The organism is Rhodococcus sp. YH3-3, assembly GCF_001653035.1.
In the GTDB taxonomy this organism is placed as follows: Bacteria; Actinomycetota; Actinomycetes; order Mycobacteriales; family Mycobacteriaceae; genus Rhodococcus_F; species Rhodococcus_F qingshengii.
The window spans coordinates 2494788-2552458 of record NZ_BCWH01000001.1 but is presented as its reverse complement, the minus strand read 5'-3'; the positions used below and the strand labels follow the sequence as shown (position 1 = coordinate 2552458).

Here is a 57671-nt window from a genome sequence, read left to right as displayed (position 1 = left end):
TCCAGTTCTTGAGGTCGAGTTCGGTGTGCGCGATGTTCCAATCGCCGCTGACCACCACGTGACGATCGGCAGCCTCGGCCGCCGCAGCGGTGGTAGCGAGGTGAACTGCGAAGGATGCCATGAACCGCTCCTTCTCCTCCTGCTTCGGCGTGAGCGCCTCACCGGAGGGCAGGTACAGGCTCGCGACGGTCAGATCCGCGAAGTCGGCTTCGATGTATCGACCGGCGTCGAGAAACTCGTCGTCCCCGTGACCGATCCGCACCGCGTCCGGTTCCGTGCGTGAGAGCATCGCGACTCCGTTGCGTCCCTTCGCGGACGGCTCGGCGGAGACGAGGAACCATCCGTTGCCGAGCGCTGGTTCGAGAGTCTCGCGAAGCTGATCGTCCGACGCACGCGTTTCCTGAAGGCAGATGAAATCCGCCGACGTCTTCTCCAGCCAGTCGAGCATGCCCTTGCGGGCAGCTGCTCGAACGCCGTTGACGTTCACGGACGTGATGGTGTGGGGCGCAAGAATGTGGGAGTCAGCAGTTTGTGGCACGGCAAGCACCGTAGCGGATTCCACCGACGCGGATGGGCGCCCAGGTCAGCGCGCGGCCCTACGCTGCAGAATCACCGCTACCGCCAGCACGACGAGACCCGCGACGGCCAGCAACGACCCCACCGCTGCCGGCGCGGTGTACCCGTAACCGGCTGCGATGACGACGCCGCCGATCCACGCTCCGAAGGCGTTGGCGATGTTGAGTGCGGCGTGATTGAGAGACGCGGCCAAGGTCTGAGCATCCTCGGCGACATCCATCAACCGTGTCTGGAGGCCAGGCACCATCGACGACCCGGCGAGCCCGATGAGGAAGACGAAGACGAGCGCCGTGTACGGATTGCGCACGGCGATAACGAAGATCGCGAGGATGACCACGAGGGATCCCATCGACAGGAACAAGCCCTTCATCAGTGCGCGATCCGCGAGGTATCCACCGACGAAGTTGCCGGCCACCATGCCCAGTCCGTACAGCATGAGTGCGAGGGGAATGAACGAAACGCCAAGCCCGGACACGTCGGTGAGAGTCGTACTGATGTAGGTGTAGACGGCAAACATCCCGCCGAATCCGACCATGCCCACGATCAGGGTCATCCACACCTGAACGCGGCCCAGTGCCCCGAGTTCGGTGATCGGATTCGTCACCGGCATGCCGTCCAACCGCGGAATCCAGACGAACAGCGAAGCAACCGTTGCCACTCCGATCACCGCAACCAAGGCGAAGGCGCTGCGCCAGCCGAGTGCCTGGCCGATCCAGGCCGCGACCGGTACCCCGATCACGTTGGCCACGGAAAGACCCATCATCACCATGGCGACGGCCTTCGCGCGTTTTCCCGGTTCGGCCAGGTGAGCTGCGACCAGTGCGGCGACTCCGAAATACGCGCCGTGCGGCAATCCGGCGACGAAGCGGGCCATCATCAGCGTCGTGTACGAGGGCGCGAAAACCGAGGCGGCATTGCCGACGGTGAACGCGACCATGAGTGCGATCAACAGGGTGCGGCGCGGTACTCGTGCGGTGAGTGCAGCGATCAGCGGAGCGCCGACGACAACTCCGAGCGCGTATGCGGAGATCACGTGACCCGCGACGGGTTCCGAGACGCCGAGTCCGGATGCCATTTCCGGGAGCAACCCCATGGCGACGAACTCGGTTGTGCCGATACCGAAACCACCGAGAGCGAGAGCGAGCATCGCCGGACCTCTGGCGGAACGAACCCCGGGTGTCGAGGTGTCAGAACGGGAGAGGGTAGACGAAGTCACTGACCAATTGTGGTCTCACACCTGGTTGAACTTCCAAGTGAGAGCGGGTGAGTTCACTCACGTGAGACCGCGAACACAAATGGGACGCCCGGTTTCCCAGACGTCCCATTTGACAGGTGAAGCGGTGAATCTACTTCGCGGCCATGGCCTTCTGCAGGTTCACGTCGAGCGCGCCGAGGAACTCCTCGGTGGTCAGGTAGCCCTGATCGCCGCCGACCAGCATCGAGAGGTCCTTGGTCATCTGGCCGCTTTCGACGGTCTTGATGACAACGTCTTCGAGCGCCTGCGCGAAGCCGATGACCTCAGGGGTGCTGTCGAGCTTGCCACGGTGCTCGAGTCCGCGGGTCCACGCGAAGATGGACGCGATCGGGTTGGTCGAGGTGGGCTTGCCCTGCTGGTGCTGACGGTAGTGACGCGTCACGGTGCCGTGAGCAGCCTCTGCCTCACAGGTCTTTCCGTCCGGTGTCAGCAGAACCGACGTCATGAGGCCGAGCGAGCCGAAGCCCTGGGCCACGGTGTCGGACTGGACGTCGCCGTCGTAGTTCTTGCATGCCCAGACGTATCCGCCCTCCCACTTGAGAGCGGAAGCGACCATGTCGTCGATGAGGCGGTGCTCGTAGGTCAGACCTGCAGCATCGAACTCAGCCTTGAACTCGGTCTCGTAGACGTGCTGGAAGATGTCCTTGAAGGCACCGTCGTACGCCTTGAGAATGGTGTTCTTGGTGGACAGGTACACCGGGTAGTTCTGCTGCAGTCCGTAGGTGAGCGACGCGCGAGCGAAGTCACGGATGGACGTGGTGAAGTTGTACTGCCCCTGGACGACGCCGCCCTCTTCGGGGAAGTTGACCAGTTCGTGCTCGATCGGTGCGCTGCCGTCCTCAGGCGTGTAGGTGATCATCACCTTGCCGGGGCCGGGGACCTTGAAGTCTGTGGCGCGGTACTGGTCGCCGAATGCGTGACGGCCGATGATGATCGGCTTGGTCCAGCCCGGAACGAGTCGCGGAACGTTGGAGATGATGATCGGTGCGCGGAAGATCGTGCCGCCGAGAATGTTGCGGATCGTTCCGTTCGGGGAACGCCACATCTTCTTGAGACCGAATTCCTCGACACGTGCCTCGTCCGGCGTGATCGTGGCGCATTTGACGCCGACGCCGTGCTTCTGGATCGCGTGCGCTGCGTCGATGGTGACCTGGTCGTCGGTCTCGTCGCGGTACTCGATACCGAGGTCGTAGTACTCGAGGTTCACATCGAGATACGGATGGATCAACTTGTCTTTGATGAACTGCCAGATAATGCGCGTCATCTCATCGCCGTCGAGTTCGACGACGGTGCCCTCAACCTTGATTTTGGACATGGGTGCTTCGCGTCCTCCTAGGAAGTTTCCCTGGTTACACGGTTGCGGTCACACTTTGTGAGTGGGTCCGCGAACGGTTCGATTATCAAACCTAGACGGTGTGGACTGATCTCGGGAGATGAGTCCCAAACAAGACAAGCGTACTGCTAACCCGTGAGGCCGCAACCGGCAGGTCCACTCATCGGTCTCTACTCGCGAGTAACTTTTGCCTGCTAGTGGGCTGCGTCGCTCTGCCTCGCGTGCGGTTGCGGCTCACATTTCGCCCCGTGTCAGGACTGCGCTCACTTCCCGGTAGAATCCGACTTGGTCATGAGTGCCAGCGTCAAGCCCCGGCTCGCTGGACGGCAACCCTCCAACCGCGGTGGGGTGCCCCGGGTGATGACCAGGTTTCCCGACGTGGATCTGCTCGCGCAGTTCCACCGCAATTCGGGTGACAAGCGCGGGTCCGACAGGGACGGACCCCAGACCGGGCCGAGCCCCACGGAGGTATTTCAGTATGTGTCGCACTTGTAGATAGACCCCAGCACGGGGCGGCGATCATTCGCCCCCGTCCGACATCTATCCGTCAGACCACTGGAGTGAACAAATCATGACCGACAACACAGCCGACGCCGCAGCAACTTCGGATCCGACCGCGAACTGGTCGTTCGAGACCAAGCAGGTGCACGCCGGACAAACAGCGGACACCGCCACAAATGCGCGCGCTCTGCCGATCTACCAGACCACCAGCTACGTCTTCGACAGCACCGATCACGCTGCGGCACTGTTCGGCCTCGCCGAGCCGGGCAACATCTACACGCGGATCATGAATCCCACACAGGACGCCGTCGAGCAGCGCATCGCTGCCCTCGAAGGCGGAGTCGCCGCACTCCTCCTCTCCTCGGGTCAGGCCGCCGAGACCATCGCGATCCTCAACATCGCCGAGGCCGGCGACCACATCGTCTCCAGCCCGTACCTGTACGGCGGCACGTACAACCTCCTGCATTACACCCTTCGCAAGCTGGGTATCGAAGTCACGTTCGTCGAGGATCCCGACAATCTCGAGCAGTGGCGCGAAGCCATTCGCCCGAATACGAAGGCGTTCTACGGCGAAACGATCGCCAATCCGAAGAACCACATCCTCGACCTACCCGGTATCTCGTCACTGGCCCACGAGAACGGTCTTCCGTTGATCGTGGACAACACAGTCGCGACGCCGTACCTGCTTCGCCCACTCGAACACGGCGCCGACATCGTCGTTCACTCCGCCACCAAATACCTTGGTGGACACGGCACCGCGATCGCCGGCGTCATCGTCGACGGTGGCACTTTCGACTGGACGCAGGGTCGCCACACGAACTTCACGACGCCTGATCCCAGCTACCACGGCGTCACCTTCGCGGACCTCGGCGCGCCGGCGTTCGCACTCAAGGCCCGCGTCCAACTGCTGCGCGATCTCGGTTCCGCCGTGGCGCCGTTCAACGCGTTCCTCATCGCGCAGGGTATCGAAACCTTGAGCCTGCGCATCGAGCGCCACGTATCCAATGCACAGAAGGTCGCCGAATTCCTCGACGGCCACGGTGAGGTGGCCTCCGTTTCCTACGCGGGACTTCCCTCCTCGCCATGGTTCGAACGTGGAAAGCAGCTGACGCCCAAGGGAACCGGCGCCATCGTCACCTTCGAGCTGCCCGGCGGTATCGATGCGGGCAAGACGTTCGTCAACGCCCTGACGCTGCACAGCCACGTCGCCAACATCGGTGACGTTCGCTCACTCGTGATCCACCCCGCCTCGACGACACACTCGCAGCTCACCCCCGAAGAGCAGCTCGCCTCCGGTGTCACACCCGGGCTCGTTCGCCTCGCGGTCGGCATCGAAGGAATCGACGACATCCTCGCCGATCTCACCGTCGGCCTGGCAGCGGTGGCAAACTCGTGACCGTGAACGAATTGGAGCCCAGGATCGACCTCCTGCCCCCACCCGACGGCCAGGTGGGGTTCGTCGACATCGGTGCCTTGGAACTCGAGAGCGGCGCGGCAATCCCATCGGTTTCGCTCGCCGTTCAGCGGTGGGGTGAGCTTTCCCCGAACCGCGACAACGTAGTACTCGTCGAGCACGCACTGACCGGAGACTCACACGTCACCGGACCGATCTCCGCGAATCAGCCCTCCCCCGGCTGGTGGAACGGGATGGTCGGCCCCGGCGAACCGATCGACACCGGCGAATGGTGCGTCATCGCAACCAATGTCCTCGGTGGTTGTCGCGGCACGACCGGTCCCAGTTCGCCGGCCGACGACGGCAAGCCGTGGGGCAGCAGGTTCCCGGAGATCTCCATCCGGGATCAGATCGCGGCGGAGAAGAAGCTCGTCGATCTCCTCGGGATCGACCAGTTGGCCTCGGTAGTCGGCGGATCCATGGGGGGCATGCGCACCCTCGAATGGGCAGTTACCTACCCGGACAGCATTCGCTCCGCGCTGGTTCTCGCAACCGGTTCACGGGCCACTGCAGATCAGATCGGCACCCAGACGACGCAGATCGCTGCCATCGTCTCCGATCCGGATTGGCAGGGCGGTGACTACCACGGAACGGGGCGGGCACCTCGCACCGGACTCGGCATCGCCCGTCGCATCGCGCACCTGACGTACCGCACCGAGTCCGAACTGGACGCGCGCTTCGAGAACTCCGCTCAGAACGACGAAAATCCTTGGAACGGTGGACGATACGCCGTACAGAGTTACCTGGAACATCAGGCAGACAAGCTGGTCGACCGCTTCGACCCGAGCACGTACGTCCTACTGACCGAGGCCATGAACCGGCACGACATCGGTCGTGGACGCGGCGGTGTTGCGGCGGCGTTGGCGTCGATCACGGCACCGGTCGTGGTGGGCGGCGTCGACTCGGATCGGCTGTATCCCCTTCGCTTGCAGGAGGAGATCGCCGACGGAATTTCCACGTGCAGCGGCCTCGAGATTCTCAAGTCCAAGGACGGACACGACGGCTTCCTGACGGAGGCGGACGCCGTCGCCGGACTGCTTCGCCGAACGATGGAGTTCGCACGTACGGCTCGCTGATTCGGCACAGAGCCACGTTTTCAGGATTCGTCAATGTCGGGAAAACCACAGCTGATCTGCGGGTTTTCCCGACATTCTCATTGGCGAACGTGAGCCGGCGCGGCTAGCATCGGCGAACGTGAATCAGCCATGCTCGACGCGCCTGCAGGCTACGTACATTCCCGAGCACATGTCCTTCGCGTTCTGGGGTGACGCAGACCCGGCAGCGCGGCTGTCGGCACTGGGGATGCCGACCGGGTCGCCGGGCGTGTGCAGGCTTGCGATCCCGGTCGACGAGTCGATCACAGCAACCGACGTCGAAGCGCAACTGCTCGACCTCACCACCGCGATCGACGCCTTCCACAACCTCGATGCTGGTCGCGGCGACCTCGGATCGTCGCTGCTCGCATGGAAGCGCGTCATCGACACCGGCGCACATGACATTCCGACCGCAGCGCATGCCGCGATCGAGCGCGACGACACGAAGATCCGAAGCGCCGAGTCCACGGTGCGGTTGTTCACGGATGCGCGTACAGCCGTGGACAGCCTTCGCCGAGCAAAGATTCAGGCGACTCTGCGCCCGTATCAAATGCAGGGAGTTGCCTGGCTGACGGCTCTGTCGGGTTCGGGTGGTGGGATCTTGGCCGACGAGATGGGTTTGGGTAAGACACTGCAAGCGGTTTCGATGATCGCGATCCGCGCCGGCGACGGTCCGCATCTGGTTGTGTGTCCCACCTCGGTCATCGGAAACTGGCGCCGCGAGATCGAGCGATTCGCTCCGCATCTGCCACTGCACGTTCATCACGGGGCCGCCCGTGCACTTCCCACTCGTATCCCCGCCGGCACTACGGTTCTGACCAGCTACAGCGTCTTGCGTTCCGACGCAGACCAATTGGCCCCGGTCCATTGGAGTTCAGTGGTCTTCGACGAGGCGCAACAGATCAAGAACCCCGCTTCCCTCGCCGCGAAAGCAGCAATGCAGTTGTCGGCGGACGTCAAGGTAGCGATGACCGGCACGCCGGTGGAGAACCGCCTCGAAGAATTGTGGTCACTCTTTCGCGTCGCAAATCCCGACGTCCTCGGAACTCGCGCACGGTTTCGTCAACGCTTTGCCGTCCCGATCGAATCCGGTCGATCGGCCACCGCGGCGACCAGACTTGCCGCGGTGATCGATCCTTTCATTCTGCGCAGAACCAAAGACACAGTGGCCAAGGATCTTCCGCCCAAACAGTTCTCCACGGTCTCGTGCACTCTGACGTCGGAACAGGCGCGCATCTACCGGTCGGCAGTTGCCGATGCGTTCGACTCCGGATTGGGCACGGGAATTGCCCGGCGCGGCAACATTCTTGCCCTTCTGACCACCCTCAAGCAGGTATGCAATCACCCGGCGCAGGTCACCGGCGATACGGACGACCTCTACGGAAGATCCGGAAAGCTCGACCGCGCAACGGAAATGATCGCCGAGATCGTCGACGACGGCGATCGCGCGCTGATATTCACGCAGTACCGGACGATGGGCGAGATGCTCTCGCGACACCTGGGAGCCGAACTGGGTATCGGTGCCGTGCCTTTCCTCCACGGCGGCCTGAACACCGACAAACGAGACGCGATGGTCGACGCGTTCCAGAACGAGACGGATTCACCACCGGTTCTGATTCTGAGCTTGCGCGCCGCCGGCTTCGGCCTCAACCTCACGCGCGCAAGTCATGTCGTGCACTACGACCGGTGGTGGAACCCAGCCGTCGAGGATCAAGCAACCGACCGGGCACACCGCATCGGCCAGAAACGCACCGTCAACGTCCATACCTTGGTGACGGGCGGTACCGTGGAGGATCACATAGCAGCGATGCACGAGTCCAAACGAGCTGTGGCCGATGCTGTCTCCGGGAACGTCGAGGCCGCGCTGGCCGATCTCCCCGACGCCGAACTGCGTGAACTTCTCGAACTCGACGGCGCGGTGATCATCTGATGGCCAACGAATTCGGCGTCACCGCTTGGGGTCGAGCGTGGCTGCGCACGGTGGAGCGGACCGCGGCGTCCGGTCCGAACCCGTCCCTGCCGACGGCTCGCACCCTGGCACGCAACGGTTCCGTGGAGTTCACCGTCGTCTCGTCGGGGACCGTCGTCGCCGAGGTGAGCACCAAGGCAAAAACTTCGTCAGTGACGATTGGTGTCCCGCTCTGGACCAAATCCGAGATCGCTGCAGTGAAGAGCCTTCTCCGTTCGGCTGGAAAGGCGAACAGATCCGTCTCCACCGGCGAACTACCGGACAGCGTCGTCACCGAACTGCAGGCTCGAAATATCGCAGTAGCCGTTGATCTTTCGGAGTGTACTGCCAGCTGCGACTGCTCAGGCCGACGCTCGCCGTGCGTTCACCATCTCGCCGCAATCTACGCCCTGGCCGGGCGAATCGACGAGGAACCGGTCCTCGCAGTGACGCTGCGAAGTGCACCGGACAAGGCCGGAAAGAAGTCGGCATCCACTCAGTCACCGGAGTGGATCCCCTTGAGCGACATCAACATCCGCTCGTTCTACGGGGACTGACCTTCTCAGTCGGTACCGAGCGGATCGATGGTCAGGGCGAGCGTCGCGATCAGCACACCCATAACGCCCATCGCCGCAGTGTCGAAGACCCTTCCACGCACCGCGAGCAACCCCACACGGTTCTCGGGAACGAACCACCGAGCGGCAGCTCCGATGATGACGGCAACACCGAAGACGAGGGCGCCGCGGCGCCACCGGTCGGCCAGCACGAGAACCACGGCCGCCGCGATCACGGCGAGGACCGCGAGCATGGGCAGATTCTTCTTCGCGAGGCCGACCAGTGAGGACATCGGACTCAGACTCCGGCCAGAACCCGCTCGGCGCGCTCGACCCCGTCGTCGGTGCGACTGACGCCGACGTCGAGGACCGCTGCCCCGGGCTTGACCATGTCTGCGGTGATGAGGCCGGGAACGCCGGCGGCAGCGACGATGATGTCGGCGCGGCGAACCTCGGCCGCGAGATCGCGGGTACCGGTGTGGCAGAGCGTGACCGTCGCGTTCTCGCTACGACGCGTCAGCAGCAATCCGATCGGGCGACCGACTGTGACGCCTCGTCCGACTACCACCACGTGTGCGCCTGCAATAGGGACCTCGTAGCGGCGCAGGAGATGCAGGATTCCACGCGGGGTGCACGGCAGCGGGGCTTCCTTGCCCAACACCAGTCGACCGAGGTTGACCGGGTGCAAGCCGTCGGCGTCCTTGTCGGGGTCGATGCGCTCGAGGGCTGCGTTCTCGTCAAGGTGCTTGGGAAGCGGCAACTGCACGATGTAGCCGGTGCACTCGGGATTGGCATTGAGCTCGTCGATCGTCGCGTTGAGCTGCTCCTGCGTGATGTCGGCAGGCAGGTCGCGTCGCAAAGAATTGATACCGACCTTGGCGCAGTCGTTGTGCTTGCCGCGCACGTAAGCCGCGGATCCGGGGTCGTCGCCCACCAGGATGGTGCCCAAGCCGGGTGTGATGCCCTCTGCCTTCAGAGCGCTCACCCGCACCTTCAGGTCTTCGAAGATTTCGTCGCGGGTAGCTTTGCCGTCGAGGATCGTTGCAGTCACGGCGACCATTGTTCCAGGTTAGGGTCGATGAGTGACAACGGCTCCGGAACTACGCGGCCCGAGGGTGCTCCTCTCCCCCGTCGCGCCCGATCATCACGCCCGTCTGCGGGCAATTCACCTGCACCCGGACGTCGTGCACTGGTGGCAAAATCCCGACGACGACTGGCCTGCAGCGCCGGAGGCTGGCACCACGCGCTACAGCATCTTCCACGGCGACCACCTGATCGGCTTCATCCAGTGGTATGAGGCGGAGGACAACCCCGACTTCCGCCACGCCGGGCTCGACTTGTTCCTCGATCCCGACTTCCACGGCCGAGGGTTCGGTCGCGAATCGATTCGCGTGCTGTGTGCCCACCTGATCGACGACCTCGCATTCCACCGTCTGGTCATCGACCCGGAGGTCGACAACTCCGTCGCCATCGCGTGCTACCGATCGGTGGGGTTCAAAGACGTCGGGGTGATGCGCGAGTATTCGCGAGATCGCCATGGTGTGTGGAAGGACGGACTGCTGATGGATCTGCTCGCACGGGAATTCATCCGCTGATCGACTGGGACGAGTTCGAAAGGACCGACATCATGTTGCTGGACAAGGAATTCACGGCCACCCTGCAGAAGAGCGACGCCAAGGGCGGGTGGACTTATGTGATCTGGCCGGAGTCCGCCGAGTTCTTCGGCACCCGCGGCCTGGTCAAGGTACGCGGGACGATCGACGGACATCCGTTCCAGAGTTCGTTCATGGCGTTGGGAGACGGTAACCACAAGCTGCCGGTCAAAGCCGATCTTCGCAAAGCCATCGGCAAGGAGACCGGCGAGCTGGTGACGGTGCGCCTCGAGGAGCGCTTGGAGAGCTAGGCGCTGCTACTTCATGTCGACGACAAGACCGTGCGCCGACGCGTACGCCACCGCCTGCATCAACTCGATCTGCGCGTTTCCGACGGACGCGGACGTCCACAGGCTCGGATCGATCCGCGCACCGCGCAGATCTGCACCTTCGAGTTTGAGTCCACCCGTACGAGCACCGGACAGATCCGCCGACGCCAGCACCGCGCCCCGCATGTCGGCCCGAACCAGGTTCGCTTCACGGAAGCGGCATGAGGTGAAGTCGATCTTTCTCAGGTCCGCCCCGCCGAGTGAGGTCAACGAGAAGTCGACTTCGTCGAGCGTCAACGGCCGGATGCGGCAACCGTCGAACGCCGACCCGAGCAAACTGCAGTTTCGGAACGTGCTGTGCCACAGGCTAGTCCGGGCAAAATTGCACGAGCGGAACGCAGTTCCCGTGTGCACGGACTCCCCCAGATCGGTGCCGGTGAAATCACAATCCGTGAACACCACCGACTCCGTCGTGAGTCCGGTGAGGTCGGCGTCTCGGAAATTGCAGTTGGTGAAAGTGCGCTGACGCCACTTCTGCCCGGCCAGCCGCGCGTCTGAATAGTCTTCGCCGACGACATCGTCGGATTCTTCGGGGAGCATGCCGTCCATACTGCCCCGCCGCACCGACACCGGTTCGATCGCCTAGGTCTCGCAGGCCACGCCGTCACCGTCACGATCAAGCTTGGACGAATAGCCGGGATCGCCGCGGTAGATCGGGGCAGCACCGGCCGCTCGCACGGCTGCACAGTTGGCGTAATACACCCCCGCGTCGGGCACCTTGGCCGGCGGCGGAACGTACGCCGGTTCTGTTGTCTTCGGCGGTGTGTATGCAGGAGCGGGCGGAACATACGGCGTAGTCGTGGTCTCCGGGACCTGCGGAACCAGCGGCACGATTGCCACGGTGGTTGTCGTCGGTGGCGGCACGATCGTTGTCGTCGTCGGCAAGAGGGACGAAGTCGTGGTCTTCGTCGTCGACGGGACCGTGCTTTTGGTTGTCGTCGCTGCAGCTGTCGTCGAAGAGGTCGCAGCAGGCGTCGTCGATTCTTCCGACTTGCCCGCTCCCGTCGCCGCGGCGATGGCAACCAGCCCCACGACTGCCGCGCCGGCGATCCACGGCCACTTACGCCGCGTCTTGCCTTCCTCGGCGCTAGTGTCCGGCACCGCCGATCCGGGTGCGCCGAAGACCTGCGTGGGAGTGCCGAAAGCCTGAGTGGGTGCGTCGACGCCCTTGGGCCGTGTCTGCGCGGTCCACTGCTGACCGTCCCAGTAACGGTCGATCGTGGGGTCGAAGGGGTCGGGGTTCCAACCGGCGGGAGGGGTCATCAAAATGTCCGTTCTGCGAAGAGTGCCGGAAATAGATTCGCACGGACTGGCCGGTTTGTTACCAATTCGCCCACACTTCCCGACCGGGTCTTCTCACGGACGTGGGCACCGATACGTCGCCCGGTACAGTTCCTCGAGTGTTCCGAGTGATGTTCCACGAGCCCCGCATCCCACCCAACACCGGAAACGCGATCCGCATGGTCGCAGGCACCGGTTGCGAACTCCACCTGGTCGGCCCTCTCGGGTTCGACTTGTCGGAGCCGAAGCTCAAGCGCGCAGGCTTGGACTACCACGACCTGGCGACTGTCACGGTCCACGAAAACCTGACCGCTGCCTGGGAAGCCGTCACCCCCGCTCGCGTGTTCGCCTTCACCGCGCACGCGACCACGTCGTATGCCGATATCGCCTACCAACCCGGCGACGTCCTGCTGTTCGGGCCCGAACCCACCGGACTGTCCGAAGAAGTATTGGCGGACGAACACGTCACCGAGCGCCTGCGTATCCCGATGCTGCCCGGACGCCGGTCCCTCAACCTGTCCAACGCTGCCGCCCTCGTGACGTACGAGGCCTGGCGTCAGCACGGGTTCAAGGGCGCTGTCTGATCGACGTCAGTAGACGTCCCGGACATAGCGCTTCTCCGCCGAAAGAGCCTTCACGTACGCCTCGGCACTGCGAGGTGCCAGTTTTCCGTGCTGAGCGACCACCCCGTTGAGGGCACTGTCGACGTCCTTGGCCATCCGGTTGGCATCGCCGCAGACGTAGAAGTGCGCTCCCTTCTGCAACCACTCCCACAGCAGTGCACCCCGCTCACGCATCCGGTCCTGCACGTAGACCTTGTCGGCTTGATCCCGGGAAAACGCGAGGTCGAGTTCGGTGAGGAATCCGTCTTTCCGCAATTCTTCGATTTCTTCGCGGTAGTAGAAGTCGGTCGCGGCGTGCTGTTCTCCGAAGAACAGCCAGTTCGGACCCGTGTGCCCCAATGCCCGCCGCTCATGCAGGAAGGCACGGAACGGTGCAATGCCGGTCCCCGGACCGACCATGATCATCGGGGTCTCGGGATCGGAAGGTGGCCGGAAGTGGGTCGACTTCTGCACGTAGATACCGATGTCGTCATCGTGAGCGTGGTCGGCGAGGTAAGTCGAGCACACTCCACGCCGTGGGACACCCGCAACGTTGTATCGCACCGCGGACACCGTCAACTGCACTTCGCGTGGGTTCTCCTTCGGACTGGAAGATATCGAATACAGCCGCGGCTGAATCGGTTTGAGCAGCGAGAGCCATTCGTCTGTCGAGGCACGAACGGGCGACTGCGCGAGAATGTCGACGGACTGTCGTCCCCACGACCAGTCTTTGAACGTGGAGACATTCTCCGGCTTCAACAACTCGGCCAGGTCCGAATCGCGGGTTCGTTGATGCACGAATCGAATCATGTCGGTCGAGATTCGAGTGATCTCCAAGCGCTCGGTGAGCGCGGTACGCAGCGTCATTTCCCCGTACTGCCCCAGTTCGACGGTCTCGTCACCGTCGAGGCCGGTAAGGGTGAGCCACTCGTCGACAAACGGAGAGCTGTTTCGGGGCCAGACTCCGAGAGCGTCGCCGGCTTCGTAACTGACCGTGTCACCTGGAAGGTGAAAGCCCAACTGCCGCACGTCTTTGGAAGAACCCGGACGGTTGAGCACGACATTGCGCGTCAAGGCTGTGGTCAGTGGCGCCTTCTTGTTGTATCGCAGCGGCGGCGACATCGCCGGTGAAATCGGCGGGGTTGCAACGGTTGTCCCAGAATTCTTCTTTGCAACGAGGACGTCGGTCGTCTCGCTGGCCACCGAGCTCCGAAGCTCAGCCGTGACCGCCTCCAGCCATCCAGCAGCGGTGTCCTCGAAATCGGGCTCGCAGTCGGCGCGATCGACGATACGACTGGCTCCCAGTTCGGCAAGGCGGGCGTCGAGCTTTCGTCCATGCCCACAGAAGTCGTCATAGTTCGAGTCGCCGAAAGCGATGACTGCATACCGCGTCTCGGCCATGCGGGGCGCCGTGTCAGCAGCTAACGCATCCCAGAAACCGCTGCCGTTGTCCGGGGATTCGCCGTCACCGGAGGTACTGGTGATCAACAGGACCTCTCGGGTGGCCGCCAGGTCGGCGGCCTGGAACTCGTCCATTGCATGCATCACCACGGGCAAGCCAACTTCCCCAAGGCGAGCAGCGCAGGCGGCGGCAAATTCTTCCGCGTTTCCGGTCTGCGATGCCCAGAGCACCACGATCGGCGCGCGTTCTGTCGCAATGCCCGGAGCCGAGGACAACGCGGGCCCGTCGGTGTCAGGGAGCGCGGTTCGCGAGTACAGGCCGGCCAGTACACCGTCGACCCACATCCGCTTTTCGGCGTCGAACGGCGCCGTCGACGGCAACGTCGGGACCCCAGCAGTGCGATCGGCGTCCGCACGCAACGCGGCGAGAAGACCGGCCAGGTAGCTCTGCTGGAGCGCATCGAATACCACTGCAGGTGTTCCTGTTTGACCGAAGACATCCGCGAGGACATCAGTTCGCGACAAAGCCCGATCAGCTGGCGCGGAAGCCACCAGCGGCGCCTCGGCGAGCACTGTTTCAGGTGTGTTCACGGCGACCTTCGTCATAGTGACAGCGCAGGCTTTGAACTCCGGTTGCTGCGAGGCAGGGTCGATGGCGTCGTTGGTGACGGCGTTGATGGACAGATATTCACCGAAGGCGTCGTTCCAGTGAAATGGGGCAAAGCAGTTCCCCGGACGCACTCGGTCGGTGACAACAGCCGGAAGCACAGCGCGACCGCGGCGTGAGGCAACCTCGATCGCATCCTGGTCGACGATGCCGAGCCTGGCGGCGTCGTCGGGATGGATCTCGACGAAGGGACCTGGGTTGAGCTTGTTCAACTTGGCCACCTTGCCGGTCTTGGTCATGGTGTGCCACTGGTGCGCGAGACGACCGGTGTTGAGCAGGAAGGGGTAGTCGTCGTCGGGCATTTCGGCGGGAAGCATGTGCGGCCGTGCGAAGAACATCGCACGGCCAGTGGCGGTGGGAAATGCGAGCCTCGGAGTGCTGCCGTCCTCGCGGATCAGGAGTCTTTGACTGACACCGTCATTGACGTATCGGATGGGATGACGGTCCTGATCACTGTCTGGCGGGCATGGCCACTGGATCGATGTCTTGCGGAGGCGCTCGTAGGTGACGCCGCGTAAGTCGTAGCCGGTCTTCGGATTCCAGAACTGCTTGATCTCTTCGAACACCTCTTCGGCACAGGTGTAGGTGAACGCTTCGGCGTACCCCATCTCGCAGGCGATCCGGGCGATGATCTGCCAATCAGGCAGCGCCTGCCCGACCGGATCCAGTGCCTGCTGAAAGAGCGTCAGGTTGCGTTCGGAATTGATCATCACTCCGTCGGACTCTGTCCACAGCGAAGCAGGCAGCAGAACATCGGCGTATTCGTTGGTCTCGGTGCCCAGGAAAGCATCCTGGGTGATGACGAGGTCGGCCTTCTCCAAGCCGTCGATGACGGTCTTGCGGTTGGCTACCGTCGCAACGGGATTGGTGCAGATGATCCAGCACGCTTTGATGTCGCCCGCCGCCATTCGGGAGAACATGTCGATGGTGCCACCGCCGATGTCGGTGCGCAGCGAGCCTTGCGGGATCCCCCACCTCTCCTCGACGAATTCGCGATCGGCGTCGACCATCACGGCGCGCTGACCTGGCAAACCTGGCCCCATGTAGCCCATTTCACGCCCACCCATGGCGTTCGGCTGACCGGTCAACGAGAACGGACCGCTGCCGGGCTTGCAGATCGCACCGGTCGCGAGGTGAAGGTTGCAGATGGCGTTGGTGTTCCACGTGCCGTGGGTGCTCTGGTTCAAACCCATTGTCCAACAGCTCATCCAGTTGGCGGCCTCACCGATCCACTGCGCTGCCGTGTGGATGTCGGCTTCGGAGATACCGGTGATCTCGCTGACCTTCGCAGGAGTGTACTCCGCGAGGAAACTGGGCATGACCTCCCAGCCTTCGGTGAAGTCGGCGATGAAGTCCGGATCGGTGTGGCCGTTTACGACGAGCAGGTGGAGTAGTCCGTTGAGTAGCGCGAGATCGGTGCCGGGAGCGATCTGCAGGAACAAGTTCGCCTTGTCGGCGGTGGCGGTGCGTCGAGGATCGACGACGATCAACTTCGCGCCCGCCTTGACCCGCTCCTGCATTCGAAGGAAGAGGATCGGATGGCAGTCCGCCATGTTCGCGCCGGTCACGAAGAACACGTCGGCATGTTCGAAGTCCTGATAGGAACCGGGCGGTCCGTCGGCCCCGAGCGATTGCTTGTATCCGGTGCCGGCACTTGCCATGCACAGTCGGGAATTCGATTCGATCTGATTGGTCCCGATGAAGCCCTTGGCCAGTTTGTTCGACAGGTACTGAGCTTCGAGTGACATCTGCCCGGACACGTACAACGCAAACGCGTCGGGACCGTGCTCGTCGATGATTGCCCGCAGGCGCTGGGCGGTGTCAGTGATGACTGCGGCCATGTCCGCCGCTTCGATCGCATCACCTCGGCGCGGACGGCGATATGCAGATTCCATGCGCCCCGGGCCTGCGAGCATGTCTGCGGTCGTGGTGCCTTTGGTGCACAGACGCCCGAAGTTGGTGGGATGTGTCTTCAGACCGGAAGACTTCGCAGCCTTCCGACGTCCCGTCTCCGGATCGGTGATGATGTCGAGGACAAGACCACAGCCGACCCCGCAGTACGCGCAGAGTGTGTCGACACTGGTGGTGGTGAGTTGAGCGCCCATCGATTCATGCATCCCTTCGACCGAGGATCAAGGTCGACTTCTATCTTCGGATGCAGTTGTTTCGGGAGTTCATGCTCGATGTTGCGTATCAATCACTCTTTCCTCACCGCGCCCTTCGGACCGATGTGCGGTCCCGGGACCGGCGGTCGTCGACGGGCAGCTGTACGCGAATGCCCAGTTCTACGCTCTGCCGCCGAATCGAGCGATGTAGTGCCAAACCTTCTTGACGTCCTGCGGATCGAAGGATGCACCCCGTGCGAGCCCCAGTACGGCAGGCGTCAGCCGCCTGCCGTGCGCAATTTCTCGGGCAAGGTCGATCACGGCCGCTCCCCGGTATTCGGGATGTTCGGCTATCTCGTCGACATCGACCGCGTATCCCTCGTGCCACAGCACCGGGCACGTGAGCGAGTGGGCGATCTCTTCGATCAGTGTGCCCCGGTAACTCGGATCCAGAACGAGCGCCTCGACGTCCGTTCCGATGTCGACGGCGCCGTGGACGTGCGCCTCGATGTAGTGGTCGAGCGGATCGTCGAGCTCGGCAGCCCGTGCGGCGTCGACCAAGCTCATCGCTTCGGCCGTTCCGAAGAGATCAGGCTCGAAGACGCTGTCGGGAAAGCAGAAGGTGGTGCGGTCGAGTGTGTGCTCGGCAAGCCGGAAGTAGGACGAGCCGAACCGAGGGGATGCCCCGTAGGGATCGGCGGAGAAGTTCAACGCTCCGTACTTCGGCCGTTCCGAGGGCTCTCGCTCGTCGTAAGCTCCGCCGAATATCCGACTCTCCCAACGCCAACGATCGCCGCCGTGATGCGCCGTCAGTCCGCCGTTGCTCGTTCGAGTCTCGAACTGGGTCACATAGGTGCCTTGACGTGCGATCGAGGCCAGTGTCAGACCACGTTCAGACGGGAGGTCCGGATGAAAGTGCAACGTCACCCGGTGATTTCGATCCAACGGGCCGCCCTTCGAGAGACCGCTCACGTGCGCAATCGCGGCAGACCAAGGAGTGGAATCAACAGGCATTCGCCCATTATCCGGATATGGAAGCAGCGCCGGTGAAGAAATCGACCAGTGAATACGGTGTGCCTTCACCGAGGCAGAGATCAAGGATCACGTGCGAGTCCGCGGCCTCGGATGCGCTGCGCACGAACATCGCTTCTTCGTACTCGGCGAGTGCCCCTTCGATGTCGTCGGGGTGCGTGGCGATCGCCTTTCCCAGTTCGGCGCCGTCGAACATCGCCAAGTTCGCACCCTCACCGGACGGGGACATCAGGTGCGCCGCGTCACCGAGAAGCGTCACCCCAGGCACGCGATCCCATCGGTGCTCGTCGGGAAGTGCATGGATCGCGCGCGGAATCGGAGCGGTTTCGCCATCGGTGATCAGCGCCGTGAGTTCCGGTGCCCAACCGTCGAACTCGGCCGCGACCCGCGCTGTCGCAGCGGCGGCGTCGGTGAAATCGATACCGGCAAACCACTCCGCCGGACGGTTCAGCTGAACGTAGGTGTGCACGATGTCTCCCGCCTCTCGATGCGCGGCGATCGCTTTTCCTGGTGCGGGCGCGTACATCGCCCCGTCCCCGACGGCTTCGGCTGCAGCCGAATGCTTCTCGTCGACGTCGTAGAGGTAGGTCTCGACGAACGTGGTGCCGACGTATTCCGGCTTCGCATCGGAGAGCAGCGGCCGGACCTTCGACCAGGCACCGTCTGCACCGACGAGAAAGTCGGTGGTCACTGTCGAACCGTCGACGAAGGTCAACTCGTGGCGATCATCTCCGAGCGAGCGCACAGTGTCGACTTTGCGTCCCCATTCGATCGTGTAGTCCGGAAGGGAATCAATCAGGATTCGACGGAGGTCGCCGCGCAGCACGTCGGGACGTGCTCCCGTGCCGTCGTCGGGTTCGTCGAGGAGCACGGCGGCGTGTTGATCGAGTACGCGCGACGCGGCGCCGCCCGCGTGGATGATCGCGCGGAACTCGTCGGTAAGGCCGGCAGCGTCGAGCGCGGCCTGACCGTTGTGTTCGTGGATGTCGAGTTGACCGCCCTGCGTGCGAGCTTCTGCCGACAGTTCCGCCTCGTAGATCTTCGACCGAATTCCATGAACGTGAAGGACACGCGCGAGGGTCAGACCGCCGAGGCCCGCCCCGATGATCGTTATCGAGTTGCTCATGTTTGTTTCCTTTCAGGCTTCGATTGGAACGTCGTTCCAATGACATCTTGGAACGGCGTTCCAGATATGTCAAGATGGTTCGCATGGCGACCAGGAATCAGCGGACCGAACGACGTACGGATGCGCTCTCGAAGGAGCGAATCGTCGAGGCTGCGATCGAGATCCTCGACGACGAGGGCGAAGCCGCGCTGACATTTCGCGCACTCTCCGCACGCCTGGCAACAGGTAGCGGGGCGATTTACTGGCACGTTGCCAACAAGAGCGAACTGCTCGCCGCGGCGACCGACGACGTCATCGCCCGCGTGACAACCGGTGCAACCGAAGGTGCAGCCCCACGGGAGGCGATCCGGACCATCACCCTCGGCGTGTTCGACGCGATCGACGCCCACCCCTGGGTCGGCACCCAACTCTCACGTGAACCGTGGCAATCAGCGGTGATGCAGATCTTCGAAAGTCTCGGCGAGCAACTCCAGGCGCTCGGCGTTCCCGAATCGGCACAGTTCGACTGCGCGTCCGCGCTCCTGAACTACGTGCTCGGTCTCGCCGGACAGTACGCCGCGGGCGCCCGTCTGCTCCCCCGTGAGACAGATCGGTCCGCTTTCCTCGCGGGCGTCGCCACGCGATGGGAAGAACTCGACTCTGCGAAGTACCCGTTCCTCAATCAGGTGACGGCGCAGTTGCGCGACCACGACGACCGAGAACAGTTTCTGGCAGGCATCGAGCTCATCCTCGCGGGGATCGACACCGTCCGATAGCGGCCGTAGCCGTCAGCGTGAATGAACAGCGGTGTTGGATCCGAGCGCTATATCGAGGAAATCTCTTGCCGCACCGCGCAATCCGCGATCGGGATCCCAGACGGCTTGGAGTCGACGCGGCATCCGCAAGCCGTCGACGTTGACCGCGACCAGTCGGCCGTCCGTCAGGTCGGCGGCAACTGCCAGCGACGACAGAACAGCCGGGGCGTTGCCTGCCACCACCGCAGCCTTGACAGCGGTACACGAGGTGAGCTCGAGCAGCGGCGGCACACAATCGGGAACAGCATTCTCGAGCGTCAGGCGCGTACCGGACCCTGATTCTCGCTGAATCAGCGGTGTGCGTGCGAGTTCCTCGACCGGAACGGGCACACCATTCGCCCAGTCGTGTCCCGGCGGCACAACCACGACGAGGTGATCACGCGCTACTTCGCACGACGCGAGCGCCGACGGCACATCCGGCCCTTCGACAAATCCGATATCGGCCTGGCCGGCCTGAACTTGAGCAGAGACGTCCGAGGAATTGTGCAAGCTCACCGACGCCACGACGTTGGGGAACTTGTGCCGCATCGCGACCGTCCATCCGGGAACCAGATACTCGGCGATGGTCATGCTGGCGGCAACCGTGACGGCAGCATCACGTTCACCGCGAAGTGCGGCAACTCCCGATGCCATTTCCTCGGCACTGACGAGGATGTGACTTGCCCACTCGAGAATCAGACCGCCCTCGGCGGTGGGACGAACACCGGTCGCCGCTCGATCGAACACCTTGATTCCGAGTTGGCGTTCGACCGAACGCACCCGGGCGCTGACCGCCTGCTGACTGAGTCCGTGCTCCCGGCCGGCAGCACCCATGCTGCCCAGACGCCCTACGGAAAGGAGGACGTCGAGGGCACTGAGTTCCGGCACCCGAGGAGACAACGACATAGTCCCAAGATTAGACCCACAAGGCGAGTTTGTGGGCATTCAAGAACAACCGGTCTACCGGTACGGACCGGATGAGACGACAGTGAAATACATGACCACCACAACGAGTTCCACCTTCGCCCACATCACTCCGAACTGGTTCGCGGCAGCGATGGGAACGGGAATCGTGTCGGTGGCCGCCGCTTCGCTCGAACCGGAGATCGAGGGCTTGAAACTGGTCTCCGAGATCTTCTGGGTTCTGGCGGTTCTCGTACTGTGCGCCTTGATCGGAGCATTTGCCACCCATTGGTCACAACATCGATGTCAGGCCCTCGCCTACCTGCACAGCCCCGCGATGTTCCCCTTCTACGGCGCCGTCGCAATGGCACTGCTGACCGTGGGATCCGCAACCGGCATCACCGGCCCGGACTTCCTCGGCCACGACGTGGCGATCACCGTGTCGCTGACACTGTGGACACTCGGCACGGCACTCGGCCTGGTCACCTACGTCGTGATGATGATTCGACTCGTTCGAGATGCCGGGATGGCGACGGCAATGCCGTTCTGGCTCATGCCCGTCGTACCTCCGATGGTCTCGGCCACCACCGGCGCAGCGGTCAGCACCCACATGCCCGAAGGCGCTCCACGCATCGCGGTACTGGTTTTCTGCTACATCCTGTTCGCTCTGGCGCTGACCGCCGCCATCGGCATTCTGGTAGCCGTCGCCAGGCAGTTCGCACGCAACCGTTCGGCCGGCGTCGACGTGATCCCGTTCAATGCCATTCCCTCACTGTGGATTCCGTTGGGCGTGATCGGACAGTCGATCGCGGCATCCAACCTGTTGGCCGCCGCCTCACGGCATGCACTCAGCCCCGAGCATGCCGACACCCTGCACGAATTCGGGATCGCCTACGGAACCGTCGTCGGAATCATCGGCGTGATCGCGTTTGTCACCGTCACCGTCGTCACCATCCACGCACTGCGCCGCGGCTTGGACTTCTCGCTCGGCTGGTGGAGCTTCACCTTCCCCATCGGAGCATGTGCCGTCGGAGCGAATGCCTTCGGAGTCGCCACCGGTTCCACCCTGATCCTGGGAATCGCACTTGCCCTGCTGACCGTACTGATCCCCATCTGGGCAACCGTCGCGGTCAGGACCGTCCGGTCGATCCGCAGTGGAGTTCTACCGGCGGCTGCATGAATTCGCACCGATGAGTTTTGGCTCGCCGTACGGTCTGTACTCACGTAGACCATTGTCGAGAGCAGGAGTACACGGTGAGTCAGTTATTGCGAGTGCAGAATTTCGGCGTTTCGAGTGACGGAATAGCCTGCGGTCCGGACCAGAGCTTCGAGAGCCCGTTCGGCCTGGACCACGGTGAAATGTTTGCGTGGGCAGGAGCTACGGCCAGCTGGCCCAATCGCACCGATCCCGGCGGCAGCCGAGGCCTCGACGACTATTTCACGCGGGACTTCTCCAACAACATCGGCGCCGAAATCATGGGCCGCAACAAATTCTCACCCTACCGCGGCCCTTGGGAGAATCTCGAGTGGCAGGGCTGGTGGGGCGACGAGCCACCGTTCCACACCCCGGTTTTTGTCTTGACCCACCACGTGCGGCCGTCGTTCACGCTATCGGACACGACATTCCACTTCGTCGACGCCGACCCCGCGACGGCCCTCGCGCAGGCACGTGAGGCAGCGCAGGGCAAGGACGTTCGACTCGGCGGCGGAGTCAGCACTATCCGTGAATTCCTCGACGCCGATCTGGTCGACACGATGCACATCGCTGTCTCCCCGATCGAATTCGGATCCGGTCTACGACTGTGGGAGACACCTGACGAGTTACTCGACCGCTTCAACCTCGACGTTGTGCCGAGCCCGAGCGGCGTGACGCACCACCTGTTCTGGCGGAAGTGACGTGTTGGGGCAGCTCCGTAAACGGGAGCTGCCCCAACAGTTACGCACTATTCGCCGGTCTCGACCTGGCGCCCCGACTGGTACCACGCCATCGTTCCACCGGCCACCGAAACGGCATTGATGCCGCGAGCCTGCAGATACTCAGCGGCTTGCAAGCTCCGACCACCGACGGCGCAGATGATGTACACCGTTTCCGCGTCCGGAATTTCACCCACGCGAGAGACGAATTCGCTGAGCGGAATGAGCGTCGCACCGGGAACTCGGACCTGAGCGAACTCGTCGGCCTCACGGACGTCGATCAACGGCTCACCCGCTGCCAAAGCCGTGTCCAGTGCATTCAAATCGACTTCCAACATTTCTTCTGCGCCTGCCTTCGTGTTCGCTGCTGTCCGAATAGACGGTACCCGGGCGTTTTCGTGCAGCTCCCTTTACGATCTGACAATGACCAATACGGTTCCCGAAAAGTCCGGTTTTTGGAGTCGCCCCACCGTGTGGAAAGTGCTCCTGCTGATCGTCGTCTACCTGGCGTTCTATCTTGCTGTCGGGCAGGTTACCTCCAGGGTTTTTGCAGACCAGATCGACACGGACAATGTCGTGGCAAGCGCCTCCAGCATCCTCCTCGGCGTCGCATTGCCCATCGCGATCGGCGGGATCGCCCTGCTGGTTTTCACGACAAAGGTCGGCTGGCTGCGCGGCGTCTTCGGCCCACAACCCATTCGTGGGCGGGGTTGGATGTGGATCGGTCCGATCATCGTGGTCGCCGCCATTGTTGCGCATCTGGCGGGAACCGATTGGAGCGCCTGGACCACCGGCGAGGTAATCGCCCTGCTGGTGCTCGGTGCGTGCGTCGGCCTGACCGAGGAATTGGCCACCCGTGGCCTGGCAGTGAAGATGTTGCGCGACGCCGGCCACCGGGAACGCTTTGTCGCCGTCGTGTCTTCACTGGTGTTTGCACTCATGCACACCGTCAACCTCATCGCCGGGATGAAGGCGTCAACCGTTCTGGTCACCGTGGTCTACACCTTCGGTTTCGGTATGTGCATGTACCTGACAATGCGTGTGACGGGCACGATCTGGGCCGCAATCGTGTTACACGGCCTCACCGACCCCACCACAATTCTCTCGACCGGCGGGCTGGACACTTCGGTGACCACGGAAGTGAGCGGCGCCGCCGCCATCACCTCTCTACTGACGGTCCTCTTGGTCGTCTTCGGGGTGATCGCCGTCTTCCTCATTCGAGATCGAATCGGCGAAGATCGGCACACACCCGTCTCGGCCTGACCGACCGCGACCGTACAAGACATACTTGTGCCCATGCCTTCTCGAACCACGTACTCGTTCGCCGTCGTGACTGCATCGTGTCTGCTGGCACTCTCCGGTGCCGTCACTCATGCCACCGCGGGGGTTCCGACAACTCCCGAAGTCGCGACCACCGAATCCATCGCGTCGGAATCGATCAGCGATCTGTATGCAGCCAAGGGTGCGCATGAAGTGGCTGCCGATTCAGTTCCCGGGTACCAACTGTTCTACCCAGCCGGCTTGTCGTCTGATGGCAATCGGCATCCCGTCGTCACCTTCGGCAACGGCAGCTATGCGACTTACGAAGAGTACGAAGCGCTCCTGCAGCATCTCGCTTCTTGGGGTTTTGTCGTTGTGGTGGCCGACAGCAGCGTCACCGGCGACGGGACGGAGATCTTGGGGGCTGCCCAGTACGTCGTCGATCAGAACACCAACGCTGAGAGCATTTTTCACCAGCGGATCGACACCGACAACATTGCCTCGGTCGGACACTCCCAGGGCGCCGGTGGCGCGATCAACGCGGCAACCCAGTCCGCGAATCTGATCACCGCCACGGCGGTACTCGATTTGCCTGACCCGTGGTGGGCCTCGCGACCTGTCGACGTGATCGACGTGGCCCAGTTGACCGGACCGACGTTCTTCATGACCGGCGCCGACGACCCGGTCTCCACCGCCGATCCGCAAGCTGAGTACTTCGACAAAACCGCCGGACCGGCGGTCCGCGGCAGACTGCTTGGCGTCGGCCACAATTGGGCCGCAGATGGCGAAGGATTCCGGGGCTACCTCACCGCGTGGCTGAGATTCACCCTGAGCGGCGACCAGACTGCCGCACGTGCATTTGTCGGCGACTCGGCGGAAATCCTCACCGATCCCCGTTGGGACCGGCAAGCGATCAAGGGTTTGTGATGACGATCTTGCCGTAGGCCTGCCCGGATTTCTGCTGCTCGAAAGCGTCAGCGAGGCGGTCGAGGCTGTAGGAAGAATCTATGACGGGACGAAGCGCCAGGCTCTCCAGCCCGGCGACCATCTCCTCCTGATGTGCACGACTGCCCACCAGAACACCTTCGATGGTGACCTGTTTGGTCAGTAGCGAAGTCAGGTCGATCGACGACGAGGGGCCGTTCATGATGCCCAGCGCGCAGATTCGCCCGCCTGGTCGGACTGCCGCCAGAGATTGGCCGAGGGTGGACGGCCCGCCGACGTCGAGGACGAGGTCGATCCCGCCGCTGAGCCGCATCGCTTCCGAACCCCAGTCCGGGCGCTCACGGTAGTTGACCACGTGATCGGCACCGAGTTCGGTCAATCGAGCCATCTTGTCGGGGGCCGACGAGGTTGCGATCACCTGGGCTCCAACAGCTTTGGCCAGCTGGACGGCAAACAACGCTACCGTGCTGGTCCCAGGGATCAACACCGACGACCCTGGGATGATCGGGACTCCGGCAAATAGTGCGCGCCACGCTGACAATCCCGCGGTGGGCAAGGTAGCGGCTTCCTCGTAGGTGTAGTTTCGCGGCATCACTGTCACAGCAGATACCGGCACGGTGACGGTGTCGCGGGCGAACCCGTCGACACCGTCTCCCGGCGAATTTCCGAATCCGTCGAAATCCGGTGTGCCGCTCCGCCAATGCGGCAAATAGGTGCTCATCACGCGATCTCCGACGCTGAACTGCGTTACGCCGTCTCCGACCGCAACGACCTCCCCGGCAGCATCGGACAACAGGATCCGCGGACCGTCGGTCGCTATCTCTCCGGTCGCCACGAGGTAGTCATGGTGGTTGAGCGAATTCGCGTGGATCGCGATCGTCACCTCACCCGCACCCGGGCCCGGGGTCTCGATCGTCCTCGATTCGAGGTTGTTCAATCCTCCAGGCGGGAGTACGTACACGGCGCGGTTGGTCATGGTGTGGATCCTCGCACGAATGGTGATCGGGTGACGTTCGGAAAGGGTTCTGCTGCTCAGAGGAGAGAAGCGGTGAACCCTCCGTCGAGAACCAGGCTGCTGCCGTTGCACCACGACGACTGGTCGCTCGCAAAGAACACTGCGGCGGCGGCAACTTCCTCGGTCCGGCCATAGCGCGTCTGCTTCGTGACCATCAAGTCGTCGAATCCCCCGGACTCGAGGCCGAGGGCATTCTCGAAATCCTGCTGGTGACTCTTGACCAGGTCGGTATCGATGAATCCGGGCAGCAATGCATTCGCGCGGATTCCGTGGAAGCGAAGTTCGGCTGACAGGGTTTCGGTGAGATTGCGAACTGCTGCTTTGGCTGCGGCATAGCTGCCGATCAAAGGCGAGCCGGTGGTCGACGAGATCGACGAGATGTTCACGATCGAACCGCCACCGGATGCGACGAGAGCGGGCAGCGAATGACGCACTGTCAAGAACACTCCATCGAGGTTGACCGACATCACTTTCCGCCAGTCCTCGAACGAGGTCTCGATCAGCGGGGTCGTGGTGGCGATACCGGCGTTGGGTACTACGACGTTCAGTCCGCCGAACTCTTCGACCGCTCTGGCGACGAGATCCTTGACCTGCTGTTCGTCGGTGACATCAGTGGTGACAGCGATAGCTCCGTCGATCGAGTCCGCCACTGCCTGTGCTGCGCCACCGTTGATGTCGGAGACCACGACCCTCGCGCCCTCCGCCCCGAAAGCCCGGGCAATGGCGGCGCCGATTCCGGCACCTGCGCCGGTGACAATTGCAACTTTGTTCGCGAGAAGATCGGACATGTCAGCGTTCCCCTTCAGTTCTCGGTCGGGACGTAGAAAAGCAATTCGGGTCCGGTGTCACCGGTGGTCGCGATGGCCTCGGACATGTCGAGAGTTCCGTCGCCCAAAGCACTTCCCAACGCCTGCGCGGTGCCCGCGAGATCTTCCGTGTCGAGTTGATAGATGCTCAGGTAGCGGCGCGCGGGCAATGCATCCTCGGGCAGCAACTGCACATCCGCCAGGAAGAATCTGGAGGCGGAGACAACTCCGGGCACTCGTTCGACGACCTGCGGAATATGCACGTCGTCGTACCAGCGGTTGAACGCATCCTCCGAAGACGGATCGGCGGGGTGTACGTGTGCGACGAGAATCGCTGTGCTCATGAAGTTCCTCTTCGACTCGAAGTGCTTTTGGTTCAGCGCGTTTGGAAGGCGACGATATTCACGCGCAAGGCAACTGACCGCGGCTGCGTGTGGTGAATCGATCGCGCTCAAGCGACAACCCTAGGGAGCAAATGTGACCCGCACCATATGCTCGGAGGTCAGAGTTGAGCTCCACATTTGTCCTCTCGGCACAAAACTGTCTCTCGGCACTAACACGGTGGCCAGAATCAGGCGTTAACGGAAGTCTCGCGATTTGGCCGTGACTCGCAGATCCATCAGCTGCATCCGGTCTGCCACGACGGTGACAGCGCCTTCTGCATTCTGCACCTTCCCTCGAATAAGCAACGCCGGCGCCGTATTTGCCAATTTTCGGTACTTTGCCCACAACCCCACCGAACACACGACGTTGACCATGCCGGTTTCGTCCTCGAGGTTGATGAACGTGACGCCCGCAGCTGTGGCCGGACGCTGCCGGTGTGTGACTGCTCCCCCCACCAGCACACGGTCACCGTCCGGGATGTCGAGAAGTCTCGACGCCGGCACCACGCCGAGCGCGTCGAGCTGTGGGCGGAGGAATTGTGTCGGGTACGTGTCGGGAGATACTCCTGTCGCCCAGACATCCGCCGCCGCCAATTCGACGTCGCTCATGCCGGGCAAGGTGGGAGCTGTGACCGACGCACCGATACCGGGCAAGCGGTCGGGGCGCTCCCCCGCCGCAGCGCCCGCTGCCCACAGCGCTTCTCTACGCGAGATACCGAAGCTGGCTAGCGCACCGGCGGTCGCCAGCGATTCAGCTTGTGCGGTAGTCAGTTCCACCCGCCCCGTCAGATCGAGAAACGACGTGAACGGTCCACCGAGGTCGCGCTGTTCGACAATTTTCTCGGCGAGTGCATCGCCGATGTTGCGCACTTCCCCCAGCCCCAGCCGAACCTCGAATCCACCTGCCTCGACGGTGGCATGCGCGAGGCTGACATTGATGTCTGCACCGTGTACCTGCACTCCGTGCCGGCGCGCATCGGCAACCAAGGACTGCGGCGAGTAGAAACCCATGGGCTGCGCGCGCAGAAGTCCGGCGCAGAACGCAGCGGGATGATGAAGTTTGAACCACGAGGAGTAGAAGACCAGCGCGGCAAAACTCTGTGAATGGCTTTCCGGGAAACCGAAATTAGCGAATGCATAAAGCTTTTCGTAGATCCGGTCGGCAACCTCGTCACCGATGCCGTGTAGGTCTCGCATGCCCTGATAGAACCTCGCGCGCAGTTGTTCCATCTTCTCGGTGGAGCGTTTCGATCCCATTGCCCGACGCAATTGATCGGCCTCGGACGGCGTGAAGCCCGCAACGTCGACGGCCATCTGCATCAACTGTTCCTGGAACAGCGGAACCCCCAACGTGCGTTCGAGTGCCTTCTCGAGCGACGGATGGTCGTAGGACACAGGTTCGAGTTTGTTGCGCCGACGAATGTACGGATGCACTGATCCGCCTTGGATCGGCCCCGGACGGATGAGCGCGACCTCGACTACCAGGTCGTAGAAGTTTCGAGGCTTCAGACGCGGCAGTGTCGCCATCTGCGCACGTGATTCCACTTGGAACACACCCACCGAATCTGCCCGCTGCAACATCTCGTACACCGCTGTTTCCGACAGATCGAGTTGCGCCAAATCGACTGTGATGCCTTTGTGTTCGGCCACCAGATCCATCATGTAGTGCAAAGCTGAGAGCATGCCGAGGCCGAGCAGATCGAACTTGACCAGCCCAGCGGCAGCGCAATCGTCCTTGTCCCATTGCAGGACACTGCGATTGGCCATCCGCGCCCACTCCACCGGGCAGACGTCGGCGATGGGACGATCGCAGATGACCATGCCGCCCGAGTGGATACCGAGGTGCCGCGGATAGCCTTCGATCTGCGCCGCCAGTTCGAGTACCGGACGCGGAATATCGGTATCCGCATTCTTGTCGATACCACCCCACCGGCCGACCTGCTTACTCCACGCATCTTGCTGTCCCTGCGAAAAGCCCAGCGCCCGAGCCATGTCCCGCACCGACGACTTTCCTCGATAGGTGATGACATTGGCGACCTGCGCGGCATACGTACGCCCGTACTTCGCGTACACGTGCTGGATCGCCTCTTCCCGGCGGTCGGACTCGATGTCCACGTCGATGTCCGGCGGGCCGTCACGTTCAGGCGCAAGAAACCTCTCGAACAGCAGTTTGTTGCGAACCGGATCGACATTGGTGATGCCGATCGCGTAACACACCGCCGAGTTCGCAGCGGAACCTCTTCCCTGACAGAGGATGTCGTTGTTCTTGCAGAACGACACGATGTCATGCACCACCAGGAAATATCCGGGAAAGTTCAATCCCTCGATGATGGCAAGTTCATGTTCGAGCTGTTCGTATGCCTTCGGTGCACCTTCCGGCGGTCCGTAGCGTTCCAGCGCCCCCACCATGGTGAGCTCACGCAACCACGACGCCTCGGTATGCCCGGCTGGCACGTCGAACGGTGGCAATTTGGGCGCGATGAGCTTGAGATCGAAAGCGCACTCACGACCAAGATCGGCGGCACTACTGACAGCCTCGGGATAGAGCGAGAACAGTGCCGCCATCTCCGCGCCGGACCGCAGGTGCGCTCCGCCGGTAGGGGCCAACCATCCTGCTGCCTCGTCCAAGCTTTGACGCGACCGCACAGCCGCCATTGCCATGGCGAGGCGTCGACGCGGAGGAGCGGCGAAGTGCGCGGCGGTGGTCGCCACCGTACGTAGTCCATGCTCTCTCGCCAATTCGGCCAGAACGGCATTGCGCTCGTCGTCCTCCGCCAACCCATGATGAGTGAGTTCCACCGACACTCGCTCCGCCCCGAAACGCTCGACCAGATCCCCCAAGGCATCCGCCGCTGCTTCGCGACCACCCGACGTCAAGGCTTGCCGCACATGACCTTTCCGGCACCCGGTCAGGATCTGCCAGTGGCCACCGGCCGCTTCGGTCAGCACGTCGTAGTCGTACTGCAGTTTGCCCTTCTCGCCGCCCGCCAGATGCGCGGCAGCGATCTCCCGCGAGAGCCGGCGATACCCTTCCTGCCCACGGGCAAGTACCAGGAGGTGCGTTCCACCGGGATCTGCCGTGCCGGTTCTGGGTACCGAATCCAGAGACAACTCGGCCCCGAACACGGTGCGCATTCCCCATTCACGTGCGGCTTCCGCAAACCTCACCACGCCGTAGAAGCCGTCGTGATCGGTGACGGCGATAGCTTCGAGCCCGAGACGCACTGCTTCCTCGACCAGCTCTTCCGGCGGTGATGCACCGTCGAGGAAACTGAAGGCCGAGTGAGCGTGCAGTTCTGCGTAAGGAATTACACCGGCACCACGGGTGAGCTCGCCCGCGTGGTACTCGCCGCGCTTTCTTGACCAGGCGGGGCTGTCGCTTCCATCGCCCGGAAACAAATCCTCATGTTCCACACGGCCGGGTCGTCCGGAAAGCACCCGTTCCATCTCGGACCACGTCGGCGGCCCATTTCCCCAACCCACACTGACCTCGCACCTAATCGAGTCGGCCGTCAGGGACGACCGACTGCTCGAGGATGCCGAAAGGGAAGACGCACCACATGCATCGAACTGATGTTCGATGCAGATTCAGTCTGGCAGGTCACTCACCCACAGTCAACAGAGCGAATCTCAACCCTCACCGTCTCGTCACATTCAGATGTACGCATGTCTGCACTCCGTTCACTTTCGCCCCAGATCATTAGCGGCGTTCATAATCTCCATCCACACTGTTTCCAGGAGTACTACTCGTATGTCGTTCTCGCGCAACACACGTAGGTTGACGGCCGTCGCCGGCGCCGTCGCCGTTCTGGCCGCTGCCGGCTGCAGCAGCAGCGCCGACGAGGCCACCGGCTCGAACGGCACGACCGTCGATCGCGCCGCGACCGGCGAACTGTCCTCGAACGGTGGTGCTCGCCGCATCAACGGTGATCAGTCGGCCGCAGTGCGCGACGCCGTCAACGCTTCCGGCGCGAAGAACGTCATTCTCTTGATCGGCGACGGCATGGGCGACTCGGAGATCACCGCCGCGCGCAACTACGCCGAGGGCGCTGCCGGCAGCTTCCCCGGTCTCGACGCCCTGCCGATCACCGGCCAGTACACGCACTACGCACTGACCAAGGACGGCAAGCCCGACTACGTCACCGACTCCGCAGCCAGCGGATCGGCATGGTCCACCGGCACCAAGACCTACAACGGCGCGATTTCCGTCGACATCAAGGGTCAGGCCCAGTCGACCGTCCTCGAGATCGCCAAGGCGAACGGCAAGGCCACCGGCAACGTCTCCACCGCCGAGGTGCAGGACGCCACCCCCGCAGTGCAGGTCGCGCACGTCAGTGGCCGCAAGTGCTACGGACCGGAGGCAACGTCCAAGTCCTGCCCGGAGAACGCCCTCGAGAACGGCGGCAAGGGGTCGATCAGCGAACAACTCCTCGACACCCGCGCCGACGTCACCTTCGCCGGCGGCGCCAAGTCCTTCGCCGAGACTGCGAAAGCCGGTGACTGGCAGGGCAAGACACTCAACGAGCAGGCCGCAGCTCGGGGCTACCAGCTGGTGAAGAATGCCGCCGAGATGAACGAGGTCGGCAAGGCCGATCAGGATGCACCCGTGCTCGGCTTGTTCGCCGACGGCAACATGCCCGTCCGCTGGGAAGGCTCTGTCGCCACCCGTGACGGTTACCTGCAGCCCGCAGAAACCTGCGTCGACAACCCCAAGCGAACCTCCGACGTACCGAAGCTCGCGGACATGACTCAAAAGGCGATCGACCTACTGAAGGTCAACGACAACGGATTCTTCCTCCAGGTCGAAGGTGCCTCGATCGACAAGCAGGATCACGCAGCCAACGCATGCGGTCAGATCGGTGAAACCGTCGACCTCGACGAAGCTGTGCAGAAGGCACTCGAATTCGCGAAGACCGACGGAGAAACCCTGGTCATCGTCACAGCCGACCACGCTCACACCAGCCAGATCGTCACCAACGTCAGCGCCGACGACATCGCCACCATCGCCAAGGACCAGAACATCCCGGTCGAGCGCGCCCAGGAAATCGTCTACCCCGGTCTGACCCGCAAGCTGACCACGAAGGACGGCTCGGAGATGACGATCAGCTACGGAACGTCCGAAGATCCGGCCGTCGAATCCGAAGGGCATACCGGCACTCAGTTGCGCGTAGCAGCTTTCGGCCCGCACGCGGCCAATGTCAGCGGCCTCACGGACCAGACCGATCTGTTCTTCACGATGACCGACGCGCTGGGACTCGACCGTTCCAAGGTCGCAGCTCACTGACCTGACAACACCCGACCCGGTAAAAGCCTGGGTCCAGTCACACCAGAGCAGCCAAGGCGCGCACCCGATCTTCGGGTGCGCGCTTCGGGCAACTGGTGCACTTACCTTCACCGGGCACCTCGTAAATCAGGCAGCACGACGCGCGCTGCGTGAATCTGCGTCGCCCGGATGCCACCGGTGTCAACGGATTAGAAACGCGCACAACACTTTCATTGCGGCCGACATCGACGAAACGCGGAACCGGAATGCCCGGGTTCTCACCGCGGAGAACATCGATCAGGCCGGCAGCAAATGCACTTCCGCGTTCCCTCGCGCTACCGGCGGCGTCGAGGCTGCGATTGGCGATGGAGTCCGTCGCGATCGCCCACAGCGCCTGCTGCCGAACGCCGGACACCTCGGCGAGTACCTCGATCACGGGACTGAGTGAGCGGAACATCGCGTGGCCCAACTCCGCCACACTCCGCGAGATCGGAATGACCGATCCGGCAGCAAACCCGCCCAGATAGCCGTTGTCACGCAAGAAGATCCGCCCACCGTCCAACGATGGATCGGCCGCGAACCCGGTGACCATCCCGGTTCCGATCGGAATGCCGGTCAGCGTCGAGCTGGCCGAGTACCACCACAACGTGCCGTTCACTCGACTGTCCGCACTCCCCCATCGCTCTGCCGTATCGGCGACACGTGCTGCCAACCACTGGGGGTCGGTCATCAACACCGCGGGCACCGTATCCGGATACGCGCTCAGGTTGTCGAAGAACGGCACAGCTACTGCCATACGGGCGTAGATCCCGGCCACCGATTCCGTCATGCCAGCCCCAATATCTCCATCCGCGGACGTACTCCGCGTTCGACTCGCGCCCTGATGCCGAAAACCTCGGCCAACAACGGCTCGTCCAACACCTCGACCGTAGACCCACACGCGCGGAGTTCACCTTCGGTGAGCACGGCAAGGTTGTCGCAGTACTCGACTGCCAACCGTAGATCGTGCATCGTGACCACAACTGCGAGCCCCGCCGACGCAAGTTCGGTAAGCAGTTCCATCACGATCAACTGGTGACGAAGATCGAGATGATTGGTCGGCTCGTCCAACAACAGAACCTTGGGCTCCTGAGCCAATGCGCGAGCTATCGAGACACGTTGCCGCTCACCACCCGACAGGGTCGATACGTCTCGTCCGGCAAGCTCGACCAAACCGACCTGCTCGATGCACCGGTCCACGATGGCGGTATCGCGCTCCGTGCTTCGGTCCAACCAGCTGCGGTGCGGAGTTCGTCCGAGCGCGATCGATTCACGAACCGACAGTCCTGCCGAGACAGTGGGTTCTTGAACACTTGCCGAGACAGTTCGGGCGATGTCCTTACGCGAGAGCGTCGTCGAGTCGACTTGATCGATCAGAACTGCGCCACCTGTCGGCGTCAAAGCGTTGTAGCAGCAGCGCAGCGCCGTCGTCTTGCCACTGCCGTTCGGCCCGACCAAGCCCAATATTTCACCGGACTTGACTGCGAAAGTGATGCCGCGCAACACTTCGCGATTTCCGAGCCGCGCCCGGGTCTCGACGAGTTCGAGCAGGGGCGCAGTTTCGGAGTCTTTCGGGAGTGCCACTGTTCTGGCCTGTGTCACTGTTCTGGCCTGTGTCACTGTTCGAGCCTCCGATACTGCCGGTAGAGCATCCAGACGAAGATCGGTGCACCCACGAGGGCCGTGATCACTCCGACCGGAACTTCAGTGGATTGTGCCACCGAGCGCGCAGCGGTATCCGCGGCAACCATCGCGACGGCGCCCAGCAGGGCTGCAGCAGGGAGCAGTCGAATTGCTCTGGTGCCGACGATGAAGCCGGCCAGATGCGGGATCAGCAGACCGATGAAACCGATTCCACCGGCAACGCTGACTGCTGCGCCCGCCAGTACGGAGACCGCGAGCAAGGACAACACACGGAACCGTCGGACGTTCATACCGAGTGCAGCGGCCCCGTCGTCACCGGTCTGCAAAACGTCCATCCATCGCGAACTGAACAGAAGGGCTGTGCCGACGACGGCCAGTGTGATCGTCGGGAAGATCAGCGTCGACCATCGTGCATCACCGAATCCGCCGGCAATCCAGTGCATCACCGACGTCACGTGCCGATCATCGGCCAATACCAGGATGCAAAAGGTGATGAGCGCCGAGAATATCTGGGCGAGCGCGACACCCACCAAAATGATCGCGGTCGGCTGCGGATACCGGCCGCCGATCAGCAGTGCGAGAAACAACGGGATCATCGCCCCGACGAATGCTGCGACCGGAATCGTGAAAACCCCGAGGAGGCCGGCGCCGAAACCCAGCACCGACACGAGCACCACCATGAATCCCGCGCCCGACGAGACTCCGAGCAGATACGGGTCGGCAAGAGGATTCCGTGTGACAGCCTGAGCAACAGCACCCGACATCGCCAACGAAGCACCCACCACCGCGGCAGTGAGTGCACGTGGCAGGCGGGAGTCGATCACGATCGACTCCCGCGCCGCGGTCCACCACGTCTCGAAAGTCCCTGGCGCCAAACGGGCTCCGACTATCGCCCAGACGTCACCGACGGGAATGCGAACCGATCCCAAGGAGACGGCCAACCCCAGGACGATCGCCAAGGCGACCGCCAAGCCGACAAGCAGGGCGCCGTACCCGTAACGCGTGCGGGTCACTTCGCCGCGTCAGCGCCTGAATGGAAGGCTGTTGCGATGGTCTGTGCCGAACGCACCAACCGTGAACTCTCGAACAGGTCAGCGAGAGGAACCACGACGAACCGGTTCTGCTGCACAGCAGGGGTGGTCGCCATCAACGGCTGGGCACGGAGGAAGTCGATCTTCTGCTCGGCGGTCTTGTCGCCGTAGTCGATGACCACGATTGCCTGGGGTGCACGCTCGGCAACAGCTTCCCACGATGCGTCGATGTAGGGCTTTGTCCCTTCGGCGAAGATGTTCGAGACGCCGGAGTATTCCGCGACCAATTGACCGACGCCGACTCCGCCGATGGTCGTCGGAACCTGGTCACCGCTGTCGTAGAAGAAGGTCGGTACCGGCGCCGCGTCTCCGACCGAAGCGCGGACGGAATCGAGACCATCGCTGATCTCCTCTGCGACCTCGCGGGCGGAATCTTCGACGCCCAGGACTCGACCGAGTTGCGTGTAGTCGTTCTCGAGCAATCCGATGTCGGGGAACCCGGTGCCACAGTATTCCGAGAAGAGGAAGGTGTTGATTCCGCGCTCGCCGAAAGCGTCTCGGGAACGGCCTTGCTTCTCGTTGAAGGCACTGGTCATTCCTCCGACCACGAAGTCCGGATCGACGTCGAGGACCTGCTCCATGCTGGGGAACGTATCGGAGAGGCTGGGAATCTTGTTGAATACATCGGCGGTCTCGGCAGTTGGCGGGTTGTCGCTGTACGCCCGCCCGACAATCCGATCACCCGCGCCGATCTCGATGAGGGCTTCGGTGACGTGTCCGTTCAAAGACACGATGCGCTGCGGCGGCGAATCGAAGGTCATCTCGCGATCGCAGTTGGTCACGGACACCGGCTGTGCGAAGGATTCCGCAGCAGACGCCGACTCTGATTCCTGACCTTTGGAACAACCTGCCGAAACCAAGGCGACCGCGATGAGAACAGCGGCGGCGCGGGACGGGGAGAACTGAAGTGACACGGGGACCTCGTAAGGGCTCTGAGCCACGAATGAGAATCCGACAGACAACTCCGCCCGCACGCTGATCCTCGGCCAGAGCTCCTGCTGGACTTCCTTTTCGTAGACCACGACGAATGGATGTCGCACACCGCGCGGCGGGTAATCGGGCTTGCCGACACTCGGTGACTACCGAGAATCGACCTACCGTTGCGGGTCAGCGCCGGATTCGGACCGGCTTCCCCCACACGCGTGGCTTGCAAGTGCTTCGAGCAGTATGCATGACGTTTCCGATTCAAGACCAAACGCCCACTACAGTCGATCTGGCCAGACGCCCCCACACACCGGAGTTGATACATGACACGCTGGGCCCAAACCGTCGTCGCCCGGAAATGGTGGGTACTGAGCCTCGCGGTTCTGATAGTTCTCATCAGTGGGGTGTGGGGACTCGGAGTGTTCGGCAAGCTCAGCCAGGGCGGCTTCATCGATCCGGGCAGCGACTCCGCGAAGGTCTCCGACATCATCGAAGACAATCTCGGACCGCAGACCCCGGACATCATCGCGATCTACTCGCCCACGGACGGCAAGACTCTGGACGACATCGGGCCGGCAGTGACAGCCGCCGTCGACCAGTTCAAAACCGAAGTGCCGACCGCTTCGGTGAAATCGTATTGGGGAACAGACGCCGCAGCGAAGGCCAGCCTGCTCTCGAACGACGGATCCATGGCGGCCGTTGCGATCACGTTGGCACCGGACTCGGGCGTCACGCCCGCCACTTTCGCCGATCTCTTGCCGAAGCTCGAAGTCGAAGGTGCCGAGGCACAATTCGCGGGTAACACCGTCGTCGGCGTCGCATTCAACACCAAGCTCGAGAAGGACCTGGTGGTCGCCGAAGCCATCGCCATTCCGATCACTCTGGTGCTGTTGGTCTTCATCTTCGGCGGCATCGTCGCTGCTGCCGTGCCCGTGTTCGTGGGTGTACTCAGTGTCCTGAGTGCTTTGGCGGTTCTGCGAATCCTCACGCTGATCACCGATGTGTCCTCGTTCTCGATCAACGTCGCTTCTCTTCTCGGGTTGGGACTGGCCATCGACTACGGACTGTTCGTGGTCGGTCGGTTCCGTGAAGAACTGAATTCGGGCTCGGACCCGGGAGCGGCTGCTCAGCGGACAGTTCTGACGGCGGGTCGCACCGTCATGTTCTCGGGTCTACTGCTGATCTGTGCGTTCAGCGGCATGCTCGTATTCCCCCAGGCCGTCATCCGGTCTCTGGGCTTCGGCGCGATCGCCGCAGTATTGAGCGCGGCCGTCCTGTCGCTGACCGCTGTGCCTGCGCTGCTTGCCATTCTGGGGCATCGCATCAACGCCCTGACGTGGCGCAAGGATGCGGCGCAACGCGGCGAGGAACGCTCGCGCAAGTTCTGGGGCCGCGTCGTCACGTGGGTGATGAAGCGTCCGGTCGCAGTCTCGGTGACGATCGTGGCTGTGCTGCTCGTGATGGCCTCGCCGCTGCTCGGCGCCCGGCTGGGAGAACTCTCGTACACCGCACTACCGGACAACGACCCCGCTCGCGTCGCAATGGACACGTTGGTCAACGACTTCCCGCAAACCGGAAACGGCGCAACGATGATCCTTCAGGCCGAGGACGGGAACACTCTCACCCCGGCCGAAGGTGCAGCGATCGCCGAGTCCGCCGGTCGAGTCGAGGGCATCGGTCAGGCGACCGTCGTCGCGAGCACCAATCAACTCGTCGCGGTTCAGGCTCTCTACAGCGAGGGCTCTACACCCCAATCACAGAGCGCCGCAGTGACAGATCTGCGTGCGATCTCCGCTCCCGACGGAACGGTGCTGCTTGTCGGCGGCGGTCAAGCCATGGTCGACGACGGCAACAACGCCGTCCTGCACTGGCTACCGGTGATGATCCTCATCATGGTCGGATCCACCCTGATCCTGTTGTTCCTCGCGTTCGGTTCGGTGGTGCTGCCGATCAAGGCGGTGCTGATGGCAGCCCTGAGTCTCGCGACCACCTTCGGTGTCCTCACCTTCGTCTTCCAGGACGGACACGGCGTCGAACTCCTCGGGGTCAGTCAAACTCCGCTGGAGGCTACGTTTGTCGTGCTCATCCTGGCGGTGGTCTTCGGATTGTCCACGGACTACGAGGTTTTCCTGATGTCACGGATGGTCGAGGCCAAGAACGCGGGAGCGACGACAGAGGAAGCGGTCAAGTTCGGAACCGAGCGCACCGGCCGCATCGTGACGGCTGCCGCCTTACTCCTGATAGTGGTGACGGGGGCCTTCGCAATGTCAGGGCTGTCAGTGATGAAGTTCCTGGGCGTCGGCATGATCGTCGCGCTGATCGTCGACGCGACCATCATCCGCATGTTGCTCGTGCCCTCGCTCGTGAAGTTGATGGGCGAAGCGAACTGGTGGGCTCCTGTGTGGATGAAAAAGGTTCACGCGAAGGTCGGCATCGGCCACTGATCGCGACTGGATCATGTCGCTGAAGAGTGCCTGGGATCCTGCGGAGAGCCGTGTTTGACTAGGGGTCGTGGATGACTTACCTGAGAGTGTTGTGGTCGGCTCAGCAGTGTTTTCGCGTGTCGACTCGGACGATTCGTTGGCGTGCTGGACATCGATCATCGATGTCCAGGGGGTCGGTGACTCCAGGCCGGTGAGTCTGGTTATCGAGCCGGCCACCGTGCCGGAGTCTGCGGTGTGTGAGCTCGCTGCGACCGTGATGGCCCGGTTCGGTGAGTTTGCCGAAGTCGCCGCCGATTACCTGCGTCAACAGCTGCGTGGGCCACAGTTCGGCCTCCGCCACTCCGAACTCGTGGAGTTGGACGCCACGGAGTCACTGTTCGGCGAACCTGAGGCGGTGATCTGGGCTGACGGAACCTGGCTGCTGCGGTTCGCTGAGTCAAGGCTCGAGATGGCCGATCCTTTCGGGATCGGTGTTCTGTTCGAAGGAACGACCCCGTATGCGGTCGAGGACTTGTCGGGCGCTGAACCGGCCTAGGGTTTGCCGGCCTGGCCACTCCATCGCCTCGACGATGGTGCGCCGGTCTACTGGCGGACGGCGCATGGCCTTCACACCCTCGGAACAACGGCCGCCCACATCTCATCCGAAATCACGTCACGCGACGCAAGGACGAGCGCGCACCCCACTGCGCCCGAAACTCTTCAGCAACAGACCTAGTGGATTTCCCTGATCGGGCAGTCGTCCTCGAGGATGACTGCCCGATCGTCTAAATCGCTCCGCAGGGCGATGTTCTCCGAAGCTGATTTCGTCAGACTTGGAGCATGACAATTTTCGAATGGATCCTTGCAATCCCCGCTCTTGCGCTTGCCGTCGCGTTCTTGTTCTCCGGAATCATCTCCGCGGGCATCGACTTCGACGCCGAGGACGGGGTCATGACGCATTGATGTTCGTTTCCCTCTAGCCGCTGATCTTACTTTGGAGTAAGTTACCGACTATGGCCACATACATCGTCACTGGCGGTACCGGATTTCTCGGACGAGCTGCACTGCCACTCCTGCTCGAGCGTGATCAAACTGCTCAGATCCATGTGCTGGTCAGAGCCGGTTCTGTCGCCAAACTCGAAGAACAGGTGTCGGCAATTCCCGGCGGCGATCGCGTGCATCCGCTCATTGGAGATCTGACCGAGCCTGGGCTGGGCATCGATTCTCCCCCACCTGCCGACCACGTCCTTCACCTCGGCGCGATCTACGACATCACCGCCGGAGACGAGCAGGCTTCGACGAATGTCGAGGGCACACGCTCCGTGGTCGAACTTGCTGCGAAACTGGGAGCCACCCTTCATCACGTGTCATCGGTCGCAGTCGCAGGCGACTATCCGGGCACGTTCAGCGAGACCGATTTCGATTGCGGCCAAGGCTTTCCGACGCCCTACCACCGAACCAAGTTCGAGGCCGAGAAGCTCGTTCGAGAACGAGAAGGCCTCACCTGGCGTGTTTATCGGCCGTCTGCCGTGGTCGGCAACTCCGTCACCGGGGAGATGGACAAGATCGACGGTCCGTACTACTTGTTTCCAGGACTGGCGCTACTCGCGAAACTACCTGCAGCACTCCCCGTCCCGATCCCCAACCTCGGCGCAACCAATGTGGTGCCCGTCGATTACGTAGCCGCCGCCCTCGTCGAATTGATGCACGCGCCCGGCCACGACGGCGAAGCATTCCATCTCGTGAATCCGAAACCTCAACCGGTACGCGAAATCTATGCCGGACTCGCCAAGGCCGCCGGAGCGCCCCGGCCCGCACTCAGCCTGCCGGGCGTGATCGCCAAACCCTTTGTCTCGCCATTGCCGATGGATTCGGCAGAATCGGCGCGGAAGGTCTTCCTCGATCGCATCGGCATGCCTGCAGCATTACTCGACAACATGACGATGGCGCCGACATTCACCTCCGCGAGAACCGTTGCCGCCCTGGCCGGATCAGGACTGGCGGTCCCCGAGTTCGGGTCGTACTCCACTGTGTTGTGGAAGTACTGGCGCGCAAACCTCGATCCCAATCGCGCACGACGTAACAGTCCCGAAGGACCACTCGTCGGTCGGATCGTTCTGATCACCGGAGGCTCTTCCGGAATCGGCAAGGCATCGGCCATTGCCGCCGCTCAGAAGGGCGCCACCGTTCTCCTGATCGCACGCCGCACCGACGAACTCGATGCCGCAGTACAGGAGATTCGATCAGCCGGAGGCAAGGCGTTCGGTTACCCCTGCGACATCACCGACGACGAGTCGGTCCAGCACACGATCAAAAGCATTCTGACAGAACACGATCACGTAGACATGTTGGTAAACAACGCCGGCCGATCCATCCGGCGCGGCATTTACCACTCCACTGATCGTTTCCACGACTACGAACGAACGATGGCCGTGAACTACTTCGGCGCTGTGCGATTGGTGCTCGCCTTGTTACCGACCATGCGTTCTCGCCGCTTCGGCCACATCGTGAACATCAGCAGCGCGGGAGTCCAGGCGGCAACGCCTAGATTCTCGGCCTACGTGGCGAGCAAGGCCGCCCTCGACGGTTTCTCGGACGTAGCCGCCTCTGAAACCCTGGCGGACGGAATCGCTTTCACGACCATCCACATGCCGCTGGTCGAAACACCGATGATCGCTCCGACCGGCGAATACAACAACGGCCCGATCACCAGCCCGGAAAAGGCTGCGGCAATGGTGATCCGCGCGCTGATCGACCGCCCCAAACGCATCGACGTACCACTGGGAACCCTGGGTGATCTGGGAACCCTGTTCGCACCGCACACCAAGGACCGAATTCTCAACCAGATGTACCAGGCATTCCCCGACTCTCCGGCGGCAAAGGGTCAGGTAGACAAGGAAACTCCGGCAGACGCTCCGGCAACACCGACGCGACAGCACCACTCGCGCTCGCGCATCCGCAAACTCGGCCGTCGTGCCGCCCGACTCGTGCCCGGTACGCACTGGTGACCGGTGGTGTGACTTCGCCTCGGAGCGTTTCGGCCAGCGGAACGAGTCTGCAATGCTAGTCATCAGAATCTATCCAGACCATGGTCATCCCAGTTCGCTGTGGCCGTCGAAGGAATTGATTGTCATCCCGCCGCAACGGTTCCCGCAGGCATACGTTCTCCCGAGCCAAATGGGGATCGACGACGAACTCGGAGAGAAGATACTGGCGTGGACTGATCGCTTCCAAAAGTTCTTTGTGACCGAGATCGACGGCTTCGCGATACGACCGCGGTGGAATCCAGGGATCAACGTTTTCGACTGGTACGACGAGGGCTATCAGATCGTGGGCAAACTTCGGGCACAGTTTCCGGACGTGCACGTCAAGCCTGAATTTGCCCAGTACGTCTTTTCGGTCAACGAGCGTCGGGAAAGCATGGGGCTTGTGCCGGTCAGCCTTCCGAACGAACCCAAGGCCGGGCATATGAGCATCACTGAACTCCTGCACCCCAAGTGAGTTTCAGAGCCATGGCGATGAATGCGATCGATACTGCGGCAGTGATCGAGTTTTCCCATCCGAGGGCGAAGTAAACTGCGGAAGAATCGAAATCCACTGCCTTGCAAGAGGCTACGGGAAACGGGATCCAAGCCCATCCTGCTTCTTCGAGCAATCCGCTTCCATACGAACTTGATCTACAAAGCTCCGATGCGGACGCTGGGAACCCCCAACGTGAGGTCACTCCGAAACTTGCGATCAATCCAATGACCCCGACTACCAGCATGAGTGCGGGAACATTGCGAGTGATAGGTGACTTGTCTCGGGGTGAAGTCATTGGAACACCGTACTTCGGCTTTCCGTCAGTTCGCTGACACTGCACATTGTTACGAATGCGAGATGAATTAGCCGACGACCCTGCGGATCTCACTCTCGGAGGCATTGGCGCCCGTGCAGACAACAGCAACGCGCTTGCCAGCGAAGGTGTTCGGATGCGAATAGACCGCAGCAAGTGCGGCCGCACCAGCACCTTCGCTCAAAGTGTGAGCGTCGTAGAGCAACGCCCGCTGCGCGAGGGTGATGTCGTCATCCGTGACGAGCAGGAAGCCTCCTAGCCGTTCACGCAAAACACGTTGTGTCAGTGCGAACCCGGCACCGGTCGCAAGCCCTTCGACACGGGTGGTGTTCGGGCGCTCGACGCACGTGCCGGAACTCCACGAGTCATGTGCGGCTCGTGCGGCCTCAGACTGCACTGCGAACACCTCGAGGTGCGGTGCAAGCGCACTGGCGACGAGACACGCCGCCGCCGCACCGCTGCCGCCACCGACTGGGACCACCACCGCGTCCAGATCAGGTTGTTGTTCGAGGAGTTCGACGTAGGCCGTTGCAACACCGGCGAGGATTGCCGGCTCATTGGCGGCGCTCACGAGACGCAGGCCGTCACGTTCGCTGATGAAATCGGCGTGAGCACGTGCTTCGTCGAAGTTCACACCGTGCTCGATGAGCTCGGCTCCGAGCATGCGGACAGCGTGAGCCTTGACTGGATTCGCCCCAACCGGCATGACGATCACACACCGCACGCCCGCACCCGCTGCGGCATACGCCAAGGACTGAGCATGGTTTCCGGTCGAGTAGCCGACAATCCCCCGCGCCCGCGTCGCCTCATCCAGTCCTGCCACCAGGTTCAGTCCGCCGCGAACCTTGAACGCACCCGTGGGGTGCACGTTCTCGTGTTTGACGAACAATTGGCTGCACGAGCCCGCACCCAAGGTCGGGTGCGATATCAGGGCCGTGACCGGTAGATGCCGTCGGACGACCTGACTGGCACGCTCGATGTCTGCCCATACGGGTGGATGTAGCTGGTTTGATGCCGTGAGATCAGATGCCGGTGCCATGTGATTCACCCTGCCAAACACCGATTCATAGATCCAATACGTGTTTTCGTCCAAAGCATCGAAATCTTCTATGATTTTGGCATGCTCGATCTAATTCGGCTGAGGGTCCTGGTCGCTGTTGCACAGGAAGGGTCGGTGACAGCCGCCGCCGATTCTCTCGGTTACGCGCAGCCCTCCATCAGTCACCACCTTCGACAGCTCGAATCGGAAGTCGGGGTTCCACTGTTCCAGCGAGCGGGTCGTGGACTGCGCCTGACGGACGCCGGCGCAGTGCTGGTTCGGCGAGCCACCGAGATCCTCGGCCACGTCGACGCAGCGGCAGCCGAAGTCCAGACGTACGCAGGACTGAGGGCCGGGCGGGTACGACTGGCCGCATTCCCGTCAGCCCTGGCGAGTTTGATTCCGCAGGCGATGGCAGCGTTCACGTCCCAGTACCCCGATGTGTCCATCAGCCTCGTTGATGCAGAACCACCCAAAGCACTTGCACTGCTTCGTAACAACGATGTCGACGTAGCTGTTGTCTTCGCGCACGAGGACACCCCTGAAGTCGGGCTCAAGCATGTCGCGCAGACGGCTTTACTGGAAGATCCGTTGTACCTGATCACCTCTGCGCGGAATGCAGATGCCGCCAACGAGATCACGGACTACGCCGGTGAGACCTGGATTGCCGGTTGCCCGAGCTGCCGAGCCCACCTCCTCACCGCTTGCAATCGAGCTGGATTCATTCCGCGGATCGAGTTCGAGACCGACGACTACGTCGCCGTCCAAGCCCTGGTCGCCTCCGGAAGCGGGGTAAGCACCCTTCCGGCCCTCGCCCTCCAGGCACATCAGAACCCGAGTATCCGCGCACACCGCATTCCCGGCGAGCGACGCACTGTCTCCGTCGCAACCTACGGCAAACCTCCACTTGCTCCCGCGATCGACGCGTTCGTCAGAACTCTGACAGCGATATCCGAATCCATGCGTGAGCGCGTCGAATTGGATGGGCACCAAGATAACCGGTGACCTCAGGTCCGGCCGACCACCGCGACTATCAGTGCGGCAAGTTCGCTTCGAGCATCGTCGGGCGAGAGCGCTCCCGCTACCGCCGCATGCGAGAGTGCCTCTGCAGCACCGAATATTGCGGTCATCGAAGGTTGCGCAAGTCCTCCGCCCGCACCAAAGGGAGTCAGCACCTCCCGACATCGTTCGGAATAGGCGTGTTCCGATTCACGCTTGACCCGCTCCAGCTCGGGCGAACCCTCCAGCGCTGCAAGCACACCCGTCAGTTCACGCCCCTGCGCCAGCGAACATCCGACGTAGGAGTCGGCGATGGCATTCGCGCGTCCGTTCAGAGACTCATCCGCGGCATCGAGATACTCCTCGAGCATCACCGTCTGACGATCGTCGAATTCCTTGAAGAGCGCTGCCAACAACGCGGCGCGAGAGGCGAAATGGCTGTATACAACTGGCTTTGCAACGCCGGCACGTTCAGCCAACCGACCAAGGGTCAGCGCGTCCGCACCCTCCTCTCGCACCAATGCCCACGACACCTCCACGAGTTGTTCGTACCTGCCGGCTCGCGACAGTCTCGTACGTGCCATCGGACACCTCCTTGCGCTATATACCAATAGTAACCTACTCTTAGTACATAAGCGCACCATCTACCGAAGGACGCTCATGACCACACTCGTCGTAGTCTCCCACCCCGATCCCCAGTCACTTACCCAGCATGTCGCCCGTTCTACTGCCGACGCGATCCGCGACCTGGGCGGCGACGTCGACTTCGCGGACCTACACAGCGAGAATTTCGATCCCCGATTTGCCGAAGCCGATGTGAACCTGTTCCGCGGCAAAGGGACTCCCCCGGCCGACGTTGTAGCCGAGCAGGACCGAATCGATCGTGCAGACGATCTGATTCTCGTGTTTCCGATGTACTGGTGGTCGATGCCCGCACTACTCAAAGGTTGGATCGATCGAGTCTTCGTCAGCGGATGGGCGTACGAATTCACCCCGGGAAGCGAATTCGTGAAGAAACTGGACCGACTCACCGTCCACCTGATTCCAGTCGCAGGTGACGACGCCGAGAGTTTCGACCGACACGGCGTGTACGAGGCCTTCCGGACACAGATCGAACGCGGAATCATCGAATATTGCGGTGCCACACTGGGATCGACAACCTTCGTTCACGAGTCGGACACGAAGAGCCGAGACGTCCTCGCCGCAGAAATCCACGACCTCAGCGAAAGCATCGCGTCCCGTGTCGCCTACCCTGCGACCGCGACTTCCCGTTGACGGTCAAAAACGGTCAACTGACGCTTGACCGGCCCGTGGCCGCCCAGTAGCGAAGCGTGTCTCCCGCATGGCCGAGGTTGCGCGACAACTGATCAGCTGGGCGCACGCTATCGAGAAGTCCCCCACACCCTTCGATAACATTACGCGAACCCGCGTTCGTTTCGTCGCAGGTAATCAGGACGCGACTGAGCCCCACCGGGTCGCCGGCATACGTGAGCACTTCCCGCAGAGCAGCCGACGCTATCCCTTTCCGGCGTTCCGACGGCCTGACCCCGTAGCCGATATGACCACCGACATCGGCCAAGAACTCATTCAAGCTGTGCCGCAACTGGATAGCACCGAGATACCTGCCGTCTCGAACGATCCACCAGTTGGTTGCCGGGACAATGTCGGGCCCCGGCAACGCCTCGGGCTGCGCCAACAACTCCTGCACCCAGTGCCCGAACCCATCGCGGGAGGCAAGGTCGAGATCCAGACGTTGCGCAACTCCCAAGGCCGAGCCGGGCTGATCCGCCTGCGGTCCGCCCCACTCGTCACGCGACTCCAACCAGGACACCCACAAGGCCTCGTCAGGCGCAACCAAATCGACTGTCATAGCAGCGATGCTACGTCGCACCCGCAATGGTCGAGACTTCGCCTCAATCCATCGCAAAAGCACATAGTGTCGATGTATGAGTGGACGATTCACAGCTGGGGTCTTTATCGTCGTCGTCAGTGTCGTCGCCGTTGCGTTGGTTTGGACCGGCGTTCGAGACTATGAATCTTTCACTCCACCGGTCGCGACGGCGGTCGATCGGGCAGACTGCCTCGCCCCTGATATCACCGCCGCGCTCGTAGCCCCCGAGGCACGCGACAGCAGCATCGCACTTCGCCCCGAGGGAAGTGGTTACCCGCCTCCTGATTTCAGCCCCGTTGCCGTTGTTCGATGCGAACGCGGAGAAACGTCCGACGGTGGGTTGACCATCGACTCCATACGCCTCGAGGGGGACATCCACGCGGTGGACGATGCATTCCGCGAACAGTCTCGTCGATTTCCTGCCAACGTCCGGGCCGACTGCGCGTACCGTCTCGTCCCGCCAGCCGGTTTGTGGCTGGTAGACGAAGCAGGAGCAGCCATACGCCCTACCTGGCCGACCGCGCCCTGCGGACTGCAAGAGAAACCACACGCAGCCCTGAGCCAACTACATGAGATCAGCCGCGCGCAGCATCCGGTCGACGGCATCTCCTCCGATGACGCCGGAACCTGCGCGGAGTCGATCGGACAACCGTTCGCGACGACCACTGAAGCTGACATGAGTCGCATGGCAGAACACGAAGACACTCACGCGCGCCCACTGACGGAAACAGCTTTGGCTACACCGATTTCCGACGTCGGCAGACTACTGGTGTGCCGCTATTCCACCGAACCGCCGCTGCCCGAGTCCCGAATCCGCTTGTCACGCCAGCAGAGTACTGATCTGATGGAGGTTGCATCCACCGCGCCACCTGCAGGCCCATGCGATCTCGTCGCCCATCACATCGCTTCGATCGACGTACTTCGTCCCGACGGATCGGGCGGCACGCGGATGGCAGTCGAACTCGACGGATGCCAACGCGTAAACCTCCTCGGACAACGTCAATTACCGCCCGCAGTCATTGCGCTCCTGTTGCAGTAGCGATGACCCACACCCGAGTTCATCGAGACTGATCGTAGAAAACCGACGATGAAATCACAGGTCTCGAATCGACGTGACGACAACCGGCCTGACCGGCTTGGGCGCCGCGCCGCAACTCGGTGGACGCGGCGCGAGTTCGGAGACTGCAGTCTCCACGGCCCATTGCCGGCCGTCCACATGTGCGACGACGCATGTCCCGTCACTCGCCTGCTCGATGACAGCCAAGTCGTCGATTCCGCAGGTTATTTGCTGTCGCACAGCAATTTCCGAAGCCTGCCCCGCAGGAGACCAACAACTCCGTCCACGCAGGCCTGGCAAATGGACCTGATCTCGGGAAGCCACCTCCACGGCCGTGACACTCTCACTTGCCGACAGACGGCCGTACGTATTGCCGCTCGGCAACAGGATCATCGACGGCGCGAATCGGTGCCCGCCGGTATGCGAACACTCCCACACCTGGGGTCCGAAGGACGACATCAGCGCTGCGGCGATCGGCCTGCCGAATACAGCGCAGCACTGGTCGCGCTTGCCGTGTGCGCAAACCAATACGACTGGCTCGGTCACTTGCTCGCCCAGTCCTGGTGGCGGCCCATCCAACAAGAAGAAATCGACGTCGAGTAATTCCATCGGCGAATCGATGTGCAACCTTTCACACCATGAGTCGCTCGGATCGGAGCGCGCAAGCAGGACGGTGTGTCCATCAGTCATCGGATCGGTACGCCCGGGTCGCCGAACGAACATGATTCGCACGTTCGCTGCATCGGCTCGGCGGCTCAGCTCGGCGGCAAGGTCCTCCCCCAAGGCCGTACCGTCCAACACGTCACGACCCCACGCGGCATTGAATTCGAGGCATACCCAGCCCTGCACGACGGCAGCGCTGCCTGCCAGCGGTTCATCGACAGCAGACAGCGCGGAACAGGTTTCGGCTTCGATCACGAGGCCCATTGTGTCAGCCTCGCTGGGTGTCGATTCGCAAGTCCCTGTGGCCCAGTGACGCGGCAGCTCAGTAGAACTTCTTGCCCTCCGCAAGCTGGTTCACGAACTTCTCGATCCGCCTGGCTCGCGTCTCCGGACGCTTTGCCTCCTGCAGTCGGTACGCGATGGTGAATCGGTTGGTGGAATTGAGCGTCGCGTAGAACTCACGAGCCTTCGGGTTTTCCGCGAGCGCATCGAGAAAGTCTTTGGGGACCTCGGCCTTGGCTGATCCCTCGTACGCGCGATCCCATCGACCGTCGGCCTTGGCCTTCTCGATCTCGGCGATGCCGGAAGGCTCGAGAAGTCCCGCAGCGTCGAGGCGGGCGACTATCTCGACGTTGCGTTTGGACCACGGACTCCGCGCGGTGCGTCGCGAAAACTTCTGTACGAAGAAATCGTCGTCGATTCGCCGTGCGAGGCTGTCGATCCAGCCGAAGCACAGGGCAACGTCCAACGCTTGGTCGTAGTCGATCGAACTGTGCGACGAGGTCTTCTTGGCCATTTTCAGCCAAAGGCCGGGGACCACCTCGTGGTTCTCGGACAGCCATCGACGGAACTCTGCTCCGTCAGCGAAGTATTCGGTGCCGAGTTCGACTGCCATCAGTGCTCCTCATTTTCGCGATACCCATACCCTGACAAAACCCTGCGACAAATATCCGAGAGTTCCGAGTGCGAGCACCCATTTGGCAATACTGACGATCGAAGCGGCGCGAACCCTCGAGTCGGTGATCCTGTCGCGATGATCGAGGAAATGGAGTCCGACCACGTTCTCGACGTAGTCGCCGGCCGCCGACAGTACGGGCACTACGGCAAGGGCGCGCCGAGTTGCCGGGGAAAGGGGAACCCGCTCCCCGAGCCTCGTGCCCGCTGACCGCAAAGCCATCGCGTAGATCGCGGGATGTACGAAGTCGGGGTAGTAGTGACTACGAAATCGTGCCGTGGCCTCGTCGTCCATGGAGTCCAAGATCTCGACGTACCGGCGAGCGGAGAACGCCGTCTGCACTTCCAATACTTTGGGAGCCACCGGCCCGAGTAGGCGAGCAATATTCGCTTGTGAGACAACAAAAGCGGTGGTCCACAGTGCCATCGCCTTCGCAGATCCAGTTGGTGCCATGCCACGATCGTGCCATCTTCGCACAACAGAACGGAACGGCCCGACGGAAGAGCTCGCCGAAAATGTGAATGATGTTGTAAAAAGCGGGCATCCCGTATCGATCATCGGTCCGATAGCGGGGAGCGCGCATGTCGCCCAAGTCCAACCCGACTGTTCTGTTCATCCACGGACTCTGGATGCACCCGACCACCTGGGACCCCTGGGCGCAGGTTTTCAACGCGCAGGGATACCCCACGATGGCGCCGGGGTGGCCAGGGGACGCGTCGACCGTGGGTGAGACGCGTGAACACCCGGAAGACATCGCGGGACACGGCATCGAGGACGTGACGGATCACTACGCCAAGGTGATAGCCGATCTCGACGAGCCACCGATCGTGGTGGGGCATTCGTTCGGAGGTTTGATCGCGCAGAAACTGCTGGGCCAGAAGTTGGCGACCGCGGCAATTGCCATCGACCCGGCTCAGCCCAAAGGGGTGTTGAAACTTCCCCTCGTTCAACTGGGCAGTGTTTTCCCGGTCCTGTCCAACCCCGGGAACTACCGGAAGGCGTACTCACACAACAGAGAGTCGTTCCACAAGTCCTTCGCCAGTGCCGTGTCCAAGGACGAGTCCGACGCATTGTTCGAGCAGTATGCGATTCCCGCCCCTGGTCGGCCGTTGTTCGAGGCAGCACTCGCCAACTTCGCGCCCCACAGCCCCGCTGCAGTAGATTTCAACGCCCGCCGCGGGCCACTCCTGATGATCGGCGGCGGCAAGGATCGCACAGTCCCGAAGGCCAGTTCGGACAGCTCGTTCAAGAAGTACGCCAAGGCCCCGACGATCAACGAATACAAGGTCTTCGGCGATCGAGGTCACTCGCTGACCATCGACCACGGCTGGCGTGAGATCGCGGACTACAGCCTTGCCTGGCTCGACAAGCAGGGCATGAGCCCGCCGCAAGGCAAGCACGAAAGTCAGTCTCAGCCGAAAGCTTGAAAACGACGGCGGTACACCTGCGGCGAGATTCCGAGATGCGTCGAAAATGCTCGTCGTAGGGATTCCGAACTGCCGAATCCCGCCAATTGCGCGGCTTCGGTCACCGAGTGGCCGGCATCGAGGAGCGCTTTCGCGGAGTCGAAACGGATCAACTCGACGTATTTGGCCGGCGTCGTACCGAGTTCTTCCCGAAAGAGCCTCGTCAGATGCCGTGGGCTCAGGTGCGCTAGGGCAGCCAGTTCGTCGACCGAGTACTCCCCCGCCGGATCGGCGGCCACCGCCTCGACCACTGCGCGAAGCGCGGGCACCCGGGGCCGCGGCCCGCTCAACGACGGCGAGAACTGTGACTGCCCACCTGGACGTTGGAGAAATACCACCAGAAGCTGTGCGACACGTCGGGCCATTTCTGCACCATGATCGCGCTCGAGCAATGCGAGCGCGAGGTCGATCCCGGCGGTCACACCCGCAGACGAGAACACCGTGCCGTCCTGGATGAAAATGGCGTCGGGAACTACCGTGATCTGCGGATAGGCGCGCGCCAGCGTTGCCGTGTGTTGCCAATGCGTCGTTGCGCGGCGTCCATCGAGCAGTCCACTCGCCGCCAGGATGAATGTCCCGGTACAGATCGAGGCAACCCGACCCGAACGTCTCGCAAGATCGCTCGCTGCCTCACGCAGTTCCGGACTCACCGGCATCGACGGGAACACGTCGCCACCCATGACCAGCAACGTGTCGAAGGAACCGGAATCTGCGACGTCACAGTCGACCGGAATGCGCATGCCGGTCGACGAGTCGACATCGTGTCCACCCACCGAGCAGATCACCAACTCGTAGTTCGCTCCGCCGCGATTGGCCTCTGCGAACACCTCGCTCGGACCTGCGACGTCGAGCAGTTTGACGCCGTCGAACACCAGGACGGCAACTCGATGCACTGCGGTCACGATCGCTCCCCTTCGTCCTGATCTGTGGACAGTATGGCCGAGATCAGGGTGCGCCCGCGTGCGTGCTCGACCGACACTGGGACAGACCGAGAAATTCGCAGCAGCGACGAGCAGAGCAGGTACCGATGAACACGATCATTGCCGGTGTGAAAATCCCCGATTCGAAGATGGCTGCCGACGCCACCGAACTCGTCCGAGATACGGCGTCCGAGTTACTGTTTCACCACTCGCGACGCGTCTTCCTCTTCGGATCGCTGCAAGGCGCGCGTTTGGGACTGCACGCCGACCCCGAATTGCTCTACGTCGGCGCCATGTTTCACGACCTGGGGCTCACCGAGAAATTCCGGGACAGTACGGCGCGATTCGAATTGGACAGCGCGGACGAAGCGCGGCGATTCCTCACCGGCTACGAAGTCGACGAAACCGACATCCGCAAAGTGTGGGAAGGCATCGCTCTACATACGACGCCCGAGGTCCCCTCGCGGCTGGAGCCCGAAATCGCCTTGGTGACAGCGGGTGTGGAGACCGATGTACTCGGAATCGGATACAGCGAACTCGACCAGGCCGACATCGACGCCGTCACCGCGGCCCACCCCCGTCCGGATTTCAAGAATCAGATCTTGAAGGCCTTCACCGACGGCTTCAAGCACCGTCCCGAAAGCACGTTCGGGACGGTGAACGCTGACGTACTCGAACATTTCGTGCCGGGATTTCGGCACATCGATTTTGTCGAGGTCATCCAGAACTCGGCTTGGCCCCAATAGAATTCGCAGTCATTTGGCCGCCTCACTCATCGCAGCGGCATCTTCTGCCCCGAACTTTTCCTCGAGGGTCTCCGGCGAATAGTCGAGGTCGATCTCGGCGACGTCGCGCCCGCGTGCAGACTCGATCGCCGAAAGTCGGCGCTGTGCACGGTCTGCGGCATACTCGAGGAACTCCTGATTGTCCAAACCGAACGGCTGCACCTCGAATTGATCGTTGACCCAGTTGATCATTCCGAGGGCCATGGGCATGAGTTCACCCATCCGCTGCTGGACGACGTCCCAGTTGTGATCGTCGGCGGCGACGTGCCTTCGGCAGGTGAACGTCCCCCAAGCCATGTGCCGTCGTTCGTCGTCACCGATCTTTCGCACCAATTGCTGCATGCCAGGGAGGATTCCGCGCGTCGCACAAACTTTCTGCCAGGCGTAGTAACCCGTCAGCGCCAGACTGCCCTCGATGACGTGGTTGTACGTGACGCTGGCACGCACCTGGTTGACCGGGCTGGGGTCTGTCTCGAGAATGCGTAGCGACGACGGCAGCTCCTCGTAGAACAGTTGCCGGTAGTACGGATTGTCAGCGACGTAGGAATGCAGGTCACTGGTCAATCCCACTTCGTCCATCCACAGCCGAAACACCTGGGTGTGCTTGGCTTCCTCGAAACAGAACTGCGTCAAGTACATCTCGTCGCCGAATCGTCCCTCGGTCGACATTGCTTTCATGAACGGTTGAATGTCTTCGGTGACGGCTTCTTCACCGGCGATGAACTGCGCACACAGGAAGGTGGCGCTGCGCTGTTGTTCGCTGGTCAGCTCCTGCCAGTCACGGGCATCCTGCGAAAAATCGAGGTCGGTTGGGTTCCAGAATTTGGCGTTTCCCTTGGTGAACAATCGGAGTGGGAACGAATCCCAGTTCAACCCTCCCGACCGAAGAGAACTGAAACCTTCTCGCCCCGGCGAGGTGACAGTCATGACATTCCTTCTTCCCGAACCGAAGACAGATGCCCCACCAGCATGCCCGCAGAACTGAAACGTGAATCAGTTTTGACGAAATTCGATCTATTCCTTCAGGGAAACACCCTTGGTCTCCATCACTGCGAAGAGCTTGGCGTTCATCTGAGCTGCCAGATCCGGCCGATACGAACCGATGTTGAGCGGATTGGCGAGATTGTTCAGTTCCAAGGGGTCGGCTTGTAAGTCGTACAGTTCGTATTGCGGCGCAGCAACTCCCGCAGGATCGAAGTACATCGTGTACTTCCAGCGGCTCTCGCGTATGCACCGAATGTGGTTGGGCTGCGTGACGATGTTCTGACCGTCGGGCGTCGCACAGTTCTGATCGTCGTAGGTGAACAGAATCGTGTCCTGAACCTGCGCGCTGGGACTTTGCGGATAAGCGGCGGCGTCGACGATGACCGGTGTCAGATCGGTACCCAAGAAGTTCCACGATTGACGCGCAGGCGCTTGGGCGAGCGTGGCGAGAGTGGGCATTACGTCGATCAACGACGCCAGGGCGTCGGTGCGAACGGGTTCGGGAAACAGCAAGGGGTTGCTGATGACCAGTGGAACGCGCAGCGTTTCCTCGTAGGCGTTGAACACTTTCTGCCGCAAACCTCCGTGGCTCATCCCCATCTCCCCGTGATCGGACATCCGAACGATCACCGTGTCGTCGAGCATCTGTGGAGTGGCTTCGATCGCGTCGAGCACGCTGCCGATGTGTTCGTCGACCACTTTGTGCATATAGGCGTAGAAGTTGATGTAGTTGCGCGCCTGATCGGGTCCGAGCAGCGGCCCGAGACCGGCTGCCAACAGCAGTTCCGACTGAACCTGGGCTGTCGGTTTGTGATTGAGCGCCAGGATCTCGTCGAAGGTGGGCGGCAAGTCGATACCCTGCTCGAAGGCGCCCGGCGCGTCCGATCCGTAGTTGTCGCACGTGCCGTTCATCGCGTTCCACGTCTGGGGGTACGCGAGGACATCGTGCGGGTTCACGAACGAGACGATCAGCGCCCAAGGCTGTCCGGATGCGACTGCGGGTCCGGAGAGAAACTCGACAGCTTCCTCGGCGACACGGCGATCATGGTCTGCGCACCCGCCACCGAAGTGATCCGGATTGGTGTCCTGGCCCGCGTCCGGCGGAATCCACCCCTCGAAGCCGAATCCTGCCACGTCCTCGCTTGTCGGATCACCACCCTCGACGCCTTTGCTCAGATGCCATTTCCCCCGGTACTGGACGTTGTAGCCGGCCGACGCCAGCAGCTTTGCCATGTTCTGTTCGGAGACCTGCAACTGTGGCTCGGTGGGTGAGACAGTGCCACCTTCGGTGAGCGTTCTGGTGACCCCGTGCTGCGCGGGGTAGAGGCCGGTGAAGAACGTACTGCGACTGGGCGAGCACATCGCGGTGTTGCACACTGCCTGGTCGAAACTCAGCCCGTGATCGGCAATCCTCTTGCGGTTGGGCAGATTCTGTTCAGCCCAGCCTTGGGGCCAGTACATCGGCCGGCGTTCCTGATCGGTGACGATGACAACGATGTTGGGTTTCTGCGGAAACCGATCGGCGGGTGCTGCTTGTACCGACGCCGCGCTCACCGCGCCGGTTGCGACGTCTGCCACTCCGGCGAGGACAAGAGCACCGACGCCACCGAGGAACGTCCGGCGCGGCAATGAATGACAATGCGAGGCTGGAACGTTCTCTGGGTTCACGTGCGTCGTCCTCTCGGAGGCGTTGTCGCCCCAGAGTTGACCGAATCACTCTTCGCTACACATGCTCGAGCAAACCGCCTGACTGATCAGCTCGATTACCCGATCCGCACAGCGCAGCGGATCCGGTGTCCGGCCGATGCCGAGAGTGTCGACTATCGAAATCGTCCTTCGCACATCAGCCTCCTCGACGCCCCACGACCAACCGAAGTCGTGATTCCAGAGCAGAACTGCGTTCTTCCCCGGATGGTTTCGGGCATGAACGGGGAGAACGATCACCGCATCCGTGCTCGGACCCTGCGGCCATCGAACTGTCTCACCGTGAACGGATCGTGCTACCGCGTCGACGTATTCGTGTGCGGACCAGTCGTTGCCGTTGGTATGCATGGAAGTACATTCGGTGCCACACACGTTTCGGATGGGTTCGTGGCATCACCGATCAAGTATTGCGCTTTCAGGAAATGAACGGCAACACAACGGATTCGAATTGGCGATGACCGTCGCGGTGGACACTGTGGCCGGTACGGAAAGAGACCAATTCGCAGCGTGCGACGGTGGCTGCAACAGCGTCGAGGCGAACAGGATCCACCATCCCGCCCAGACCTCCACGCAGGAACAACATGTCAGCCTCGATGAGCGGCAACCGATCCCACCACTGCGGATCCGGCCGGCGGAACTGCTCGAGCGCGGACCGCGTCATCGAGCGATCGAACGTCAACGCGGCTCGCGGATGCCGCACCAAACTTGTTGTGGCATGCCACAGTTCTGGGACACTCGGCAATTTCCTCGCGAACACCTGTTCCGGGTCACCCGCACGTAGTGGTAACGGCGCTTCCTCGATGACCAACTTCCGCACCGCAGTGGGACGTTTCTGCGCGATCAACGACGCCGCGTGCCCGCCGAGCGAGTGGCCGACCAGATCCACCTGCTCGAGTTCGAGATGATCACACACGTCCATGACGTCGTCCGCGAACTCCTCGAACAGATACGACGACGCACGAGCGCTCCGGCCGTGGCCGCGAAGGTCGACCGAGACAACTCGCCGGTTGCGTGATCGCAAGGTCCGCGCGAACTTGTCCCAGGTACCGCTGTCGCCGCCCATCCCGTGCACGAGGACTACCGGAGGCAGATCGGCCACACTGGGATGCGAGCCGGAATCGCGGTAGCTGATCTGGACCCCGCCGGCACTTCGTACGTTAGCGACACTCACGAGTTCCCAGGATAGACCCGTCCTCACGGATTGCTGACGCGGTCAGCCGAGGCTGCAACTCCCATGGTCGCGTGACCTCGTCGTAGCGACCGAGTCCGATCCTCGCGATGTTTCGCAGCGACTCGCTTGCATCGGCGAAGTAGCCGCAATGCCCTCGAACGGCACCGGTACCGAAAACAATGGCTCCGTGCTGCGCCCGAACTGGAGACGGGCCGTGCCCGATGCGGCCGATCTTCACGCGTGGGAAGTAGCGGATCCAGTCCGACGGACCAAGCGCAGCCCAGAGATTTCCGGCAAAGCACAGGTCTTCGCGCGAACTGGTCCCCATCCCCGGACTACCCAGCACCACGCAATCGTCCACTCGCGCCGACGGGAGAGCGAGTCCGCACACCACGGCCCCGTAGCTGTGTCCGACGAGCGTCACATGCGCCGATCGCGGCAGGATACGAGTCAACCGCGCCAGATCTATCGCACCAAGTTCTGCAAGTGTCCGGGAGAACGACTCGAGAAATCCCCACGGCGTCCGATAACCGACCCACACGATCACCGCGACGCGGTCGTTCGGCCCGAGCGTTCGGAGCATCCTTCCCAGTGTCCATCCGCTCGCGCGTGGTCCTGTCGGACGGTTCTCGTCGAAGTAGTTTCCCAGTCCGTTGTCGTTGCCCGGCACGAAGATCATGATGTGCTCGGCGGTGGCGACATCGCCGAACACCTCCACGATCCGGCCTTCGCCGGTCTCGTCGTACGCCAGAAGTTGTGCGTCGCGTAGCTCCATCGGCTCGTAGTGAAGTCGATCGGTTCCGGAAACGTCAGCTCGACCCGCCGTTTTCATGACACTCCTCGCGAAGAGTTGCAACGACGAGAATCATTGCAACAGTGAGTTTTTGAATGTCATCAACGCTAGGCGCCCGATGGCGTCGGTGCGATGGCGCCAGCGCCCCTACTGTTCGTACAGTCGACTCGACCATGTCCGGTACAGCTGGCTGTACCTACGAGCTCATTCGTACACGCCCTCCACCGACCATCCACCGCCTTCACAGATCATCAGCAACGCCCGCGATTCTTCCAACAGCACCTGAGCCCGCGCGGCCGTGCGCGCCGAGGCTGCGTCCCACCATCGCTCGTCCACCGGCCAGGGCCCGGCCCATCCCTGCACTGCCCATTCCTTGCTCCCCCACTTCAGCCTTCCCGGCTGCGAGCTGAAGACACCGCGCTCAGTGACGTACACGGCGTTGCCGGCCACATCCTCCAGCCATACCTTGGGATTGTCGACGAAGATCGACCCCGGAGACGGCTGCGGCAGACGACCAGGCCACGGGGCTGTCGGATCATGAGCAGCTACCCGCTCGTCACCCAAGGGCAACAGGGTAATTCGCTCCGAGGGCCCTCGACCACCGCTCAGGACACCGACCTGAACCGATTCGCCGCCCAGAAGACCTTGCACGCGCACCAATGCTCGCCTGGCCCGCTCCTCCTCGTCGCCGACACCGCCCCAAAGCCCCAACTGCAAAGCGCCGGCACTGACCACCTCCACCGGTTCCAGACGCAACACCGCTATGCCTGCGGTCGGCCGGGTCTCACTGCGCCCGGTGAGCCAGCCGTCCAGTTGCCATCGCACTCGATCGGCCGTTCCCTCCGGTGTCAGAGGTTCGGCGCAACGCCAAGTCCGAGAAAGATTTTCACCGTTGCCCGTGCTGGCCGAAATCGACAGGCGGGTGCACGCCACTGCGGCAGCCGACAATTTGTCGTGCAGGAGACTCGCCAAGGCGCGCCCGGCAAACGCTGCGGCATCCACCCGCTCGATCGACGGATCGTAATGCTGCTCCACTTCCAGATCCGGCGGAAGCGTCCGCGCCGACGGTGGCCGCTCGGGTTCACCGCGCGCCGCACGATGCGCGAGCACCGCATCG

The 57671-nt window shown here is 62.3% G+C and carries 54 protein-coding genes, 2 pseudogenes and 2 riboswitches (1 of these 58 only partly in view); of the genes and pseudogenes, 23 read left to right on the top strand and 33 right to left on the bottom strand.

What is annotated here, in order from left to right:
- The 3 genes from YH3_RS11895 to YH3_RS11885 all read right to left on the bottom strand — a co-directional run.
- Positions 1-547 carry the 5' portion of an exodeoxyribonuclease III gene (locus YH3_RS11895; protein WP_082920563.1) on the bottom strand. The gene continues 299 nt to the left of window position 1, outside the view, so only the first 547 of its 846 coding nucleotides appear in the window; the start codon lies at positions 545-547; its stop codon lies off the left edge, out of view.
- Between the two features lie 36 nt (positions 548-583).
- Positions 584-1792, bottom strand: coding sequence for an MFS transporter (locus tag YH3_RS11890; protein ID WP_371594764.1), 1209 nt, complete (start codon positions 1790-1792; stop codon positions 584-586).
- Between the two features lie 130 nt (positions 1793-1922).
- Positions 1923-3146 carry an NADP-dependent isocitrate dehydrogenase gene (locus YH3_RS11885; RefSeq protein ID WP_003940772.1) on the bottom strand — a complete coding sequence of 408 codons (1224 nt, stop codon included), beginning with the start codon at positions 3144-3146 and terminating at the stop codon, positions 1923-1925.
- Positions 3147-3451: 305 nt separating this feature from the next.
- Positions 3452-3592: riboswitch (SAM riboswitch) on the top strand.
- A gap of 143 nt (positions 3593-3735) precedes the next feature.
- Between YH3_RS11885 and YH3_RS11880 the strand changes: the two genes are divergently transcribed.
- The 4 genes from YH3_RS11880 to YH3_RS11865 all read left to right on the top strand — a co-directional run bounded on the left by YH3_RS11880 (position 3736) and on the right by YH3_RS11865 (position 8717).
- Positions 3736-5061 carry a bifunctional o-acetylhomoserine/o-acetylserine sulfhydrylase gene (locus YH3_RS11880; protein ID WP_064443387.1) on the top strand — a complete coding sequence of 442 codons (1326 nt, stop codon included), beginning with the start codon at positions 3736-3738 and terminating at the stop codon, positions 5059-5061.
- The gene (locus YH3_RS11875) at positions 5058-6194 is read left to right on the top strand and encodes a homoserine O-acetyltransferase (protein WP_064443386.1); all 1137 of its coding nucleotides are present in this window, start codon (positions 5058-5060) and stop codon (positions 6192-6194) included. The genes YH3_RS11880 and YH3_RS11875 overlap by 4 nt, the downstream gene beginning before the upstream one ends.
- Before the next feature lie 118 nt (positions 6195-6312).
- Positions 6313-8142, top strand: coding sequence for a DEAD/DEAH box helicase (locus tag YH3_RS11870; protein WP_230587436.1), 1830 nt, complete (start codon positions 6313-6315; stop codon positions 8140-8142).
- Positions 8142-8717, top strand: a complete 576-nt coding sequence (locus YH3_RS11865; protein ID WP_064443385.1) for a hypothetical protein — start codon at positions 8142-8144, stop codon at positions 8715-8717. The genes YH3_RS11870 and YH3_RS11865 overlap by 1 nt, the downstream gene beginning before the upstream one ends.
- 5 nt (positions 8718-8722) lie before the next feature.
- Here YH3_RS11865 and YH3_RS11860 read toward each other — a convergent pair whose 3' ends face one another.
- Complete coding sequence (locus YH3_RS11860; protein WP_003940740.1) at positions 8723-9007, bottom strand: DUF3017 domain-containing protein; 285 nt, start codon at positions 9005-9007, stop codon at positions 8723-8725.
- A gap of 38 nt (positions 9008-9045) precedes the next feature.
- Positions 9046-9765 (bottom strand): annotated as a pseudogene (locus tag YH3_RS11855) (bifunctional methylenetetrahydrofolate dehydrogenase/methenyltetrahydrofolate cyclohydrolase); the annotation flags it as partial.
- Positions 9766-9796: 31 nt separating this feature from the next.
- Here YH3_RS11855 and YH3_RS11850 point away from each other — a divergent pair.
- Positions 9797-10309 carry a GNAT family N-acetyltransferase gene (locus tag YH3_RS11850; RefSeq protein ID WP_063836256.1) on the top strand — a complete coding sequence of 171 codons (513 nt, stop codon included), beginning with the start codon at positions 9797-9799 and terminating at the stop codon, positions 10307-10309.
- 32 nt (positions 10310-10341) lie between these two features.
- Entirely contained in the window at positions 10342-10617 is a 276-nt protein-coding gene (locus YH3_RS11845; RefSeq protein ID WP_007727403.1) for a DUF1905 domain-containing protein, read from the top strand.
- A 6-nt stretch (positions 10618-10623) separates the two neighbouring features.
- Here the strand turns inward: YH3_RS11845 and YH3_RS11840 are convergent, their stop codons facing one another.
- Both YH3_RS11840 and YH3_RS11835 read right to left on the bottom strand, forming a co-directional pair.
- The gene (locus YH3_RS11840) at positions 10624-11244 is read right to left on the bottom strand and encodes a pentapeptide repeat-containing protein (RefSeq protein WP_007727404.1); all 621 of its coding nucleotides are present in this window, start codon (positions 11242-11244) and stop codon (positions 10624-10626) included.
- Between the two features lie 33 nt (positions 11245-11277).
- Complete coding sequence (locus tag YH3_RS11835) at positions 11278-11958, bottom strand: excalibur calcium-binding domain-containing protein (RefSeq protein WP_064443384.1); 681 nt, start codon at positions 11956-11958, stop codon at positions 11278-11280.
- Between the two features lie 137 nt (positions 11959-12095).
- Here YH3_RS11835 and YH3_RS11830 point away from each other — a divergent pair, with 137 nt between their 5' ends.
- Positions 12096-12560, top strand: a complete 465-nt coding sequence (locus YH3_RS11830) for a tRNA (cytidine(34)-2'-O)-methyltransferase (protein ID WP_007727408.1) — start codon at positions 12096-12098, stop codon at positions 12558-12560.
- Positions 12561-12566: 6 nt separating this feature from the next.
- On the opposite strand, the gene YH3_RS11825 is transcribed toward YH3_RS11830, so the two are convergent.
- The 3 genes from YH3_RS11825 to YH3_RS11815 all read right to left on the bottom strand — a co-directional run bounded on the left by YH3_RS11825 (position 12567) and on the right by YH3_RS11815 (position 18909).
- Positions 12567-16751 (bottom strand): bifunctional nitrate reductase/sulfite reductase flavoprotein subunit alpha, encoded by a 4185-nt coding sequence (locus YH3_RS11825; RefSeq protein WP_064443513.1) that lies wholly within the window; start codon positions 16749-16751, stop codon positions 12567-12569.
- Positions 16752-16931: 180 nt separating this feature from the next.
- A complete protein-coding gene (locus tag YH3_RS11820; protein ID WP_007727410.1) occupies positions 16932-17765 on the bottom strand; it encodes a DUF3626 domain-containing protein in 834 nt (277 codons plus the stop codon).
- A 7-nt stretch (positions 17766-17772) separates the two neighbouring features.
- The gene (locus YH3_RS11815; RefSeq protein ID WP_064443383.1) at positions 17773-18909 is read right to left on the bottom strand and encodes an NAD(P)/FAD-dependent oxidoreductase; all 1137 of its coding nucleotides are present in this window, start codon (positions 18907-18909) and stop codon (positions 17773-17775) included.
- A gap of 74 nt (positions 18910-18983) precedes the next feature.
- On the opposite strand from YH3_RS11815, the gene YH3_RS11810 reads away from it, so the two are divergent.
- Complete coding sequence (locus YH3_RS11810; RefSeq protein WP_007727412.1) at positions 18984-19664, top strand: TetR/AcrR family transcriptional regulator; 681 nt, start codon at positions 18984-18986, stop codon at positions 19662-19664.
- Positions 19665-19676: 12 nt separating this feature from the next.
- Here the strand turns inward: YH3_RS11810 and YH3_RS11805 are convergent, their stop codons facing one another.
- A complete protein-coding gene (locus YH3_RS11805) occupies positions 19677-20588 on the bottom strand; it encodes a LysR family transcriptional regulator (RefSeq protein ID WP_030535095.1) in 912 nt (303 codons plus the stop codon).
- 91 nt (positions 20589-20679) lie between these two features.
- On the opposite strand from YH3_RS11805, the gene YH3_RS11800 reads away from it, so the two are divergent.
- Positions 20680-21765 (top strand): TDT family transporter, encoded by a 1086-nt coding sequence (locus YH3_RS11800; protein WP_042449826.1) that lies wholly within the window; start codon positions 20680-20682, stop codon positions 21763-21765.
- A gap of 74 nt (positions 21766-21839) precedes the next feature.
- A complete protein-coding gene (locus YH3_RS11795; RefSeq protein WP_003940771.1) occupies positions 21840-22481 on the top strand; it encodes a dihydrofolate reductase family protein in 642 nt (213 codons plus the stop codon).
- Positions 22482-22528: 47 nt separating this feature from the next.
- Here the strand turns inward: YH3_RS11795 and YH3_RS11790 are convergent, their stop codons facing one another.
- A complete protein-coding gene (locus tag YH3_RS11790; protein ID WP_003940684.1) occupies positions 22529-22837 on the bottom strand; it encodes a rhodanese-like domain-containing protein in 309 nt (102 codons plus the stop codon).
- Positions 22838-22922: 85 nt separating this feature from the next.
- On the opposite strand from YH3_RS11790, the gene YH3_RS11785 reads away from it, so the two are divergent.
- Complete coding sequence (locus YH3_RS11785) at positions 22923-23762, top strand: CPBP family intramembrane glutamic endopeptidase (RefSeq protein ID WP_039972807.1); 840 nt, start codon at positions 22923-22925, stop codon at positions 23760-23762.
- A gap of 33 nt (positions 23763-23795) precedes the next feature.
- Positions 23796-24686 (top strand): dienelactone hydrolase family protein, encoded by an 891-nt coding sequence (locus YH3_RS11780; protein WP_007727417.1) that lies wholly within the window; start codon positions 23796-23798, stop codon positions 24684-24686.
- On the opposite strand, the gene YH3_RS11775 is transcribed toward YH3_RS11780, so the two are convergent.
- The 4 genes from YH3_RS11775 to YH3_RS11760 form a co-directional block, all read right to left on the bottom strand.
- Positions 24673-25680 (bottom strand): NAD(P)-dependent alcohol dehydrogenase, encoded by a 1008-nt coding sequence (locus YH3_RS11775; protein WP_042449681.1) that lies wholly within the window; start codon positions 25678-25680, stop codon positions 24673-24675. The two genes, YH3_RS11780 and YH3_RS11775, sit on opposite strands and share 14 nt — an antisense overlap.
- Positions 25681-25736: 56 nt before the next feature.
- Complete coding sequence (locus YH3_RS11770) at positions 25737-26507, bottom strand: glucose 1-dehydrogenase (RefSeq protein WP_003940866.1); 771 nt, start codon at positions 26505-26507, stop codon at positions 25737-25739.
- Positions 26508-26521: 14 nt separating this feature from the next.
- The gene (locus YH3_RS11765; protein ID WP_007727425.1) at positions 26522-26869 is read right to left on the bottom strand and encodes a hypothetical protein; all 348 of its coding nucleotides are present in this window, start codon (positions 26867-26869) and stop codon (positions 26522-26524) included.
- Positions 26870-27103: 234 nt separating this feature from the next.
- The gene (locus YH3_RS11760; protein WP_042449684.1) at positions 27104-30391 is read right to left on the bottom strand and encodes an error-prone DNA polymerase; all 3288 of its coding nucleotides are present in this window, start codon (positions 30389-30391) and stop codon (positions 27104-27106) included.
- Positions 30392-30659: 268 nt separating this feature from the next.
- Between YH3_RS11760 and phoA the strand changes: the two genes are divergently transcribed.
- The gene (phoA, locus tag YH3_RS11755) at positions 30660-32192 is read left to right on the top strand and encodes an alkaline phosphatase (RefSeq protein WP_064443382.1); all 1533 of its coding nucleotides are present in this window, start codon (positions 30660-30662) and stop codon (positions 32190-32192) included.
- A gap of 37 nt (positions 32193-32229) precedes the next feature.
- On the opposite strand, the gene YH3_RS11750 is transcribed toward phoA, so the two are convergent.
- Genes YH3_RS11750 through YH3_RS11735 form a run of 4 tightly spaced genes read right to left on the bottom strand, consistent with a single transcriptional unit; the run spans position 32230 to position 35859 of the window.
- A complete protein-coding gene (locus YH3_RS11750; RefSeq protein WP_030535100.1) occupies positions 32230-33000 on the bottom strand; it encodes a (2Fe-2S)-binding protein in 771 nt (256 codons plus the stop codon).
- Positions 32997-33830 carry an ABC transporter ATP-binding protein gene (locus tag YH3_RS11745; protein ID WP_082238961.1) on the bottom strand — a complete coding sequence of 278 codons (834 nt, stop codon included), beginning with the start codon at positions 33828-33830 and terminating at the stop codon, positions 32997-32999. Before YH3_RS11745 ends, YH3_RS11750 begins: the two co-directional genes overlap by 4 nt.
- Positions 33827-34867: an iron ABC transporter permease gene (locus YH3_RS11740; RefSeq protein WP_050654847.1), complete on the bottom strand. Its 1041-nt coding sequence runs from the start codon at positions 34865-34867 to the stop codon at positions 33827-33829. Before YH3_RS11740 ends, YH3_RS11745 begins: the two co-directional genes overlap by 4 nt.
- Positions 34864-35859, bottom strand: a complete 996-nt coding sequence (locus YH3_RS11735) for an ABC transporter substrate-binding protein (RefSeq protein WP_042449828.1) — start codon at positions 35857-35859, stop codon at positions 34864-34866. Before YH3_RS11735 ends, YH3_RS11740 begins: the two co-directional genes overlap by 4 nt.
- Positions 35860-35974: 115 nt before the next feature.
- A riboswitch (cobalamin riboswitch) is annotated at positions 35975-36121 on the bottom strand.
- A 71-nt stretch (positions 36122-36192) separates the two neighbouring features.
- On the opposite strand from YH3_RS11735, the gene YH3_RS11730 reads away from it, so the two are divergent.
- The 5 genes from YH3_RS11730 to YH3_RS11715 all read left to right on the top strand — a co-directional run bounded on the left by YH3_RS11730 (position 36193) and on the right by YH3_RS11715 (position 41793).
- The gene (locus YH3_RS11730; protein WP_064443381.1) at positions 36193-38313 is read left to right on the top strand and encodes an MMPL family transporter; all 2121 of its coding nucleotides are present in this window, start codon (positions 36193-36195) and stop codon (positions 38311-38313) included.
- Between the two features lie 67 nt (positions 38314-38380).
- The gene (locus tag YH3_RS11725) at positions 38381-38848 is read left to right on the top strand and encodes a hypothetical protein (protein WP_231915037.1); all 468 of its coding nucleotides are present in this window, start codon (positions 38381-38383) and stop codon (positions 38846-38848) included.
- A gap of 284 nt (positions 38849-39132) precedes the next feature.
- Positions 39133-39255, top strand: coding sequence for a hypothetical protein (locus YH3_RS37140; RefSeq protein WP_003940840.1), 123 nt, complete (start codon positions 39133-39135; stop codon positions 39253-39255).
- A 50-nt stretch (positions 39256-39305) separates the two neighbouring features.
- Complete coding sequence (locus YH3_RS11720) at positions 39306-41300, top strand: SDR family oxidoreductase (protein ID WP_064443380.1); 1995 nt, start codon at positions 39306-39308, stop codon at positions 41298-41300.
- Between the two features lie 52 nt (positions 41301-41352).
- Positions 41353-41793, top strand: a complete 441-nt coding sequence (locus YH3_RS11715; RefSeq protein WP_225320329.1) for a hypothetical protein — start codon at positions 41353-41355, stop codon at positions 41791-41793.
- A 383-nt stretch (positions 41794-42176) separates the two neighbouring features.
- On the opposite strand, the gene YH3_RS11705 is transcribed toward YH3_RS11715, so the two are convergent.
- On the bottom strand, positions 42177-43166 hold the full coding sequence (locus YH3_RS11705) for a threonine/serine dehydratase (protein WP_064443512.1): 990 nt from the start codon (positions 43164-43166) through the stop codon (positions 42177-42179).
- Between the two features lie 81 nt (positions 43167-43247).
- Here YH3_RS11705 and YH3_RS11700 point away from each other — a divergent pair, with 81 nt between their 5' ends.
- Complete coding sequence (locus YH3_RS11700) at positions 43248-44171, top strand: LysR family transcriptional regulator (RefSeq protein WP_058226416.1); 924 nt, start codon at positions 43248-43250, stop codon at positions 44169-44171.
- Between the two features lie 2 nt (positions 44172-44173).
- Here the strand turns inward: YH3_RS11700 and YH3_RS11695 are convergent, their stop codons facing one another.
- Positions 44174-44749: a TetR/AcrR family transcriptional regulator gene (locus YH3_RS11695; RefSeq protein WP_042449699.1), complete on the bottom strand. Its 576-nt coding sequence runs from the start codon at positions 44747-44749 to the stop codon at positions 44174-44176.
- A 76-nt stretch (positions 44750-44825) separates the two neighbouring features.
- Between YH3_RS11695 and YH3_RS11690 the strand changes: the two genes are divergently transcribed.
- The gene (locus tag YH3_RS11690) at positions 44826-45440 is read left to right on the top strand and encodes an NAD(P)H-dependent oxidoreductase (protein ID WP_064443379.1); all 615 of its coding nucleotides are present in this window, start codon (positions 44826-44828) and stop codon (positions 45438-45440) included.
- 13 nt (positions 45441-45453) lie between these two features.
- Here YH3_RS11690 and YH3_RS11685 read toward each other — a convergent pair whose 3' ends face one another.
- Positions 45454-46035: a GNAT family N-acetyltransferase gene (locus tag YH3_RS11685; RefSeq protein WP_042449701.1), complete on the bottom strand. Its 582-nt coding sequence runs from the start codon at positions 46033-46035 to the stop codon at positions 45454-45456.
- A 76-nt stretch (positions 46036-46111) separates the two neighbouring features.
- Here YH3_RS11685 and YH3_RS11680 point away from each other — a divergent pair, with 76 nt between their 5' ends.
- Complete coding sequence (locus YH3_RS11680; RefSeq protein WP_003940911.1) at positions 46112-47095, top strand: hypothetical protein; 984 nt, start codon at positions 46112-46114, stop codon at positions 47093-47095.
- A gap of 54 nt (positions 47096-47149) precedes the next feature.
- Here the strand turns inward: YH3_RS11680 and YH3_RS11675 are convergent, their stop codons facing one another.
- The 3 genes from YH3_RS11675 to YH3_RS11665 are packed head-to-tail and all read right to left on the bottom strand — an operon-like array spanning position 47150 to position 49184.
- Positions 47150-48040, bottom strand: a complete 891-nt coding sequence (locus YH3_RS11675; protein WP_064443378.1) for a sucrase ferredoxin — start codon at positions 48038-48040, stop codon at positions 47150-47152.
- Between the two features lie 58 nt (positions 48041-48098).
- The gene (locus tag YH3_RS11670; RefSeq protein WP_007727476.1) at positions 48099-48671 is read right to left on the bottom strand and encodes a YdeI family protein; all 573 of its coding nucleotides are present in this window, start codon (positions 48669-48671) and stop codon (positions 48099-48101) included.
- Between the two features lie 9 nt (positions 48672-48680).
- Positions 48681-49184, bottom strand: coding sequence for a hypothetical protein (locus YH3_RS11665; protein ID WP_064443377.1), 504 nt, complete (start codon positions 49182-49184; stop codon positions 48681-48683).
- A 128-nt stretch (positions 49185-49312) separates the two neighbouring features.
- On the opposite strand from YH3_RS11665, the gene YH3_RS11660 reads away from it, so the two are divergent.
- Positions 49313-50158, top strand: coding sequence for an alpha/beta hydrolase (locus YH3_RS11660; RefSeq protein WP_042923446.1), 846 nt, complete (start codon positions 49313-49315; stop codon positions 50156-50158).
- Here the strand turns inward: YH3_RS11660 and YH3_RS11655 are convergent.
- Entirely contained in the window at positions 50143-51099 is a 957-nt protein-coding gene (locus tag YH3_RS11655; RefSeq protein WP_007727480.1) for a GlxA family transcriptional regulator, read from the bottom strand. The two genes, YH3_RS11660 and YH3_RS11655, sit on opposite strands and share 16 nt — an antisense overlap.
- A gap of 125 nt (positions 51100-51224) precedes the next feature.
- Between YH3_RS11655 and YH3_RS11650 the strand changes: the two genes are divergently transcribed.
- Positions 51225-51863: an HD domain-containing protein gene (locus YH3_RS11650; RefSeq protein ID WP_007727481.1), complete on the top strand. Its 639-nt coding sequence runs from the start codon at positions 51225-51227 to the stop codon at positions 51861-51863.
- A gap of 9 nt (positions 51864-51872) precedes the next feature.
- On the opposite strand, the gene YH3_RS11645 is transcribed toward YH3_RS11650, so the two are convergent.
- The 6 genes and pseudogenes from YH3_RS11645 to YH3_RS11620 form a co-directional block, all read right to left on the bottom strand.
- Positions 51873-52829 carry a R2-like ligand-binding oxidase gene (locus YH3_RS11645; protein WP_003940790.1) on the bottom strand — a complete coding sequence of 319 codons (957 nt, stop codon included), beginning with the start codon at positions 52827-52829 and terminating at the stop codon, positions 51873-51875.
- 87 nt (positions 52830-52916) lie between these two features.
- Entirely contained in the window at positions 52917-54554 is a 1638-nt protein-coding gene (locus YH3_RS11640) for a sulfatase-like hydrolase/transferase (RefSeq protein WP_064443376.1), read from the bottom strand.
- 45 nt (positions 54555-54599) lie between these two features.
- Positions 54600-54938, bottom strand: a complete 339-nt coding sequence (locus YH3_RS11635) for a DUF6292 family protein (RefSeq protein WP_064443375.1) — start codon at positions 54936-54938, stop codon at positions 54600-54602.
- Between the two features lie 67 nt (positions 54939-55005).
- Positions 55006-55761, bottom strand: a complete 756-nt coding sequence (locus YH3_RS11630) for an alpha/beta fold hydrolase (protein ID WP_030535116.1) — start codon at positions 55759-55761, stop codon at positions 55006-55008.
- Positions 55748-56593 (bottom strand): alpha/beta hydrolase, encoded by an 846-nt coding sequence (locus YH3_RS11625; RefSeq protein ID WP_064443374.1) that lies wholly within the window; start codon positions 56591-56593, stop codon positions 55748-55750. The genes YH3_RS11630 and YH3_RS11625 overlap by 14 nt, the downstream gene beginning before the upstream one ends.
- A 165-nt stretch (positions 56594-56758) precedes the next feature.
- A pseudogene (locus tag YH3_RS11620) lies at positions 56759-57671 on the bottom strand (DNA polymerase Y family protein); the annotation flags it as partial.

Bases quoted from the DNA above. Each gene is read 5' to 3' on its own strand.
- YH3_RS11790 (WP_003940684.1), bottom strand. From the start codon at position 22,837: ATGTTGGAAGTCGATTTGAATGCACTGGACACGGCTTTGGCAGCGGGT.
- YH3_RS11835 (WP_064443384.1), bottom strand. From the start codon at position 11,958: ATGACCCCTCCCGCCGGTTGGAACCCCGACCCCTTCGACCCCACGATC.
- YH3_RS11695 (WP_042449699.1), bottom strand. From the start codon at position 44,749: ATGGCACGTACGAGACTGTCGCGAGCCGGCAGGTACGAACAACTCGTG.
- YH3_RS11730 (WP_064443381.1), top strand. From the start codon at position 36,193: ATGACACGCTGGGCCCAAACCGTCGTCGCCCGGAAATGGTGGGTACTG.
- YH3_RS11675 (WP_064443378.1), bottom strand. From the start codon at position 48,040: ATGGGCCTCGTGATCGAAGCCGAAACCTGTTCCGCGCTGTCTGCTGTC.
- YH3_RS11625 (WP_064443374.1), bottom strand. From the start codon at position 56,593: ATGAAAACGGCGGGTCGAGCTGACGTTTCCGGAACCGATCGACTTCAC.
- YH3_RS11810 (WP_007727412.1), top strand. From the start codon at position 18,984: ATGGTTCGCATGGCGACCAGGAATCAGCGGACCGAACGACGTACGGAT.
- YH3_RS11660 (WP_042923446.1), top strand. From the start codon at position 49,313: ATGTCGCCCAAGTCCAACCCGACTGTTCTGTTCATCCACGGACTCTGG.
- YH3_RS11765 (WP_007727425.1), bottom strand. From the start codon at position 26,869: ATGAGCACAGCGATTCTCGTCGCACACGTACACCCCGCCGATCCGTCT.
- YH3_RS11780 (WP_007727417.1), top strand. From the start codon at position 23,796: ATGCCTTCTCGAACCACGTACTCGTTCGCCGTCGTGACTGCATCGTGT.
- YH3_RS11770 (WP_003940866.1), bottom strand. From the start codon at position 26,507: ATGTCCGATCTTCTCGCGAACAAAGTTGCAATTGTCACCGGCGCAGGT.
- YH3_RS11885 (WP_003940772.1), bottom strand. From the start codon at position 3,146: ATGTCCAAAATCAAGGTTGAGGGCACCGTCGTCGAACTCGACGGCGAT.
- YH3_RS11750 (WP_030535100.1), bottom strand. From the start codon at position 33,000: ATGACGGAATCGGTGGCCGGGATCTACGCCCGTATGGCAGTAGCTGTG.
- YH3_RS11785 (WP_039972807.1), top strand. From the start codon at position 22,923: ATGACCAATACGGTTCCCGAAAAGTCCGGTTTTTGGAGTCGCCCCACC.
- YH3_RS11700 (WP_058226416.1), top strand. From the start codon at position 43,248: ATGCTCGATCTAATTCGGCTGAGGGTCCTGGTCGCTGTTGCACAGGAA.
- YH3_RS11840 (WP_007727404.1), bottom strand. From the start codon at position 11,244: ATGGACGGCATGCTCCCCGAAGAATCCGACGATGTCGTCGGCGAAGAC.
- YH3_RS11680 (WP_003940911.1), top strand. From the start codon at position 46,112: ATGAGTGGACGATTCACAGCTGGGGTCTTTATCGTCGTCGTCAGTGTC.
- YH3_RS11690 (WP_064443379.1), top strand. From the start codon at position 44,826: ATGACCACACTCGTCGTAGTCTCCCACCCCGATCCCCAGTCACTTACC.
- YH3_RS11645 (WP_003940790.1), bottom strand. From the start codon at position 52,829: ATGACTGTCACCTCGCCGGGGCGAGAAGGTTTCAGTTCTCTTCGGTCG.
- YH3_RS37140 (WP_003940840.1), top strand. From the start codon at position 39,133: ATGACAATTTTCGAATGGATCCTTGCAATCCCCGCTCTTGCGCTTGCC.
- YH3_RS11665 (WP_064443377.1), bottom strand. From the start codon at position 49,184: ATGGCACCAACTGGATCTGCGAAGGCGATGGCACTGTGGACCACCGCT.
- YH3_RS11820 (WP_007727410.1), bottom strand. From the start codon at position 17,765: ATGCCTGTTGATTCCACTCCTTGGTCTGCCGCGATTGCGCACGTGAGC.
- YH3_RS11800 (WP_042449826.1), top strand. From the start codon at position 20,680: ATGACCACCACAACGAGTTCCACCTTCGCCCACATCACTCCGAACTGG.
- YH3_RS11880 (WP_064443387.1), top strand. From the start codon at position 3,736: ATGACCGACAACACAGCCGACGCCGCAGCAACTTCGGATCCGACCGCG.
- YH3_RS11715 (WP_225320329.1), top strand. From the start codon at position 41,353: ATGCTAGTCATCAGAATCTATCCAGACCATGGTCATCCCAGTTCGCTG.
- YH3_RS11670 (WP_007727476.1), bottom strand. From the start codon at position 48,671: ATGGCAGTCGAACTCGGCACCGAATACTTCGCTGACGGAGCAGAGTTC.
- YH3_RS11815 (WP_064443383.1), bottom strand. From the start codon at position 18,909: ATGAGCAACTCGATAACGATCATCGGGGCGGGCCTCGGCGGTCTGACC.
- phoA (WP_064443382.1), top strand. From the start codon at position 30,660: ATGTCGTTCTCGCGCAACACACGTAGGTTGACGGCCGTCGCCGGCGCC.
- YH3_RS11685 (WP_042449701.1), bottom strand. From the start codon at position 46,035: ATGACAGTCGATTTGGTTGCGCCTGACGAGGCCTTGTGGGTGTCCTGG.
- YH3_RS11865 (WP_064443385.1), top strand. From the start codon at position 8,142: ATGGCCAACGAATTCGGCGTCACCGCTTGGGGTCGAGCGTGGCTGCGC.
- YH3_RS11705 (WP_064443512.1), bottom strand. From the start codon at position 43,166: ATGGCACCGGCATCTGATCTCACGGCATCAAACCAGCTACATCCACCC.
- YH3_RS11775 (WP_042449681.1), bottom strand. From the start codon at position 25,680: ATGACCAACCGCGCCGTGTACGTACTCCCGCCTGGAGGATTGAACAAC.
- YH3_RS11805 (WP_030535095.1), bottom strand. From the start codon at position 20,588: ATGTCGTTGTCTCCTCGGGTGCCGGAACTCAGTGCCCTCGACGTCCTC.
- YH3_RS11635 (WP_064443375.1), bottom strand. From the start codon at position 54,938: ATGCATACCAACGGCAACGACTGGTCCGCACACGAATACGTCGACGCG.
- YH3_RS11825 (WP_064443513.1), bottom strand. From the start codon at position 16,751: ATGGGCGCTCAACTCACCACCACCAGTGTCGACACACTCTGCGCGTAC.
- YH3_RS11845 (WP_007727403.1), top strand. From the start codon at position 10,342: ATGTTGCTGGACAAGGAATTCACGGCCACCCTGCAGAAGAGCGACGCC.
- YH3_RS11860 (WP_003940740.1), bottom strand. From the start codon at position 9,007: ATGTCCTCACTGGTCGGCCTCGCGAAGAAGAATCTGCCCATGCTCGCG.
- YH3_RS11720 (WP_064443380.1), top strand. From the start codon at position 39,306: ATGGCCACATACATCGTCACTGGCGGTACCGGATTTCTCGGACGAGCT.
- YH3_RS11650 (WP_007727481.1), top strand. From the start codon at position 51,225: ATGAACACGATCATTGCCGGTGTGAAAATCCCCGATTCGAAGATGGCT.